47 protein-coding genes and 1 pseudogene are annotated in these 44,563 nt (G+C 58.0%); 19 read left to right on the top strand and 29 right to left on the bottom strand.

All coding sequences use genetic code 11. The features are described 5' to 3' along the window. A partial coding sequence (locus IFT67_RS20055; RefSeq protein WP_192239862.1) for a DsbA family protein occupies positions 1–510 on the bottom strand: 510 nt, incomplete at its 3' end. A 76-nt stretch (positions 511–586) separates the two neighbouring features. Between IFT67_RS20055 and IFT67_RS20050 the strand changes: the two genes are divergently transcribed. After that, the gene (locus IFT67_RS20050; protein WP_192239861.1) at positions 587–1,522 is read left to right on the top strand and encodes a LysR family transcriptional regulator; all 936 of its coding nucleotides are present in this window, start codon (positions 587–589) and stop codon (positions 1,520–1,522) included. Positions 1,523–2,008: 486 nt separating this feature from the next. On the opposite strand, the gene IFT67_RS20045 is transcribed toward IFT67_RS20050, so the two are convergent. From IFT67_RS20045 to IFT67_RS20030, 4 genes are all read right to left on the bottom strand, one after another. Further along, positions 2,009–2,950, bottom strand: a complete 942-nt coding sequence (locus IFT67_RS20045; RefSeq protein WP_192239860.1) for a polysaccharide deacetylase family protein — start codon at positions 2,948–2,950, stop codon at positions 2,009–2,011. 1,081 nt (positions 2,951–4,031) lie between these two features. Next, positions 4,032–5,495, bottom strand: coding sequence for a S41 family peptidase (locus IFT67_RS20040; RefSeq protein ID WP_206757950.1), 1,464 nt, complete (start codon positions 5,493–5,495; stop codon positions 4,032–4,034). A gap of 388 nt (positions 5,496–5,883) precedes the next feature. Beyond that, positions 5,884–6,291: a hypothetical protein gene (locus IFT67_RS20035; protein ID WP_192239858.1), complete on the bottom strand. Its 408-nt coding sequence runs from the start codon at positions 6,289–6,291 to the stop codon at positions 5,884–5,886. 183 nt (positions 6,292–6,474) lie between these two features. Next, positions 6,475–6,852: a winged helix-turn-helix transcriptional regulator gene (locus IFT67_RS20030; RefSeq protein WP_197983183.1), complete on the bottom strand. Its 378-nt coding sequence runs from the start codon at positions 6,850–6,852 to the stop codon at positions 6,475–6,477. Positions 6,853–6,956: 104 nt separating this feature from the next. On the opposite strand from IFT67_RS20030, the gene IFT67_RS20025 reads away from it, so the two are divergent. From IFT67_RS20025 to IFT67_RS19990, 8 genes are all read left to right on the top strand, one after another. Further along, on the top strand, positions 6,957–7,673 hold the full coding sequence (locus IFT67_RS20025; protein WP_192239856.1) for an alpha/beta fold hydrolase: 717 nt from the start codon (positions 6,957–6,959) through the stop codon (positions 7,671–7,673). Positions 7,674–7,698: 25 nt separating this feature from the next. Continuing rightward, positions 7,699–9,021 (top strand): nuclear transport factor 2 family protein, encoded by a 1,323-nt coding sequence (locus IFT67_RS20020; protein WP_192239855.1) that lies wholly within the window; start codon positions 7,699–7,701, stop codon positions 9,019–9,021. Positions 9,022–9,389: 368 nt separating this feature from the next. Beyond that, complete coding sequence (locus IFT67_RS20015) at positions 9,390–9,974, top strand: recombinase family protein (RefSeq protein WP_192239854.1); 585 nt, start codon at positions 9,390–9,392, stop codon at positions 9,972–9,974. 96 nt (positions 9,975–10,070) lie between these two features. After that, positions 10,071–10,628 carry a recombinase family protein gene (locus IFT67_RS20010; protein ID WP_192239853.1) on the top strand — a complete coding sequence of 186 codons (558 nt, stop codon included), beginning with the start codon at positions 10,071–10,073 and terminating at the stop codon, positions 10,626–10,628. Between the two features lie 54 nt (positions 10,629–10,682). Beyond that, positions 10,683–11,633, top strand: coding sequence for a hypothetical protein (locus IFT67_RS20005; RefSeq protein WP_192239852.1), 951 nt, complete (start codon positions 10,683–10,685; stop codon positions 11,631–11,633). Between the two features lie 397 nt (positions 11,634–12,030). Further along, entirely contained in the window at positions 12,031–13,017 is a 987-nt protein-coding gene (locus IFT67_RS20000) for a hypothetical protein (RefSeq protein WP_192239851.1), read from the top strand. Between the two features lie 265 nt (positions 13,018–13,282). Further along, entirely contained in the window at positions 13,283–14,041 is a 759-nt protein-coding gene (locus IFT67_RS19995; protein ID WP_192239850.1) for a hypothetical protein, read from the top strand. Beyond that, on the top strand, positions 14,034–14,783 hold the full coding sequence (locus IFT67_RS19990) for an alpha-ketoglutarate-dependent dioxygenase AlkB family protein (protein WP_192239849.1): 750 nt from the start codon (positions 14,034–14,036) through the stop codon (positions 14,781–14,783). Before IFT67_RS19995 ends, IFT67_RS19990 begins: the two co-directional genes overlap by 8 nt. 62 nt (positions 14,784–14,845) lie before the next feature. Here the strand turns inward: IFT67_RS19990 and IFT67_RS19985 are convergent, their stop codons facing one another. The 4 genes from IFT67_RS19985 to IFT67_RS19970 all read right to left on the bottom strand — a co-directional run bounded on the left by IFT67_RS19985 (position 14,846) and on the right by IFT67_RS19970 (position 20,122). Then, a complete protein-coding gene (locus IFT67_RS19985) occupies positions 14,846–15,712 on the bottom strand; it encodes a Kiwa anti-phage protein KwaB-like domain-containing protein (RefSeq protein WP_192239848.1) in 867 nt (288 codons plus the stop codon). After that, positions 15,712–16,233, bottom strand: coding sequence for a KwaA family protein (locus IFT67_RS19980; protein WP_192239847.1), 522 nt, complete (start codon positions 16,231–16,233; stop codon positions 15,712–15,714). The genes IFT67_RS19985 and IFT67_RS19980 overlap by 1 nt, the downstream gene beginning before the upstream one ends. Before the next feature lie 13 nt (positions 16,234–16,246). Then, the gene (locus IFT67_RS19975) at positions 16,247–19,399 is read right to left on the bottom strand and encodes an Eco57I restriction-modification methylase domain-containing protein (protein WP_192239846.1); all 3,153 of its coding nucleotides are present in this window, start codon (positions 19,397–19,399) and stop codon (positions 16,247–16,249) included. A 138-nt stretch (positions 19,400–19,537) separates the two neighbouring features. Beyond that, positions 19,538–20,122, bottom strand: a complete 585-nt coding sequence (locus IFT67_RS19970) for a recombinase family protein (RefSeq protein WP_192239845.1) — start codon at positions 20,120–20,122, stop codon at positions 19,538–19,540. Between the two features lie 83 nt (positions 20,123–20,205). Here IFT67_RS19970 and IFT67_RS19965 point away from each other — a divergent pair, with 83 nt between their 5' ends. After that, positions 20,206–20,691, top strand: a complete 486-nt coding sequence (locus IFT67_RS19965; protein ID WP_192239844.1) for a DUF6998 domain-containing protein — start codon at positions 20,206–20,208, stop codon at positions 20,689–20,691. 96 nt (positions 20,692–20,787) lie between these two features. On the opposite strand, the gene IFT67_RS19960 is transcribed toward IFT67_RS19965, so the two are convergent. From IFT67_RS19960 to IFT67_RS19955, 3 genes and pseudogenes are all read right to left on the bottom strand, one after another. Next, complete coding sequence (locus IFT67_RS19960) at positions 20,788–21,384, bottom strand: hypothetical protein (protein ID WP_244647646.1); 597 nt, start codon at positions 21,382–21,384, stop codon at positions 20,788–20,790. 12 nt (positions 21,385–21,396) lie between these two features. After that, positions 21,397–21,501: pseudogene (locus IFT67_RS21045) on the bottom strand (nucleotidyltransferase domain-containing protein); the annotation flags it as partial. Continuing rightward, the gene (locus IFT67_RS19955; RefSeq protein ID WP_342450660.1) at positions 21,498–22,406 is read right to left on the bottom strand and encodes a BrxR family helix-turn-helix transcriptional regulator; all 909 of its coding nucleotides are present in this window, start codon (positions 22,404–22,406) and stop codon (positions 21,498–21,500) included. The gene IFT67_RS19955 and the pseudogene IFT67_RS21045, both read right to left, overlap by 4 nt. 60 nt (positions 22,407–22,466) lie before the next feature. Here IFT67_RS19955 and IFT67_RS19950 point away from each other — a divergent pair, with 60 nt between their 5' ends. The 4 genes from IFT67_RS19950 (at position 22,467) to IFT67_RS19940 (ending at position 25,500) form a co-directional block, all read left to right on the top strand. Further along, a complete protein-coding gene (locus IFT67_RS19950; protein WP_244647645.1) occupies positions 22,467–22,736 on the top strand; it encodes a hypothetical protein in 270 nt (89 codons plus the stop codon). An 18-nt stretch (positions 22,737–22,754) separates the two neighbouring features. Next, on the top strand, positions 22,755–23,999 hold the full coding sequence (locus tag IFT67_RS19945) for a nucleotidyltransferase domain-containing protein (RefSeq protein ID WP_192239841.1): 1,245 nt from the start codon (positions 22,755–22,757) through the stop codon (positions 23,997–23,999). Continuing rightward, the gene (locus IFT67_RS21060; RefSeq protein WP_524539095.1) at positions 23,999–24,445 is read left to right on the top strand and encodes a type II CBASS E2 protein; all 447 of its coding nucleotides are present in this window, start codon (positions 23,999–24,001) and stop codon (positions 24,443–24,445) included. The genes IFT67_RS19945 and IFT67_RS21060 overlap by 1 nt, the downstream gene beginning before the upstream one ends. 74 nt (positions 24,446–24,519) lie before the next feature. Then, positions 24,520–25,500, top strand: a complete 981-nt coding sequence (locus IFT67_RS19940) for a CBASS cGAMP-activated phospholipase (RefSeq protein WP_244647642.1) — start codon at positions 24,520–24,522, stop codon at positions 25,498–25,500. 11 nt (positions 25,501–25,511) lie between these two features. Here IFT67_RS19940 and IFT67_RS19935 read toward each other — a convergent pair whose 3' ends face one another. Further along, positions 25,512–26,660 carry a hypothetical protein gene (locus tag IFT67_RS19935; protein ID WP_192239839.1) on the bottom strand — a complete coding sequence of 383 codons (1,149 nt, stop codon included), beginning with the start codon at positions 26,658–26,660 and terminating at the stop codon, positions 25,512–25,514. A gap of 169 nt (positions 26,661–26,829) precedes the next feature. Between IFT67_RS19935 and IFT67_RS19930 the strand changes: the two genes are divergently transcribed. Beyond that, the gene (locus IFT67_RS19930; protein WP_192239838.1) at positions 26,830–27,213 is read left to right on the top strand and encodes a hypothetical protein; all 384 of its coding nucleotides are present in this window, start codon (positions 26,830–26,832) and stop codon (positions 27,211–27,213) included. A gap of 69 nt (positions 27,214–27,282) precedes the next feature. Here the strand turns inward: IFT67_RS19930 and IFT67_RS19925 are convergent, their stop codons facing one another. Both IFT67_RS19925 and IFT67_RS19920 read right to left on the bottom strand, forming a co-directional pair. Continuing rightward, positions 27,283–27,678, bottom strand: coding sequence for a hypothetical protein (locus tag IFT67_RS19925; protein WP_192239837.1), 396 nt, complete (start codon positions 27,676–27,678; stop codon positions 27,283–27,285). Between the two features lie 560 nt (positions 27,679–28,238). After that, positions 28,239–28,610, bottom strand: a complete 372-nt coding sequence (locus tag IFT67_RS19920) for a hypothetical protein (RefSeq protein ID WP_192239836.1) — start codon at positions 28,608–28,610, stop codon at positions 28,239–28,241. Positions 28,611–28,792: 182 nt separating this feature from the next. On the opposite strand from IFT67_RS19920, the gene IFT67_RS19915 reads away from it, so the two are divergent. Continuing rightward, positions 28,793–29,986: an HAD family hydrolase gene (locus IFT67_RS19915; RefSeq protein ID WP_192239835.1), complete on the top strand. Its 1,194-nt coding sequence runs from the start codon at positions 28,793–28,795 to the stop codon at positions 29,984–29,986. A gap of 680 nt (positions 29,987–30,666) precedes the next feature. On the opposite strand, the gene IFT67_RS19910 is transcribed toward IFT67_RS19915, so the two are convergent. The 5 genes from IFT67_RS19910 to IFT67_RS19890 all read right to left on the bottom strand — a co-directional run bounded on the left by IFT67_RS19910 (position 30,667) and on the right by IFT67_RS19890 (position 35,697). After that, a complete protein-coding gene (locus IFT67_RS19910; protein WP_192239834.1) occupies positions 30,667–31,866 on the bottom strand; it encodes a replication initiator protein A in 1,200 nt (399 codons plus the stop codon). 103 nt (positions 31,867–31,969) lie between these two features. Continuing rightward, a complete protein-coding gene (locus tag IFT67_RS19905; protein ID WP_192239833.1) occupies positions 31,970–33,010 on the bottom strand; it encodes a ParB/RepB/Spo0J family partition protein in 1,041 nt (346 codons plus the stop codon). Between the two features lie 62 nt (positions 33,011–33,072). Continuing rightward, positions 33,073–34,269: an AAA family ATPase gene (locus IFT67_RS19900; protein WP_192239832.1), complete on the bottom strand. Its 1,197-nt coding sequence runs from the start codon at positions 34,267–34,269 to the stop codon at positions 33,073–33,075. 168 nt (positions 34,270–34,437) lie between these two features. Beyond that, entirely contained in the window at positions 34,438–34,689 is a 252-nt protein-coding gene (locus IFT67_RS19895) for a hypothetical protein (protein ID WP_192239831.1), read from the bottom strand. A gap of 120 nt (positions 34,690–34,809) precedes the next feature. Further along, positions 34,810–35,697: a LysR family transcriptional regulator gene (locus IFT67_RS19890; protein WP_192239830.1), complete on the bottom strand. Its 888-nt coding sequence runs from the start codon at positions 35,695–35,697 to the stop codon at positions 34,810–34,812. A gap of 97 nt (positions 35,698–35,794) precedes the next feature. On the opposite strand from IFT67_RS19890, the gene IFT67_RS19885 reads away from it, so the two are divergent. Next, entirely contained in the window at positions 35,795–36,730 is a 936-nt protein-coding gene (locus IFT67_RS19885; protein ID WP_192239829.1) for an alpha/beta hydrolase, read from the top strand. 427 nt (positions 36,731–37,157) lie between these two features. Further along, a complete protein-coding gene (locus tag IFT67_RS19880) occupies positions 37,158–38,126 on the top strand; it encodes a hypothetical protein (protein ID WP_192239828.1) in 969 nt (322 codons plus the stop codon). A 41-nt stretch (positions 38,127–38,167) separates the two neighbouring features. Here the strand turns inward: IFT67_RS19880 and IFT67_RS19875 are convergent, their stop codons facing one another. The 4 genes from IFT67_RS19875 to IFT67_RS19860 all read right to left on the bottom strand — a co-directional run bounded on the left by IFT67_RS19875 (position 38,168) and on the right by IFT67_RS19860 (position 41,199). Next, entirely contained in the window at positions 38,168–39,220 is a 1,053-nt protein-coding gene (locus IFT67_RS19875) for an LLM class flavin-dependent oxidoreductase (protein ID WP_192239827.1), read from the bottom strand. 89 nt (positions 39,221–39,309) lie between these two features. Continuing rightward, entirely contained in the window at positions 39,310–39,924 is a 615-nt protein-coding gene (locus tag IFT67_RS19870) for an FMN-dependent NADH-azoreductase (protein WP_192239826.1), read from the bottom strand. A gap of 32 nt (positions 39,925–39,956) precedes the next feature. Further along, a complete protein-coding gene (locus IFT67_RS19865) occupies positions 39,957–40,868 on the bottom strand; it encodes a pirin family protein (RefSeq protein ID WP_192239825.1) in 912 nt (303 codons plus the stop codon). 22 nt (positions 40,869–40,890) lie between these two features. After that, positions 40,891–41,199 carry a hypothetical protein gene (locus IFT67_RS19860; RefSeq protein WP_192239824.1) on the bottom strand — a complete coding sequence of 103 codons (309 nt, stop codon included), beginning with the start codon at positions 41,197–41,199 and terminating at the stop codon, positions 40,891–40,893. A gap of 172 nt (positions 41,200–41,371) precedes the next feature. Between IFT67_RS19860 and IFT67_RS19855 the strand changes: the two genes are divergently transcribed. Beyond that, positions 41,372–42,262: a LysR family transcriptional regulator gene (locus IFT67_RS19855; RefSeq protein ID WP_342450661.1), complete on the top strand. Its 891-nt coding sequence runs from the start codon at positions 41,372–41,374 to the stop codon at positions 42,260–42,262. 9 nt (positions 42,263–42,271) lie between these two features. Here the strand turns inward: IFT67_RS19855 and IFT67_RS19850 are convergent, their stop codons facing one another. The 5 genes from IFT67_RS19850 to IFT67_RS20495 all read right to left on the bottom strand — a co-directional run. After that, a complete protein-coding gene (locus IFT67_RS19850; RefSeq protein WP_192239823.1) occupies positions 42,272–42,484 on the bottom strand; it encodes a hypothetical protein in 213 nt (70 codons plus the stop codon). After that, positions 42,481–42,867: a hypothetical protein gene (locus tag IFT67_RS19845; RefSeq protein ID WP_192239822.1), complete on the bottom strand. Its 387-nt coding sequence runs from the start codon at positions 42,865–42,867 to the stop codon at positions 42,481–42,483. Before IFT67_RS19845 ends, IFT67_RS19850 begins: the two co-directional genes overlap by 4 nt. Before the next feature lie 164 nt (positions 42,868–43,031). Next, a complete protein-coding gene (locus IFT67_RS19840; RefSeq protein WP_192239821.1) occupies positions 43,032–43,433 on the bottom strand; it encodes a nuclear transport factor 2 family protein in 402 nt (133 codons plus the stop codon). 3 nt (positions 43,434–43,436) lie between these two features. After that, the gene (locus tag IFT67_RS19835; RefSeq protein WP_206757948.1) at positions 43,437–44,315 is read right to left on the bottom strand and encodes an MBL fold metallo-hydrolase; all 879 of its coding nucleotides are present in this window, start codon (positions 44,313–44,315) and stop codon (positions 43,437–43,439) included. Between the two features lie 49 nt (positions 44,316–44,364). Beyond that, the coding region (locus IFT67_RS20495) for a hypothetical protein (protein WP_206757947.1) at positions 44,365–44,563 on the bottom strand (199 nt) is incomplete at its 5' end.

The raw sequence follows: 44,563 nt of genomic DNA, 5'->3' as shown, positions 1-44,563 counted from the left end.
GACCGATCGTGCCCTCGCGAGCCGCTGTTCGTTCGCCGTGCGCAGGCCCGGGGCTGGATTGGCGAGTGTGACCGCTGCCGCATCAAGCCCGGCTTCGACTAGCAGGTCGATCAGCACGAAGACGTCGGCGATATCGCGTCCGTCGACGTAGCGTGCGCGTTGGATCACACGCAGCGCGTCCAGTTCACGGTGCGGCGCGGTTTGGGCGACCGCGGTTAGGGCGAGCGTCGCGGGACCGCTGTCGAGCGTCAGACTTGCTCCGCGCACGATCCGATCGTGGTATGGATCGCCAAACACCGCACCGGTCGACGCAGCGATCCGGCGATCGCTGGCGAGGATATGGTCGCGCATCTCGCTGCCGAGTGCCCGGACGCCATCGCCGGCGAACAGGCCAGTCGGCAAGGTCTCGACCGTGACGCCCGGATGTTCCGCCATCGCGGCGATGCCGGTCGAGGCGCCGTAGCACCAGCCGCAAAGCGGATCGAACAGATAGAGGAAGTGGGTGGTCATCGTCGGCGCCTCCTTGAAGACCAGTATATGCGCTGCTCGGATTGCGACGTGTAGGCCAGAGATCTAGACGGACCGTATGTCAGAAGCATACAATGTGCGTACCGGTGCCAATCGCGGCATCAACAATCTGAAGCGGCTCGCCTATTTCGCGGAGGTGGTCGAGACCGGATCGTTCACCGCCGCGGCCGAGCGATTGGGCATCACCAAGGCGGTGGTCAGCCAACAGGTTGCCAAGCTTGAACGCGCGTTCGAAACTACGCTGTTGATCCGCACGACGCGCAGCGTCCGCCCGACCGAGGAGGGTCGAGCCTTCTACGAACGGTGCGCGCGTGTCCTGGCCGAAGCGCAGGATGCGTTTGACGGACTGGCGACCGACGATCGTGCGCCGACCGGTATGCTGCGCCTGACCGCGCCGTTCGACTATGGGATCGCCGTTGTCGTGCCCGTCATCGCCGAGTTCCAACGGCGGCACCCGACCTGCACGGTCGACTTCCTGATCGGCGACGCGACGCTCGACCCCGTCGGCAGCGACATCGAGCTTGCGATCCGGGTCGGTTGGCTGGTCGACAGCGCGCTACGATCGCGGCGGATCGGCACCTTCGGACAAATACTGGTGGCGAGTCCTGCGGTGGCCGGCGCCATGGCGCCCAGCCCGAACGTCGCGGAACTGGCCCAAATGCCTTTCGTCGCGAACGGCAATCTGCGCGACCCGCTGGGGTGGACGTTCCGTGCCGACGATGAGAAACAACATCTGGTTCGGTTCGCGGCAACGCTCACGATCAGCGCCACGCTGGGCGTGCTGCAGGCGGTGCGGGAAGGGGCGGGGATCGCGGTGCTGCCCGACTTCGCGATCGCTGGCGATCTGGCACGCGGCCGGCTTGTCCGCGTCATGCCGACATGGCAGCTCGACAGCGGCGGCATCCATGCGGTGATGCCCGATACGCGGTTCCGGCCTGCGCGGGTGACCGCTTTCCTCGATATTCTAGCCGATCACGAACGCCGACGATCTTAGCGCGAGTTGGCAGCGTGGCGGGCTTTCAAAAGCCACCATCTTTCGGGAATGACTGAGTTGGGGAGGAAAGCGGACAGGCTGCTTTCGGGAAGGCGGGTGGCGATAGCAGACATTGGGCAGCTGCCGGCTTTCCCAAAAGGATCCATTGCGAGAAAAACAGGAACCTCGACAACTGCCGGTTGCGTCGTCACATAAGCTATCGCGAAACAGGAAAGAGGGAGCTGAAGATGCATAAGAATGGCCGAGAGCGGTATCTACCGGTCGCCATGTTTCCTGCGATCATGCCCGTTATCATGTTACCGGGGATGAAGTCTGATCTTTCGCCGTATCTATATTACGGAATCTGGGGCCTCTCGCTTGGCTTGGCAATCATGGGTGTTACCTGGATGGCAAACGGTGCGCCGAGCCAAACCGCGAAATACGCTCGGTCGTAGATCTTCATTCCCTTCCGTAGTTCGATCCTTGCGGGAAGGCGGAGAGACGCACTCACGATGTTTCACCGGCGTATGCGCTGACCCAGGCGGGCGGCTCCTGCTCTCGCCGCCCGTCAACTTTTATCAGACGTTCCCGCGCCCATCGATACGCCCACATAGGACCGAACTTCGTCGCAACCGTAGGCATGGCCGAATAGGCTGGATCGGTTTGCGCTTGGGCAAGGGAAACGAACCCGTAGCCGGCTGACCGGAACAGGCCGAGGAGCGGCTTGATCGTCGCGGCATTCAGTCGGTTGGCGTGCAGTAGCATAATCGCCGGCACATCGCGGCCGAGAACCTTGCGGCTCAGCTCGCCATAATAGGCAATCTGGACGCGGCTATGATCGAGATAAGCCCGCTCGATCCGCTGCATCATGGCCTTATTGCGCTCGGTGACGGCGCGTTCGTAGGCACTGTTAAACAGGTAATCGGACGTGTCGATCGTCGATGCGGCCAATTTGTAGCCGTGACTGGCGAGAAGCTTTTCGATTGCCATCCGCTTGGATTCGGTGTCGCCAACGTGGTTGTAGGGGAAGCGAAAGAACGAGATGGAACGGTCGCTCGATGCCGCCATTGGTCGGATGGTTGCTTCCCCCTTCATGACCTCCTTTTCGATCCCCGCAACGTCGAGGTCGTTGCTGTCGAAATGGCTGTAGCCGTGATTGCCGAGGGCCAGGAGGCCCTTGTTCCATTCGGTAAGCAGGCGAGGACCGGCAGGTCCAAGGGCCTGCACCTTGTCCTCGTTGACGAAGCCGGTTGCGGGAACGCGAGCGCGCCGCAGCGCGCTGACGATTTGGCGCTGTGCTGCGATAGCGGCGTCGGGGGAGGCGGTTGATCTATCGCTGGCATAGGGGAGATCATCAAAGGTGATCGCAACGACCCGACTGGCCTCTGGCGGCACAGGTCCTTCAGCGGACGCGCTAACCGTGCAAGCGGCGAAGCCGACAAGCGCCATCGGGACCATCAAGTGCCAGCGAAGGGAAGGAGTTGTGCGAGGGACGGTCATTGCCCCCACGCCTAGCCGATGGCGGTTGGGCATGAGAAGCTTTCTCGATTGACCACGAAAAGCGAGAAAGTGCGCGGCCTATCGGAAATCGTATCCGATGGGTCGAGTGAGAATGTCTGCGAGGGCGGATTTGGCAACAGTGGCAATTAGCGCCGCCCTAACTTAACATCCCGAATAGGAAGTTGGTTGGGAGAGATATTCCGCACGAGCAGGGTCACTTCCTGGCGAAAGGTCTTCAAGCAACCTCTCTTTTAGATGGCGCAGAGGCCGCGTGACGGGGTCGCGGGTCATGCTTACCATGACCCGGGCCACTCGAATGCCGGGACCAAGATTGTCCGGATCAGCGAATGGCAAAAGCCTTCCTGCCGTTGCGCTCGGTAGACGAATGAAGGTGGGCCACCCGGGTCCTGTGTTGTCATTATCGCGCAGCAATACGGCGGTCCCGCGTAATCGCTGCATGACGACAGCGCGTTGGGCGTTATCGCCAATGGGCTTCGCCAAAATGGCTTGAGGAGCATAGCGCGACCAATCCCAACTGTCCTCGCGCCATGGCAGAACATACACCGTTGAGCGTCGTGTGACCGCGATCGGGATCGCATCGCCTTGGACACATGTGCTGCCGCTACCCGGTCCAAACCTCATCCCCGGACCCGCAACGGTGTCACGGTTTTCATAAACGCCGGAGTAGCTTCGCAATCCATTCGAGGTGGCGAGAACGACCGTCAGACGCCACCGGTATGGCGGATACTGCTTCCAGCCATAGTAGTGGTATGTTTTCTCACCCAAGCGGAAGATGGGCCCTGCCGCAAGAACGACCGCAAGCAAGCCTACCAAGCTGAATACTGCCGTTCTCATTCGCACAACCATCACCCCCGTTTCCGTGATAGCCGAGGACGCTTAAGTTTTCCTCCATGTCAGTTTGTGACAGCGACCGACGACTTTGCTGTTCCCGAAAAGGATCGAATTTAAGCGGGTTTGAGTGGGCGCGATTGGCTAATCGGGGCAGCGAAGGCCGGACGCCGACGTCTATTCAGTCAACCTGCCGCTCCAACCAAGACTGGACGAACGTTATCGGGTCGTCGACCTGCTCGCTGATCGGTATGTCGGGTTGTATGCCGACGTTATCGATTGGTTCGTCCGGCAAGCGCATCGACCGGCTTGTGGCCCATCGAAGAATGAAGAGCTTGGACGGTGACGTAGCTTCCAAAACGTTCGAGTAATCGATAACTCCCGCTGTTGGACCGCCAAATGTCGTAACTTTTCGGCTTTGGCGAGCGTCGAGAACAAATTGATCACCGCTAGAGCCTGCGCCCGTGGCAATGATACCTACCCGTTTTGGGTTAGGCATGATGCGCGGGAAGGTCATAATCGAAAAGGGCTTGTCTCCGCCGCTTACCCAATCGCCCTTGGCATTGCGAATGCGAGTAACAATACGCCGAACCTGTGATATCGTATCTGGTGAGAAGCTTGGGTCTTTAAGCATCGCTTCGTACAGGTCCGCATTGCGGGCCGTCGCGCGAAACTCAACATCGATCGAATAAATCGGCCGCGTGTAAATCCATTCCATTAGCTTTGAATATGAACCATCACTGCCTCCGGAGTTATTTCGAGCATCGATGACAAGATTGGGAGTGTTTTCTAATAGAACGCGGTTATCGTCCAGTAGGTTTTCAATTTTTTCGCCATTATCGCCATAAAAGTTTGGCAGGCGCAAAATCGCGGTTTTGCTTGATAGCCGGCGCAAGAAGAAATCGGCTGATGGAACGATGTTGTCCAGCGGCACTGCGGGTGTGGGTTTCACCCGCACCCAGTCAACCGACATGGAAGCAAAGCGCAGGACGGAGTTCTTGCCGAGGAATTTCGCGATTGCCGTCTCGGCACTGTGATCGCGCATGTAATACGTGCCACTCCAACCATGCGCCGAAGGCGTCAGCACAAACTTCACCTGACCGGAGGACCATGCGGGAGATTTACTGCTGGTAATCACGCCGAGTGCGCGTTGCGGGTCAGCTGGATCGGACAGAATCACGGCTTGGTAAATACCATCGGTGCTGGCCCACGCTGTGCCGGCAAGAGGCTGCTTTGCACTAGTTTTGGCGGGTACTAGCCTGTTTATGGGCAAGAAGGGGCCTTGCGAAGCCAGAAGTTTATCGGCGTTTGGTGATGCCTGCCCCGGTAGCGAGGCCGATGAATAACTTGTATGACGATCATTGAACCAAGCAAGAACGTCGCCGATAATCTTGCCCTCTTTTTTCGGAGTTTGTTCAATTTCAGCCCGTTTACTGCGCACCAGCGCCTCGAACTCTACGGCCTTGGCCCCTGCCGTCTTGTCAGAAAAGCCAGCATAATCTTGCCGAACGACCTCAAGGACAAACTCAAAATCCTTGAGGGCGTCTTCTCTTGATTGAGCGAAGGCGACGCTTGGTAGCAGCGATATGGCAATACCGGCCAGCGACCCGATCGTGAACCGACGTGCAGTAGCTATCATGCTCATAATCTTTCCAAAGCTCGCTCGCTTCCACCTCCTGCCGTGCTGACCGGGCGTCTGCAATCAGGAACCGCGAGGATGCTCTTTCGACCATGCCTGCTGTGTGAAGGCGGTGATCCGGCGTTCTCAAAAACGAACGTCTGACGTGAACCTGGCTGCCTCGATCGTGCTGACGGACGCCTGCGGGTTTCGCTTTCCCAAAATCTGTTCCCAATTGCTCTTTCCCGAAATGGCCAGTCGGAGACGTAGAAACGGGAAAGATCGCGCTTAACGAATGGCCGTTATTGGGCGCCCGGATCGCAGCCTGAACGGCCGCAAATGGGCGTTCGTGACCGATCGGGCTTTCCCGCGAGGGATGGTGAATAGGGAACGTGGCGCTTAGCGTACCCGACCGTTAAGGGAACATTGACGCCTCCCCGAACGCCGTCATCGCTATTTTTCTCACATTTTGAGCCGAGAGAAGCCGACCGCGCTCCGAATAAAGCTTCGCCTCATCCAATATCTTGGCGGTACGAAGGCATTCAGACTTGCTTATGAATAGGATTGTGGTGATCTGATTTTTACCGAAGACGAAGTACCTACCGTGTGCGCTACTATCAGTCGCCGCCCTTGCGATATTATCGGTCTGACTTCTAAGTTCCTGGAACTGACGAATGCTTCTAGATCGCCATTGATTATCGACCAACGAAACAGCGCACGCGGCCTTTCCATGTAGCATCGAGCCAACGGTTATTTGCCGCGGAGTACCTTCGGTCATCGAAACGGGCAGCGCCAGCAGCCCGATCGTTAAAATCCACCCCATGCGGCGACTCCCAAGGCTTATGATCAAGCTTATATGCCCGTAAACCACGCTATCCGCTATTGGCCGCTCTCTGGCGATCCCGCCCTTCCCGAAAAGGAACGCCGATCGAGAAGACCGAAGCTTTCTCGAAAGGATGGTGATACGGGAACGCACCTGAGGTTGCGCTATCTGCGCAGTACCGCCTCACATGGTCGCTGTCTGTGCTTTGTCATAGCGGCGCTGCGCCTCTAGCACTTGGCCGACGTTCCCCTCGGCCCAATGAAGCAGCGCCTCCATCTTTTCGGCAAGCGTCGCGCCAAGCGGTGTAATGCTGTATTCGACCGTGACAGGGACGGTTGCGAACGCCTCGCGAATAACCAGACCGTCTCGCTCCAGGTTTTTCAGGGTCTGGGACAACACTTTCTGTGACAGCCCTTCGATCTCGCGCCGCAACTGATTGAAGCGCGTCGGCCGCTTGGAAAGAATGCCTAGCAGCAGCACCGTCCACTTGTCCGCCACGCGATCAAGGACGATCCGACTGGGACAGGCTGCGGCATAAGCATTTGGATCAGGATCGCTCATCGGTTTCCTATAGGTAATCAGGTGTCGCATGGGTGCCTTCTTTACACCTTACTCCCTTGGGTACACCTAGTGTCCAGCAGAAACCTACACAAGGGACCAACATCATGCCTGCCGTTCTTGTTCATGGTATTCCTGACACGCACCGCGTCTGGAATCGCGTCCTCTCGCATCTGAAGCGCAGCGATGTGATCGCCCTCGATCTTCCCGGCTTTGGCGTCCCGGTCCCGGATGATCTTGTCATCACGGCCGACAATTATGTCGATTGGATCATCGCGCAGATTGAGGCCATCGGCGAACCCGTTGATCTGGTCGGCCATGATTTCGGTTGCATCCTGACAGCGCGCGTCGCGTCGCTGCGGCCGGACCTTATCCGAAGCTGGGTCGGCATCAGTGGCCCGATCGATCCCGAATATGAACCGCATGCGTTCGCCAAAGCATGCATGACGCCGGGTGTCGGCGAAACGATGATGGCACAGGTTGCGGACGAAGATTGGGTTCCACAATTTGTTGCTGCCGGCGTTCCCGAGCAGGAGGCAGTCAGCACGGTCAGCTTCATGGACGACACCATGAAAGACGCGATCCTCAAACTCTATCGCACGCAATTTGACGTAACGAACCAGTGGTATGCGGAACTTGGCGGCGCAACGTCTCGAAGCATGATCGTGTGGGGTATCGAGGACGAATTCCTTCCCGATCGATTTGCTGACAGGCTGGGTGAGGCAACAGCTTCCGAAGCGGTTATCAAGTATCGGACTGGCCACTGGGTGCCGATCGTCAAGCCGGAGGAGCTGGTTCAGACGCTTGAGGCATTCTGGCGCTGACCCGTTTTAAAGGAGAGTGCTCCACATGATCCGTCTGCTTAACGGTATGAAGGGAGCAACAATCTGTCTGGCATTCGCAAACCTATTGGCCTGCGCTCCTAATTTGCCGGTCCACGCTATTTCTAAGGATAACGTCGTCGTGAATTATCAGAAGACACAGGTCGTCGACCTGCTGAATGCAATAGTGACCGGGGCTTCGGAGCCTGTCGCCATCATTAACCCAGACAAGTATATCCAACACAATCTTGGCGCTGCTGACGGTCTGGCTGGCTTCAAGGGGTTGCAGCAGATCGTGCCTAAAGGTGCGAACCTGAAGCCGGTGCGAGTACTCCAAGATGGCGACTACGTGTTTACACATACGGATTATAACGTATTCGCGCCGATGATCGGCTTCGACATCTTCCGCTTCGAGAACGGCAAGGTTGTCGAACATTGGGATAACCTTCAAGCTAAGGCTGACCTGAATCCCAGTGGCCGTAGCATGATCGACGGACCGACCGAGGCACAGGATCTCGACAAAACCGAAGCCAACAAGGCGCTGGCGCGAAGCTTTGTCGAAGACGTTCTGGTGAACGGTCAGTTAGACAAGCTCGCCAGCTACTGCAACGGCGACAACTACATTCAGCATCACCCGCAAATTGCCGATGGCGTCGCCAGCCTGACCGAAGCATTTAAAGGCATGGCGGCTGCTGGCATCACGTCCAAGTACGATCGTATCCATCTGGTACTTGGGGAGGGTAATTTCGTCTTGGTCGCCAGTGAAGGTCACTTCAACGGCAAGCCAACCGCCTTCTACGATCTTTTCCGGATCAAAGACGGGAAGGTTGCCGAGCATTGGGACGTTGTCGAGACAATCGCTGAGCCCAGCGAATGGAAGAACGCCAACGGCAAGTTTTTGCCCGAAACGGGCAACGTGGCTCACTCAAGGAAAATAGTTATGAACAACAGCTTTGAGGACGAATCTGAAGCACTAAAATCTACGGTGTTAGAGTATATGAGCGCATTCATGAGAGGAGATGTATCGGCCGTAATGGCGACTTACGCGGAAGACGGTGTATTGATGGCCCCCATTGGCCCGGCAATCGAGGGAAAGAAACAGCTTGCAGATGTTTATCCGGGAATGTTTGCTGCGATCGATTTCAATTTGGTCACCAAGGTAACAGAGGTGTTCCAGACGGGAGCCGATTGGGGTTTCGTTCGAACCGCGACAAAGGGAACCCAAACCACTAAGTCAAATGGTAGGGTAGAGCCGGCCAGCTATCTGGAATTGTTCGTTCTCCGTAAGTCCGAAACTGGTGCATGGAAGATTGCCCGATATAGCACCACGCAGATCGGCAACGGCGAGTAAACGTCAAACGCCAAAATTTTGGCTCACCCTGCGCTACAAGCAGGGTGAGCCAGAATGTCTAAGGCGTTCGTGGCGTTCCCGAAAAGGAACCCGGCCCGGGAACGGAGGACAACAGCGACAAGTGAGCTCCCCCCGTTGCAAGCCGCTTTCCCAAAAACCGTTCCCAAAACGATTTCTCAAAAAGGCGTCATTTCGACGGAGTTATGGGAATGACGAGGTACGCCCTTTTAGGTGACGCAAAACACATGATTGGCGACACCCCCGACCTGCGCTTTTGCTGAACCACACCCGCCTCTGCTCATAACAATCGACAAACCCTGTCGCTTTGATAAAGTGTACGAGAATATGTTTTCGGGGGTTTGTCGCACATGCTGGTCGGATATATGCGGGTGTCGTCGACCGACGATCGCCAGTCGGTCGATCTCCAGCGCGACGCGCTGGTCGCAGCTGGCGTCGATCATCGTCATCTTCATACCGACAAAGCGTCAGGCGTGCGCGACGATCGACCGGGGCTCAAAGCCTGCCTCGACTATCTGAACGCGGGCGACACGCTGATCGTGTGGAAGCTTGATCGGCTTGGCCGCTCGCTGCCGCACCTGCTGACGATCGTCACAGACTTGAAGGCGCGGGGCATCGCGTTCCGGTCGCTGACCGAACAGATGGATACGACGACGCCACACGGCGAGTTGCTGTTTTCGCTGTTCGGCGCGTTGGCACAATATGAGCGTGCGCTGACGCGTGAACGGGTGATGGCGGGACTGGCCGCGGCCAAACGACGGGGACGCCAGGGCGGCCGCCCGCCGATGATCGACGCGGAAACGCTCGAACGGATTACCGCCGCACTGGATGGCGGAGCCAGTAAGGCGTCTGTCTGTCGGACCTTCAAGGTCCCGCGCTCTACCCTGCTTGGCACGCTAGCGCGGATCGGTTGGGCCACACCAGCGAAGGCCTAAGTTTCGCGACAACGCCGAGGAGCATCGACTTGCCTCGTAGCAATGTGTCGCAAAAGTGGGTTGCTAAAGTCTGGATTTTCTGTACATATTTGCGACATGCTGATTGGCTATGCTCGCGTCTCAACCGATGATCAGGATCTGCGGCTGCAATGCGCTACGTTGAAGGAGGTCGGCTGTCGCCGCACCTTTGAAGAGAAGGTGTCTGGCGCAAAGCGCGATCGGCCGGAGCTCGCCCGGCTGCTTGATCAGATCCGCGGTGACGATATTGTGGTAGTCACCCGTCTCGATCGGCTGGCGCGGTCGACGAGGGATCTGCTCGATATCGCAGAAAAGCTGAAGGAGGCCGGGGCAGGGCTCCGATCGCTAGCTGAACCTTGGGCGGATACGACATCGCCTGCCGGTCGCATGGTGCTAACGGTATTCGCCGGCATTGCCGAGTTCGAGCGCGAGCTGATCCATCAGCGTACCAGCAGCGGTCGGGTAGCGGCGAAGGCGAGGGGAGTCCGCTTCGGGCGCCCGCCTAAGCTCACCCCAGATCAGATCACGCTTGGCGAACGTCTGGTGGGTGAGGGCACGTCGGTACGGGAAGCTGCCAAGCTGCTGAAGTGCCACCATGCGACGCTGTACCGCGCGCTCTCTGCGTCTATGGTATAGGGACAGACTGACAGTTTTTGTGGCGCTCCAGCGAAACATCTATCAGGTATATTTATGACTGCCATCAAGAATATCACTATTCAAGCGAGCACAACGTATCCAGTCATTTCGGCTTGGGAGTACGAGCACCTCAAACTTGAAAAGGTCGTTCTCAAACGAATGAAGCGCTGCACAATCTACGTCATCATGCAGCGGCCGCTCACCTACTTCAACAACGTCATTCCTGATGATAATGGCTTACGTTTCGATATAATTGATGGCACAGGACCGCCTCTAAACTGCTATCTTCCGTTTACAACAAATGGTTTTTGCGAGCCTACCGGAACGACCGACATAGAATTTGGCTTCCATAAAAAGACGCCTGATAAAGCTGCCCCGTTTAACGACGTAGCAGCCATAAAACTTCGGCGGGCTAATGGATCATTTATTGTTTGGTTTAGTCCACAAAAATTTATCTACGAGGTTCTTTGCGGGAACGTAACCGCTGAAATTGATGGCAATCCTCTCCAATTTAGCGACTATCATGTTCACTATATTGGCCAAGCTTTTGACCAGGAAATCTGGAAGCGCCTAACCAGCCACTCGAAATTTCAAAGTGTGCTAATTCGCGAGCGACCTATGGGAGATCCATCTACCCATGCGCCTATGGAAGTATCAATTGCGATGTTGAGCATTCTCGGCTTTGATGAGGTCTTGCTGATGGGATCATACGAGGCATTTCTTCCTACTGGAGTCGCTGCAATTGAGCATCCTCTCATCACATCAAAAGATAGTGATAGGTATAGTGAGACATGGCTGAAGCCTAATGCACCTGAACTGACAAATGAAGTGGAGGCTATGCTCATAAATCAATTTAAACCGAAGTATAATAGCATTAAGTTTAAGATATATCCAAATATTAAAAGTGGAACTAGGTCAAAGGGTTATACTGCCGCTAATCTTGTAATAGAGAAGTTGCCTATAATACTTAGCACTCCCGATCATCGTATCGAGCCAGCACTATAAGGCATTGCCCATTCACCGGCCTTCTCTACTGGCGATGAAAATATTCATTAGTTGGCCTTAGCCTTGTCGCTTACGGTCGAGCGGGCATTATGTGCCGCCTAATGGCGGCACCACACGTACCTAGCAGCTTGCCAGCTACCTGCTGTCCCGGCTCTCGCCGCTGGGCTGGGACCGCATCAATCTCACCGGCGATTACATCTGGTCTGATCGCCTCGATCTCGACACCAACGGCTTAATGCCCCTGCTCGTCAAACCGCTACCGTGAATCTGTGTCCGAATAACGCACAGAGGCCATATCGCACCGTGGCCCTCGCCCCGGCAAAGCGGCGCGCCAGACGCTTCCAGACGCTTGCAAACGGCCCTGACGGTACGACAACGTAATTGGAGATAGAGGTTGATGTTCAAGCTGAAGACAGAGGAGCAGCTACTTGAGGAAATCCGTGCGGTCGTGGCCGAACGGACTCCGATGGCCCTCGCTCAAACACGCGGAACGCTCCAAATGCTCGGTCTACGAACGCGGGCAGAGGGAGTTAGCGAGGATAACGGCGTCAGCTGGGCACTACGTGCTCAGATCGGCTCGCTGGAAAAGCTAATCGGCTTGCTTCCGGAGGGAAGAAATCCGTCGTCCGTCGAGTTGCTAGCGAGCGCCCGAAACCTCTTTGAGAACCTCGTCTGGCTCAAATTATTTCTCATCGATCCCGGTTGGGGCGATTTTTTCTACGGTCAACTACTCAAAAATCAGAAGGAAGACCTCGCCGGGATGGTTACAAAGCTTCAGGCTGAAGCAGACCTATTCGACAGCTTAGATAATGAATATAATAATATTTTTGCGGATACCTTCGACAGTTTAAATAATAGATATCTTAAAGGTGATCAAACAGCAACAGAGATGACGCAGCTTCTAAATGAACACCGGGAAAAAATCGACAGAAAAGCGCGCCGCCACTTCGCTCTCTATGCAGCGGCGGCCGTTTTCAATGGATACGGCTACCAGCGCCACCTGCTTATTGAAAAACAGATACCGCACTGGCGGAGCCAACTCGCCTTGATCGACGATCGCATCAATGACTTCAGCACGCGGATGGCTGATCCCGCAAAGGTGAACCGATACTTGGGGCAGTGGCAGTGGCGCAGCGAAGCGCTACGGGTCGGGATGGTGGCGCAGTACGACTTTCTCTACCGGCTGACGAGCAGGCTGCTCCACGCAACACCCATGAACATCATAACAGAAAAGGAGCTAATAGAAGGAGAGCGCATTACGCTCCTTGAATACATCGCTATTTCAGTTCCGGACGCAATCGACGCAATCGACGCATTCCAATTCCCAGGCCGGATCGACGCCATCCATCTAGAATGGCCAGGTGACGACGCTGGAGAAAACTGATGCCTTACCGCAGTGCAAAGCACTCAAAGTGAAATACGCTGTGAGCTTGAGACACCACTAAAGGCGTGCAGCGAATACTGCACGCGCTCTCGACCGGGACGTAACACCTGTCCCAAACAAACCTCTAAACGATTAAATGACTAAGCAAAGACCACCAGGCGTTTTTAGGTTGAGAATGGATGTAATTCTCAAACTGGTGTCCGGCTAGATAACCGGGTTATTGCTTGTGGTCGTCATACTAAAATATCGCAAAAGGGGAGTGAATATGGCAGATACAGCGATCGACTTGATTGGGGGCGTTGCGACGCAGGAGATTAACTTTCAATGGTTTAGGTCGGCGTTGAGAGCCGACAATGGCTTGAGAGGCAGCTTAGACTACGGCCATGCCGTGATCGATACGACTGCGAAGCTGGACCAGTATCTGCACTCCTATGGTCCAATGATTGAGAGCCAATGGGAACACATAGCTCCATGCCTAGCCGGGATCGCCCCGCCGACTTTCTGGATTGACTATGGGTGTGGGCAAGGCCTGGCTGGCCTTCTCGTAAACGATCTCACGCAAGGGGCTTTGCTCGCCCTGGTTCGCGACATTTTGCTAATCGAGCCGTCGGCCATGGCGCTGGCTCGTGCGGCGGCGATTTATGGGCGAATGGCCCCGGCGGCGACGGTGACCAGCCTTTGCGAGCGCTTTGACGATCTCAGTGAGGGCGACCTTCCGAACCCACATGCAGGGAGCACTCTGCATCTATTTTCGAACTCCCTGGACGTGCCCGGCTTTGATCCACTGGCACTTCTGACTAAGACTTTACGCCCCGGACATCATACAATTCTCTCAGTGAGCCATGACCGCGATTTCAACGGCGGAACCCCAAGGATCGAAGGCGTCAAAGCGGCATTTGAAAATCCTGGCATGGCACACCAGTTAAACATCCATCGATCGATGCTCGAACGGTTTACGTGCGACAACCCCAGCCAGTCCAAGGGCGTCGTCTGGTTATGTGAGTTGGAAGTTAACGATGGCTGACCTGTTTACATCATCAATTCCGGAACCACCATTCGCCCTGCCGAAAGATAGCGGGTTCGAGGTTTCGTGGAACGAAACCTCGAACGGCTTTGATATAAAGGTTCCAGGTGGCGAGATTTTCTATGCAGAGCACTTCTTTACCAAGGCATGGAGCGACCGTATGGTCGCCTACCTGCAAGAGAACGCGGAAGAAGACTGGCGAACTATAGACTGGCGTAACGTATCGGCGGACGAGCTGGAGCGTATTGCTTTTACAAACATACGTTGGAAGCAGGACAGCCTGAAGCTTTATGGAAAGTCTATTCCTCTACCGCGACTTACAGCTTGGTATGGCGACCCAGGCGCCGCCTATACTTATTCCGGTATAAATTCCGATCCTAACCCTTGGAACGATGGCTTGCTCCATATCAAGCGTCGCATCGAGGAAGTGATTGAAAGCCGATTTAATTGTGTACTGCTCAATTGGTATCGCGATGGCCGAGACAGCCTAAGTTGGCACGCCGACGACGAAAAAGAGCTTGGCAAGGACCCTGTCATTGCATCTGCCAATTTTGGGGCGACCCGTGACTTTCAGCTGCGGCACAACACCAATAATGATCACAAGATTACAATACCTCTTAAGCACGGAACCTTGCTAGTCATGAGTGGCGAACTCCAGCGGCACTGGAAGCATGCGGTTCCAAAACGCACAGGGGTAGACAAGTCACGCTTCAATCTAACATTTCGTAAGATCGATGCGTAGACTTTAAAGCTAATTATAGATCACGATTGTATTTTCTCTTAAGATAATCTCGGTCAATGATTTCAGACGATCCGCCTTTTGGAGTTTGTGACGTACCTTGATGAGCTAAGCGCCGCTTGATAGATTCCGTCATCTAGAAAACGGAATAGTGTCTTTATTGATTTTCGGTCTGACGGTACTAGTAGTTTACCATCTTTGACTGCAACATTAATCCCTAGGCTCGCTGCTTTTTCTGCTATTACAACAACCTGATGTGTGTTTAAAACATTTGCCTTCGTAATTGCATGGACGAGTTTACGAATTCCTTGGTCTGCTGCTACCTTGAAAGCTGCAGTATCGGCGACTTCTAGACTAGCATGCTGACAAAAGGCATCTACCTCTTGGTCGGTAGCTTCCTTATATAGTTGTTGTAGGTCAAATACGGTACGCGTCCGCTGAAAGCTTTTGAATTTGAGCTTTCCACCTTCCATGATTGCAACAATGTTATTGTCGAGAGTAAAGCCCGGCTCGGTCAACTCCTTGAAAGAGTTGCCTGACAGGAACAACGTGGTTCTTCGGGAAAGAAGTTGCTGCGCCGAAAAAGCTTGGATCAGGATGCGATGCTCCTGCCCAACCGGTTCGATTACAAAGAGCCCACGGATACCCTCCGCCATGAAGTTTTGAGCGTCGATCTCGGGTAGGCTGATTGGGTTTGCCGTGATCGTAGCGACGATAACGGCCGCCTCTGCTGGAGCGTCGATCACCAAAAGTTCGTCGTCGTCAGGTTTCCAATCGCCTGAGAAATCGACCTCCTCGGCAATGCCGTTTAAAAACGAATTGGCCTGTGTATGAAAGATGGTCCCAACCTTCGCTTGCACCGGTTGGGCGAGCGCGACCCGCTTCACCTGCAACCCCGTTGCTGTGCGGCACAGAGCGAATAGATTGACCATCAAGCATCCTCCAAGTCTATTAGAATATACTCTGTAAGCTGCCCGACAGTGACGGCATTGGCGGCAGTTCGAAGCTGCTTCTTCGTTATCAGCACATAGGTCACGCCTTCGTTGGACTGGACCTTGTAGAAGTGCCACTTTAACAAGCCCAAGAGCGGGTTAAAGTGATAGTTATATCCGGTTGCCGTTATCATCGCGAAAATGATGAGGGTCGGAATCCATAGCTGCCAGTTAAGAGTGTTGAACTGTGACGTGAACAGCGGGAGAAGATACAGCAGCAGGAAGCCCATATTTTCGCGATCTGCAGCTTCGATCTCCTTCGCCTGGAACCGCGATCCTTCGAGGTTTTTCCGTGCGTAACCAAGCAGCAGTAGGCAAATGGCAACGGCCGCAAAGCTAACCGCAAGAATGATTATCGCCGGCTTCACCTGATCCTGCATGTAGGCGACCCAGGCATAGGTCAGCCCTACGGGCGCGATCGCCGAGCTGGTAAGCAGGATACGCGCGAATGCGTTCAACATGGGCGGCTCAGAATCATGCTGTTAGGACTATCTCGGCCAGCTTATCCAACGCCAGCAGCTGCTTGGCTCGCGCGTCCGCCGTCTTCGCCGCATGAGCTTTCAAAGATGCCTTCGATAAGGCAACATGATCTGAATCCTTTGGATCAAACCTCGGAATACTCAGGTGCTTGAATATGTTGCTAACTTGAATTTGGATTGTATGACTCTCTACATACTCCTTTACCAAAGTCGAGTTTAGTGTTCCACAGACGAAGTGCGCCTCAGCTTCGTTCTGAAACTCAGCGAAATACACCTTGTGGTCTGGGACATACGGACGCGACCCGATCAACGGAACATCCGACTCTGTGAAAACCGCGGCCTCAAACGATGTCGAAAGCTCCGCCCAAACAACTTTGTGTGGACAGAACGTATAACTTCCTGAGTTATAAACTGAGTAGTATGGTGCCTTAGGCTGTCGAAGACGGTACGTTGAACGGCGTTCGAGAAGCGCTCGGAAATGGTTTAGATACTTCTTCGTTTGTGGAAGTTTTGCCATCACGGCTTCCGCCGCTGCATAATCTGCTTTTAGAATTCCTTTGTTCGGGACTACGACAAATAACTCGTTCTTTACGTGGACATGACACGCGGAAAAGTCGGCCGCACCCTTGAGCAACGGAAACAATAGATCGGGCTCGATCCAGAATTTTCGGGCTGGGCCGATATCGGTTTTGCCAGCTTCCGGCCGGGTTTCGACCTGAACGAGACCGTTGACGGAATTAACTGCTATAATGCGCACCATATAGACGCCATTGAGATCAGCCGTAATACCCTTACGGCCAGCAGCCCAGTTGCTCTGACCCTGTAGTTTCTCCATGTCTTTGAAACGGCCTGGCGGGAGAATCGCCCACGGTGAATTTCCTCCGCTAACTGGAGTTGCCTCCCAAGCCTTCTGGCTCACACGGGCCAACACTGCTGCCTTGGTGAGGTTCTCCGGCAGAGATCCCCCTTGGCCAATTGCCTTTTCCCATACTGTATAGGGTACAGGATACTTTGTAGTCTGCTTATTTCCGACCTTCCGAAGTCGAACAATAGCTGTCTTGTTTGCTACCTTTGGGAAAGGCTTTAGAAGCTTCAGATCATCAACAGATTCTGGGATCAAATTGGCTTTCGAGTCGATTCTAAAGCTACGGAAACCTTGTGATGACGGCGACTGGAAATGCGTCTGTGTTATTACAAACACCAGCGCTCCGCCTTGCTTCAGCCATTTGTCACCTACGGTATAGGTGATCATTCCCGATATATCGAGCTCATTACCGCCATGGTATGGCGTCTCAGAGAAGATCGTGTAGCGCTCGCACGTTGGTTTGATCCGGTCGCGATATCTCTCAGGTAGATTTGACCAACGAACCCATGGGGGATTGCCAACGACAACATCGAACTGACCTGCGACCGCTGACCAGAAGAAATTGCGAACGATCCGGAACCAGATCCCGTTCCAGGCTTTCCGATGAAGCTCAAGTACTTGCTCGTAGGTCGTACTCAGTGCGTCGCGCCAAGCCTTCCCCTCGGCCTTTGTCATCAATGCGGAAGCTATCAAAAGCTTCTCGACATCAGGGTACTCTTTTTCGTCATGCACTGCTTCGGCCATAATGACAAAAGCTGCGTCTAATCTAATCCGATCGAACGCCAAAGCAGCAGGTAAAACGATGTTAAGGTCAGCCTGCGCGCTGCCAATGCCATACTCAACAAAATCCTGACCTTTAACGGGCGACTGAGCTGGCGAGTATACCGCGTCAGCGAGTAGAACTGGCAACTCCACCTCCGCCCCGGTGCTGGCCACCAGGTCGGCGATGGCAATCAGAAAATTAACGCGGGCTGATTGGACAGCGAGCGGATTCAGGTCGAAACCCCACACCTCATGCAAAATTGCGGTGAGAGTTTTTGCGTCCGACCATTTCGCTGCTCTGGCCAGCGCACGCTTCCGACGGATAACTTCTAGAAGGAACGACCCCGAACCGCAGGTAGGATCAAGCGCACGCACCTTGCTCCAATCCTGCACCTGAGCCCGATCACATGCGACATCGACCAACCAATCTGGGGTATAGAACTCGCCCAGCGCCTTGCGCAGAACCTCTGGCACAAGGGCCTGATAAAACGACTTCAGCACATCGCGCGAGCGCGCAGCGCTTAGGTCGTCCATTCGATAGAGCGAGAGTTGCGTCAGCAGCGGCCTAATGGCTGCGCATAAAGCCGCACGGTCTTTCCCTGGTGGCGCGGCGTCAGTGTACCAAGAGAAGATTGCCTCTTCAACAAACCCCTTAATGCGCGCCGCTTCAAAAAATGCGCCCCGCTCGACCTCGACATCTAAAAGCTCAAGAAGCTTATCATCGTCATGGCTAAGTAGATGTTCACAGAAATCAGGGTATGCGGTGAGATCAAATTGAGCAATTATCTCCGCAGCAAGTAGTTTCATGACGATGGCATTGTAGCTATGAATAGCAAACAACGCTGCGGATACCATATCATTCGAGGCGATTTTAGGCGAAAACGGCACATGCTTCCGGATTTCGGCAGCTTGGGCCTTGGATAGGTCGGCGACTTGACCGAACAAGGTCCGCCATTCTTCGAAAAGAAGCTTTACCTTGTTGTTCCCTGGCGAGGTTAGCTTTTTTTCTAACAGTCCAACGAGATTGGACATCATCGCGTGCCCAATTTCGGCTTGATGGCCAAAATCCTCAACAAGGTTTTCAGCGGTGACCGCCCGCCTTTTTGAATCCCTACAAGCTTGAGCGACAAGCTCGACGGAAGCCTGATTGAAAGGTAAGAGATTGCGGTGGACGATCTTGCCACCCTTCATAAATGCGAAGCATATATGCACCCCGTCGATAGCGATGCCTATGTAATCTTCTTCGGGAATTCCTTCGAGCTTTGAACGAGCCTTTATATACTTGAATAGTCTGTCGTATATGGCTTCTTTAAATGAAGCGCTTTTTATGCTTCCCTTGAATAGCCCACGATCTTTGAACTCTATAATCACCTGATTATAAGATGCATCATTACGGCCGCGTTCTGCATGAAAGGTCATGCCGAGTGCATTCTCGATGTGCTTTAGCCAGCCCTTTCGGACTTCCTCTTCATTCGCCCAATTGTGGCTATCTTTTTTAAGTTTAGTAAAGAGGTCGGTCATATTGATACCTGTTGTCGATGCTGTTGCATGACTATTTTTGCTGTTGATTTATAAACTCGAAACATGCCCATCATACTTGTGAAAGAGCCCAACTCGGCCTGTACCTCGGTGGGAGGGAAAAGGGAGCGCAGCACCTGCTCACACCGACCGCCGTGCTGGCATGGAGGCCCGAACGCCGACCCGTGCCAATGTCGCGCGAAGGGTCTTCGGCGTGACCCCGTAGGCTCGGGCTACCACAGGAACGGGTTCGTCGGCGGCCAGCCTAGCCTGAGCTTCGCCGACCTGCTGACCGTTCATCTTCTGAGGTCGACCAAGATGACGGCCGGCCGAACGTGCTGCGGCAATGCCTTGGCGTTGACGCTCACGAAGCCGTCGGCGCTCATGCGCGGCGAGGCTGGCAAGAATGTCTGCTATTAGCCTGCCGTCGTTCGTAGCGATGTCGAGCGAGGGAAGGGCGAGGATGCGCAGCTGTACGTCGCGCTTGATAAGCTCGTCCATCAATAGCAGAGCTTCGCCTGTGCTGCGTCCGAGCCGATCCAACTCCGCGACAATCAGTTCATCGCCGGCCTGCAATCGCTCCAGCAACGCATTGAGGCGACGGCGTGCTTTCACTCCGCTTTCCACCTCTTCAACTACCTGATCGCAGCCGGCGAGGGCCAAGGCGGATTGCTGCCGTGCAAGGCTCTGTTCGTCGGTCGAAACCCGGGCATATCCGTACCGCATTTCTACCCTGACCTTTCTTCCTTTCTAACTCTCTAATTTAGCTTGTGGCTGATCGCATAGAAGAAAGGTAGACCTTTTTACCGATGATAGAGAACGCTCAAGCCCGACGTGTCCGCGAAATCCTCGCAGCTGTGAAACCGCTAGCGGCCGAGTATTACCAGCTCACAGGCAAGCCGCTGGGCGTCACCGGTGAGGTCGCCGAATATGTTGCGGCGGAGTTGCTGTGCCTTGAACTCGCCCCGCCCCGCACCAAAGGATACGATGCCGTTCGGCAGACGCCGGCTGGCCCCGTGCGCGTACAGATCAAGGGGCGGGCCTATGGGGAAAAGGCAAACCGGAGCCAACGCCTCGGCACAATCAAGCGGGACGCCGACTGTGACACAGTGCTGCTCGTGCTGCTGGATAATCTGACCCTCGAACCGCGCGAAATCTGGGAAGCACCTTACAGCGACGTCGAGAATCGGCTTGCTGTTCCAGGATCAAAGTCACGGGAAAGAGGCGCGCTCGGCGTACCGGAGTTCAAGAAGCTTGCCGAGCGCGTCTGGCCGGCGTCTGGCACTGGGTTCTAATACCTGCAAACCCGCGGAAACACTGGTGCAGGGCGCCGGTGTCATAACCGTCCGGTTGTGACACCCAGGTATCATGTGGTGCTCGGCAGCAGCCGCTCAGCGATAATGAGCCTCGTCTTCGTCCCCAAACGCCCTCAAGCCACGATCAATCGTCTGCACACCTACCTTATTGCCCGTCCTTAAAAAGAGAGCACGATAATCTTCGATCGTGGCTCCATCGCTTAGGGGCGGCTTCCCGCCCTCCTGTGCCATATAGCGGCTGAATTGCTGCCGCATGGCCGCATCAATACGATACCGATGGCGTTCCGCGATAAGCTCGGCAGCAATCGGAGGCGCTGCCGCTGCTAGTATAGACGGCGCGAACTCAGGCGTACCGCGCTCAGCGCTTTGCGCTATCAGTACAGTACGAATGCACCAGATTATGCGACGTACGAGCAGACGGGGGCTGAGTTCATCGCCGTGATGATCAAGAAACCAGCCAAAATCGCGCGCTTGCGCGATCTCAAGGGCATAGCTCGCCCGCAATCTAAAATGTGATCGAAGATCTTCCAGCCGGTTTTGTGGATCGAAGACTGGCCTAGCTTCCTGTACGATATGGCAAACGAATAGATCGCCTCGGCGTGCGTCCGAAACGAGTTTCTTCCATGGGTAGAAGAACATGGACAAGCTGCCAATTGACTTGTGCTTTGTCATATCGGGTGGACCAATAAGAAGTATGTCTGTATCTGATCCTCTACCATTATCCCCGCGCGCGCGGCTTCCAAATAATAATATTGCGGATACACTTGAATGTAATTGATCAATTATCAACGTGAAATGCGCCCTATGGCGTCTATCGACATTTTACGGGCTGTAGCACGCGTACTAACGACCTCTTCTCTATTAATAAGAATAAGTTGCTGCTTCTCGGGGGGCAGTATGCCCGATGCTACGTCAAGATTATGCTCGGTCATTATATAGAAACTCTGGCTTAGCCGCTTTGTTACTATCAATCTACCTTCGCTCATCCCATATTCTTCTTCAAGGGCCGCCTGCTGACTCAAAGATAGAAGCGGGTTAGGCGCTAATATAAGATCGATTTGGTGCTCCCACTCAAAATCAAGCGAGGCATCAATTTTTGCCGGACTGATGTCGCCTACATGATTAATACGGAACAGGTTATAATCGCGAAAGTCGGAGTGATCTTTTGACCAGCTCCTAACATACCACCTGTTTACTGCGTAAAATAACGAATGAGGAGCAATGATACGGCTTGGCTCCGGCGATCCGCTTATAGATTTATACTGCACCTCTATCTGACCATGTCTGTTGATTGCATCAAGAATGCTTAGCAGTATTTTCGCGTCTGTCCTCTTACGCAGTAATGATACATTTTCGATAGGAGGCTTACTATCGAACCATGTATCCTCCTGCCGCATCCATCGATTCTCAATTGCTACCAACTGAAGCAAATAGCGTTCAGCTGAAGCATGCATAAGTTTCGGCTCATACGTAGCGGTACGTAAATAGGCCTTTAGAGTCTGGTCATATACGAGATTATCGGGCGCACGAGCGGTATACTGTGCGATATCGGATGAGGCTTGCTGAGCCGAAATACCGAACGTCTCCGCTAGGTCGCGGCGATTAAATCGACCATCCCAGAATAACCGAAAGTCGATGAATTCCAGGCGTCGTTGCACGCCCCAGCGGACCGTTTCACCTGACTCTGCCTGCACCTTACGCCTCCAACAATAGGTCTCGAAAAAAATATCGCATCGCATTTCTTGACGGGTGCGATGCTCGACACCACATCTAATGGACGTGTTGGCCATACGGATCAACGGCGAAGGCGCAAACAGAAGAAAAGGGCGGATAAGATGGCGAAAAATACAGGAGATGGTTTCCGACGCGGTGCGGTAACGGCGCGCACGCAGTTTCAGCGATCTGATGGTCTTTGGCAAAAACGTGACGAGCGTACCGGACATCTGATGAGCGCGAAGAACGACGGCACGCCGTTCAAGGGCGTCGCTCGTGAGCCTGATGGGCGCGACACTCCCAATGCCTAAAAACGCCAGGAGGCTTATATGAACGCGCCATTCCAGTTGCAGGGCCGCAATCCCTTTGATGACCCGCTCGACCGCATCCTCACGGAAATAGCACTAAGTGCCCAGCTTCCTCCGTCGCTTCATCGGCAAGCTGGCGGCCGTTACGCAGCGGTCAGGAAACACCTTGAGGGGGATCAGGCCTTTGAGGGCCAGATCGAGCACTTCTACCCGCAAGGTTCAATGGCGATCGACGCCACTATTTCGAACCGCGGCACCGATGACGAGTATGACCTCGACATCATCTCGCAGCTTGGTGGTCGCTTCCGTACCATGACGCCACTTGCGATTCTCCTCGAACTCGAACGTGCGCTTGCCGATTACCCTGTTCAGAAGGTTCTCCGGCAAACCCGGTGCGTCACGCTTTTTTACGCGGATCGCATGCACCTTGATGTAACGCCGTCGCTGCGCTCTTACGGAATGCTGGAGCGCGAAGGGTTGATCACTCACGCCAAAGGTCCCCGCAGTTCAACCGACGACCGCTTCGTCGATATGAATGCTTACGGCTTTGCCTGCTGGTATCGCGATCGCACACCGCTTGAGCTCCGGACGGCCAAAGCAGTTCACGAGCACTGGCTGCGCTTGGATAAAAGCGTGATCCGCGCCGACGCCGAAGTCGACGAGGTGCCCGACCAGTGCGATTTCATTGTGAAAAATACCGCGACGCTGGCGCTCCAGCTGCTCAAACGCTTTCGTAACATTCGCTATGCAACGTATGATGGTCGCATTCCGCCCTCGGTGATGCTCTCGTATTTTGCCGGAGTTGCTGCACAGCCTGACATGACCTTATCGGACACGCTGATCCGGCAGGCGAAATGGATCGTCGGCGAGATCGAGCGCGCGAGCCTCTACGGTCGCAAGCTGCATGTAGCCAACCCGGTTTGCCCCGATGATGTCTTCACCGATCGTTGGCCTGAGAGCATTGCGCAACAGGACGAATTTGCCGGCTATTTGAAGGATTTGGTCAGCGGATTAGAGTCAGTTAAACGTGGTGATCTTTTCGCGGATCGTTTGATAGAATGGCTGCGGGGTGACTTCGGCGACGGCGTGGTCACGAAGGCAGCAGACCGGATGGCGAACTCCATTGGCACCGGCGTTCAGGCGGCTGAGCAACGCTATACTCGCAAGGGCAGCCTGCTTCTGCCCACGGCGGGCACCGTTGCAGCGGTAGCGAGCCCCGCGATTGCCAAGGCCCAACCACACAGCTTTTACGGCATCCCAATCTGATGATGGGTGGCGTGCTAACGATTGAGGATCAGCGCGATCACATGAGGGCGGCCTGGCCAATGTTTGCCGTGCGCTCGCTTAATCGCGCGGCTCAATCGGCGCGCTGGATCGGTGAAGTTCGACCGCAGTTCGCGCGATTTACATTAGAAATACGGTATTGTGTGGGCGCGTTCCCGGAAGTTCGAGTTCTGCAACCCGCACTCGTGCGTCTTCCGGAAAACGTTGAGGGTCAACTTCCGCACGTCTACCCACCAGCGGACGACCCTACGCTCTGCCTCTTCGATCCTGCTCTCAATCAATGGAGCGCAAAGATGCCTCTCGCGGAAACGACGGCACCATGGGCGTTCGATTGGATTGCCTGCTATGAGATGTGGCTAGTGACCGGCCGTTGGACCGGCGGTGGACGACATGGCAGCGCCTTTCCCGCCTTGGATCCTGCCCGTTGACCTATGTTCCACCTCGCCGATCCGACGGGACCATTCAGCATGCTAGAATCAAGCAACCCTGGCCGAAGGATCGATTGTTCCGCATCCTCTCGATTGACGGGGGCGGCATCCGCGGCGTGTTTCCAGCAGCTTATCTAGCCGAACTTGAGCGACGCTTCCTCGGCGGAGATTCAATCGGCTCATATTTCGATATGGTGGCGGGCACCTCTACCGGAGGCATCATCGCTCTCGCTCTCGCTAACGGTATGAGTGCGTCGCAGGCACTCCAAATCTATGTCGAGCGTGGTGAACGCATTTTTCCAAGCCTATCAGGTTGGCGACGGTGGTTAAGACTGCTGCGGTGGATTTGGCGACCGAAACATGATCAGGCGGCCCTCAAGGCGGAGCTGCTCAGCGTCTTTGGTGACAAGCTGATCAATGACGCCAGCGTCCGGCTGGTCGTGCCGAGCTTTGAAGGCCGGCATGGAGAGCCCTTCCTCTACAAAACGCCTCACCATCCGGATTATCAAAAGGACCGACATCGCAAGTTTGCACATGTCGCGCTGCACACCACGGCCGCGCCGACCTACTACCCGGGCGTCGAGGATGACGGCTATGTGATGATCGACGGCGGGGTTTGGGCCAATAACCCGATCATGAACGCCGTGATAGATGCGCTCGCCTGCTATGACATTCCTAGAGAAAATGTTCGTGTTCTAAGCCTCGGCACCGGCGACGCTACGTTCACAGTCAAAGACACAGTCCGGCAAGGTGGCGTCGGGCATTGGGCGTTTTTACGCGCCTTTTCAGCCGCGGCACGTGCTCAGTCGCTTAATGCACTCGGCCAAGCCTATCTTCTAGTCGGCAAACCTAACGTGGTAAGGATTGACCCGTCGGAATCTTCGAATCCTATTGCGCTTGATGATGTGCGCCGATCACTTGATGAGCTGCCTCTGATAGCGCGAAGCCTCGCTGAGGGATCAGGACATCATGTCGCCGACGTGTTCCTGCGTGATCGGGCCGATCCATTCGTACGTGCGACTGACTCTGCCGGTGTCGCAACCGCTCGGTTGTGACACCGGCAGAGTCAGTCGCAATCTGGCGGCAGCAGGTGTAATTGAACCTGCCCGGATATCACCGGATCGAGCTTGTCGGCTTCCTGATCGGCCCACTGGCGCCATTCTGCTAGTTGAGCCGGCGACATATCTAGTCGACCGTCAGCGACAGCCATGGCCACCCGCGCGGTCAGGCTCCGCAGGTTTTCAGCTTCTGCTAGCAGACGACCGCTCTCGATCAACGCCGCACTCCGTTCGGCATTGGCTTTTGCCAGTCGTTCCTGTCGACGCCGTTCCGCCGCGATACGCTCGCGCTCGGCCTGCTCTTCGAGTTCGCGCAAATGGTCCCGGTAAGCCCGCTCGCCCTCAACGATCAGCCCCGCCGTAATCTCCGCGATCTTGGATTCCAGCGTACCGGCCGCATCATCCTCCCAGGATGCATTCCTCACAGTCAGTCTGAGCTTTACGGAAGCCGGGCGCTTCGGGTCGGGACGGGGTGTGGTGTAGCGGTTGTGGACGCCGGATTTCCGGCCAGCCTCATCGAGGGTCACGGCGATACGGGTGTCGCCGATGATAGCCCTGAACTCCGTATGATGGTCCTGCCGATCGGAGCTTGCGTCATGCCCCTGGCGGTTAAGCGTCAGAAACAGCGCGTTGAGGATGCGGAGACGTCGTTTCTCGAATGGACTGTCATAAAGGACGTTGGCCGTATGCCATTGGACCTCGGCCGCCTTAGCTCGCTCTTTTTCATCCTGCGCCAGCAACATCCGGATCGCCGGATGCGGAAGCGTGATCTTCGCCGCGGAGGCAGGCCGGCCGATTGCCTTCAATGTCTGGGCGCGCAGCTCCTCCAGATCCTCCGGAACCTTGGCGGATGCAAAAGGACCGGCCGATGATGGCAAGGGTGCCTCGGGCAGACGGGCAAGCCGGGGATCGACATGGATGTAGGGTCGTTTTCCGGGTCCGCGGGCGGGTGCCGCGGGTGGTTTCGACACCGCCCTTCCCGCATGCACCCGGTTCCAATGGCCCTGTGGCGGTCCCGATACCCCGTGCGATTTCAGCAATTTCTTGAGGCCTACGTCGGACAGGCCGATTTGCGCTGCCAGCTCTCGCATGGGCGCTGACCAGGCAACCCCGATCAGGTCTTCAAGCGTGACACGGTGATGGCCCCAGCGGTACATTCGCCATGGATGCCAGACCGCCCTGGACCAGGAAAGCGGTTAGCTGCTCAGGCGATCAGCCACGTCCCATCGGGCTCCTTGTGGACGATGACGGTCTCACACGCGCCAACATTGCCGGTGTGCCTTCAATCGGGCATTGGTGAAGATGGAGATCCGTCGAGGGTAGGTTATGGATCGCATCTATGTCCGCGAAGGTGATGGCCTGATTCTGGGTGCCATCAAGCTTGTTTTCTTTGCCCCGCTGCTCGCGGTCCCGATTTATGCGGCAGTGCGGGAATGGAACATACTCACAGCGTTGCATTGGCACCCGGCGCTGATCGTACTGGCGGCATTTGTCGCAATTGGCGTCATAACCGCAATCCTGACTGCATTAGCGAGCGCCCTGCCCCGCACGACAACCGCGATCGGCGTTCTCTACTGCACGGCCATGTATGGCCTTGCCGCTTATGCCATCACCCATGACCCGATTTGGACCACGGTAATCGCACTTTTGACGGCAGTCATATCGTGGGAACCTGTTACCGCCTTTATCTCACGTCGAGCAGCCCGCTAATCTACTCGGGCCTATAACTTTCTAGTTCGGCCGTATGCTAAGCCCCTGCTGTACCGCGACCTTTTCAGCTCAACGGTTCCTTGTCGGCGGTCCGGGTATTCGGAAGGGTTCCAGTCCCTGTCGCTCAATCTCGGCCTTAATCATCTGCAGGGTCTGCGTCCCTGTCATGGCGCGCAACAATAGCAGCGTTTCGATCTGGACCGCGCTGGGCTCTCCAATGGCCTGCTTGTCCTGGGCGGATGCAACAGGCTGTTTCTCTGCCTGATCGCGCAGCTCGTCCAGCGTCTCACCCATGTCGATCATGGCCGCACGGATACTCGCCAGCTCTTCCTCGACCCGATCTATCTGATCAAGGCGGTCACGTATGAAGGCTGCGATACCAACCCCCCGTTGTTCGGCCTGGGCGGCATAAACAAGCGCCTGTCCCTCTCTCAACCGGACCTTGATGGAATCTGACAGCGCCATATTGCCTCCGACCACAGAATGGACCCTGTTATGCATGATAAACTATAATATTTACAGGTGTTTGCACTGAGATAGGGTCCACGTAGGGTCCCGCCCAAACGAAAACGTTGACCAACTGTTGTTATTTTTCAATGACTTACTGGCACCGGAAGGTGCGTATGGTGTACGACCCAAAATCACGGATTTAAGGGTTGGAAATGAAGCTCTGACAGGTCCGAAACGGGGTGGCCGAGCTTAAGGGGGTCCAAACTACCCTGATGAGCGCAGCTCAGCAGGCAAGCTCGCCCAATGACGCAAATGTGACGCGTTCATAGCGCAGATATGATGCAATTATGATGCATTCTTGCGGAAGAAACGCCCTCCAGCAAGGACTGGGGTGCAAATAGGGGGCAATTAGGGTGCGGATAGGGTGCAGGAAGGGTGCAAATTAGGGGCACGGACGCAAAAGGGATGCAGAAAGAACGCAAAAAGGATGCACCAGGAACGCACCAAGGAGGCGGCAGGGACGCAAAACGGACGCCAAATGTCGATCTGGCTTACGGTACCCAGGGGTGATCGCTCTAGCTCGCTTCGAGACGCCGGCGTATCTCCTGCCTGTCTCCCATAATCAAAAGGGTATCGTTGATAAACCTCTCCAGATTCTGGTTCAGGTCGTAAATGATTCCCCCGAACAGCAATCGCTGATGGCTCGAAAACCCGTCACGTATTTCCAGCATTAACGTTCTTGCTAATGACACAAACTGCTCAGCTTCGTCGGCCATCCATTCGGCATAAACATCCTTGGAACAGCTCATGCCGGTTGGCCTGTTCAAAGCGATCTCTGTCATGCGCAGACACAGCAGATTTTCAAGCTCGCATGGAGCCGATCCAGGCTGTCGGTATTCATCCAGCCCGCCCAGCAATTCCCGCATTTTCTGTTTTAGATCGTCCACCGCGATGCCTCCTCGCTCGGAATGGAGGCATAACCCGGCTGAAAGCCGGGTGTTAGGAACCCTAAACAAGCACAAGGCGCTGCCACCTTTGGGCAAGCCTTGGACATGCGTGACAGCCACCCGGCCGAGAAGCTCTCGACCGGACTTGTGATTATCGGGGTTCCTACGCCCCACGGCCGGGATTGACCGAACCGCAGGTCTATGGTCGCAGAAGCGAACGCTTCAGACAAGCTGCTGCGACAGAGACGGACGTATCGACGATCATCACCCCATCGAGCCAGGACGATCCTGCCATGAGCGATGCCCTTCCAAGTTTCCGCACACCTGCCGAGCAAGCCGCCTACGCTGCCGTCCTGGCTGACCTGGCCGACCGCGATCGGGAAGATGAGGCGGTCATGATCTTCCGCGAGCCGACTGATCCGGACGCGGCAGTGACCGCCGATGCTATGACCCGGGCCGGCAGCGTCAGCGACGATCAATACGCCCGCCTGCTCGCCGCTGCCGATCGCCTCTATGCTCCACCGCCGGTCACCCGTGCAGTGGCATTCGATGCGTTTGGTACGCTGGTCTATATCGGTCGCAAGCGGCATCCATTTGAGCGGTTGATCCGGCAGGCCCGTGACCGGGCGCAAGCGCTGCCCTCGCCGATGGTCCAGCCGATCGGCCTCGCGGACTATGCCGCTGCGCTGGGGTTACCGCACCCAGACGCCGAGCTTGCGATGCTGGACGAGGAACTGGCGACGATCGCGCTGTACCCCGACACGCTGGATGCGTTGCGGCGGGTCCGGGAGCGGGGTGTGAGGATCGCCATCGCCTCAAATCTGGCACTGCCCTATGCGGCCCCGCTGAAGGCTCTCCTGGGCGATCTGGTAGATATCTGGCACTTCTCCTTCGATGCAGGCGCGATCAAGCCTGACAGGGCGTTCTACGCCGGCTTGACGACCCGCCTGGAATGTGAGGCTAGTGAACTGCTGATGGTGGGCGACACCTGGCGCGACGATATCGTCGGCGCCGTTGAGGCTGGATCGCGTGCCCGGTGGGTCGATCGTGAGGGCCGTGCGTGCCATGTTCGCCGGTTTATCGCCGTTCGCGAGCTGGGTGATGCCTATCCCGATCGCCAGAGAGCTGGGCAAATGACTGAGCTGGAACTTGTCCGTAGCGGCATCGATGCGAACCTTGACCACCTTCATGCCCAGTGGTGGGCGGTTCGGGCGGGTCTGTTGCGGCAGATCCTTACAGATGCCCAGGATGCAGAAAAGGTAGCTGCGACACGCGCGCTGGACGATCATTTTGATACTCGTGATCAGACTGAAACCAGCCGTGCTCGACTGATGCGAAACGCGATTGCGACTATCGCGGCACGAAAGCATGCTTGACGGCCATGGAAGGGGCAGGAGGCGCGTATCTCGTTTAACGGCTAGCGGCTCTGGGAAACCTCAGATCGGATCGGATTGGATTGGTTTGATCCGCTACCGATGGTTAACGCTGCGATTAGATTATTATCGCTTTCGACTACCTGGCCACTTCATTCTTAGCGATCCACAAGCAGTCCACAAGCAGTCGGTAATCGACCTCCGCATCATGGTAAATGCTCGGATACAGGCACGACTCACTCCATTTTTCAATATATAGAAACTCGCTGGTTAGAGGGTTTATACCTAATGTTAATGAGTTAGGAGGTTCTTCAATGGGTTTAACTACCCTGTTTTCCGTTAGTTAGCTCGATAACGCCGTTCCGGATGTGTCGTCTTCTCGTTCCTGGAGTGTCGACGACTAGGTTCCCGAAGGATCGACTTTGCGTTCCTGAAAGACCGAGCCTTGTTCCTGAAGTGTCGAGGACTCGTTCGATTGGGTAATTTTTTCGGAGCAATTGAATCAGTTCGGTAAGGTTTGTCCGAAGGGACGTTCAATTGCGACAGGTACTCAAGCGTCCGGCGGGAGGGACATCCACAAGCACGACACTTCGGGAACGGTTGGGCCAGTCTATAGCGATTTTGACGTAAACGCGGCTCCCCTGCCCTCCCAGGGCAGAGGCGGTTCGTAAGACGAAGCAGTCTTAACGCCCAAGTTCGTGGCGGTGCTTCTCATGGTAGCGCCGGACAAATCCGATGAACGCCGCCTGATAACTAACCGGCGTTCGGGCGCTGTCCGCCTCAACCCACGTGCGAAACTCTTCGTGCAACGTCTGGTAATCCCATCCCGGGCATTCCGCGCGCAGCGTTGCCATCGTTGCGTCGGTGATTTCGCCAGCGGTCGCTCGTGTCGCCAGACTGGTCCGCGACCGTCGCAGCAGCGCTGTTACGTCAATCGTCTCATTCGCATCGTTGGCCGTCGCAGCGGGGTTGGTTGACGTTGGCCTTGCTGCACCCTTAGCGCCCCCTGCCCCGTGCGCCGCCACGGTCTTCAGCGGGCGCTCGACATCGCTGCGGCGTTGCATCCGCAGAGATGGCTCGCGCTTGCCAGCCGGCGTCTCCAAAGCGAGCGCATAGCCCGGCAGCTCGTTGCGCTCGACGATCTTAGCGATCTCGAACTTAAAGCGGCGATATTGCCCTTCGGCGCCCGACTTCTCGAATAGCGTCGGCATGGCGATCGCGAAGCCGACCTCCCCTGCCCCGCCAGCATGCTTGCGCGCGACGCGGTACAGCCAGCGCTCACGCCCGCCGGTCAGGTCGAAATAGGCCCGGTCGATCGACAGCACCCCGCCCTGCATCATCACGCCTTCCCAGAACCAGTTCGACACCTCGATCGTCATCCCACGCGACCGCTCGGTTTTTTCGTCGACCAGCTGCGTCCAGCCGTCGAGCCAACTGAACGTCGCCTCTCGGCGGTTCTCGGCGCGAATGTTGGTCTTGATCGTGGTTGACACCAGCCGATCGAGCGCCTGGCCGAGCAGCTCATACGCGCGTCCGGTCGTGGGCCGCCCGATCGCGCGGAGCAGGTCGTAGGGCATAAGGTGGAGCTTGCGCGGAACGTCGTTGACTCCGCGCCGGGCCATGTCCGCAAGAACGCTCGCGCAATAGATTAATATGTCCGCATCCCAGATCGTCGCCATCCCGTAATCGGGGTTGCCCGAGACGTGCACCCACAACTTGCCGTCGGGGCTATGATAATCGATCGGTTTGACGCGCTTTGATTTGGCGAGGCTGAAGAACGGACGCTCCATCATCTCGCGCTGATCGCGCAGCGGTAGGTCGGCGAGATAGGGGAGGAGCAGGTCGAACCTTTCGGACACCCTCTGACGATCGGCGCGAGTCATGCCGCCACGCCCAGAATGTTTCCCGGGGGAAACATCGTCGGGGCGGTGGCGGCAACCGTCCGCGTTGATATGGGACGTAGCATGTTTCCCCGGGGAAACACGTTCACCGCTGCAGTCCGCGGCCTTCGGCCTCCAGATGCACAAGCGCCTGCCGCAGCGCGTCGACCAGCTCTTCGTTCCCGGCGCCTGACCCGGCATGGAGCCGGATCGTCACGCCCTGTCGGTTGCTCGACTGGATGCTGAGCCCAGGGCGTCCATGCGGCGTGGTCCATGTGAACGGGGGCGCCGCGTCGACGGAATCGTTCGACGCCTCGAGCAACCGCCGCAGCACATCGGCAGCAGGGTAGGGGGCCGCACCCCGATCGCGCCGTGCGGCTTGTTCACGCGCGAGATCTCGAGCAGCACTTTGAATAGCCTTAGCTACAACCTTGTCGTCGAGCGCCTGCGCCAATGCATAGGCAGGTTTGAGTTGGACGTCGGCGGGGGAGGCGAACGCGGTGATCACCGCGTCGGGGATCTGTGCGACCTTGACCATCTTTGACAGCCAGCCCTTTGACACCTTGAGCCGCTCCGCCATCCGCGTCAGGTGGTTGCCGTAATGCGCCTTGAGCGCCTCGGCATAATTGCGGGCACGCTCGAGATCTGACACATCTTTACGCGCGCGGTTCTCGAGATCGGCAAGCCGGAATGCGGCTTCGTCGTCGAGGTTGGCAACCTGCGCCACGAACTGCATCTCAGGATAGGAATGCGCGCGTAGCCAGCTGATCGACCAGTGGCGTCGCGTGCCCGCGATCACCTCGAAGTCATGCGCAGGATCGCCGTTGACACGACGTACCACTGCAGGAACCTTTTGCCCGCCCTCGGCGATGATGGAATCGATTAGCTCGCGGCAGCCTTCTTCTGTCAGATGCTGGTAGCTACGCGCATTACCCGGCCAGATCCGTACGCGTGCAGGGTCAAGCAGCAGCTGCGTCACTTGTCGCACTTCCCCGCTGGTCACGCGCGCTAGCGCAGTCTCGCGGTTGAGCAGTGTCGTCCCACGCGTCCGTTCAGGCGCGGGCGGGGCGGGGGGCGCGCCGGTGTCAATTTCGGCTGGTTCGTCGGCTAGTAAGGCCGCGAGATAGTCGGATTGCTTACGCGCCATGCGGCACCTCCCGCATTAGACTTATTAGGAACGTTGTCGCGCAGGACAGTACCAATTCGGGCTCACGCGACATGGAGTAGATCCTCCTCGCGTGCGGGCTCGACCCGGCCCCAGCCTTGCCGGACAAGCTGCTCGATCTGCCCCATGGCCTCGTCAAGATTGGCACGGCAGCGCTTGTGCGTCTTGGGCGTACCGATCGGGCGTTCAAGTTCGTAGATTGTCATCATCCGCATCGCAGCATGGCTTATCTCGGCGGACTCTAAGATCGGCACCGGGAGTAAGGCTGGACCGAAGCTCTGTTCCATAATCGTGCGGACCATCGCGTGGCTGGGATCGTTGCTGTCAAACTTCGAACATATAAGCCGGAGGAAGCTGTATTCGACCTCTATTCCGGCATGCGCGAGCTGCTGTAGCACCTGGTTCATCATCGACAAAAATTGGACGGTTGAGCAAAAATCGGGCGTCGTCGCGGCGAGCGGGACAAGCAGCGCATTTGCCGCCTGCATCACCGCGAGGCTGATCGTCCCGAGAGCAGGTGGGGGATCGAGCAGTACCACGTCGTAATTGCGCGCGAGATCGGCCAGCCCCTTTTTGAGCTTACGGAAGCGGGCGGCGAGCACCGACTGCCCGTCCGATCCCGCCGCGGCGAGTTCATATTCGACGTCGAACAACTCAAGGTTCGATGGGATAAGGTCGACGTTGGGCCACGGCGTCGATTTGACTGCATACAGCAGGTCGGCCTGGGTCGGATCGATCGACAGATAGGGGTAGAGCGTCTCTTCTCGTGTGATATTGAAGTGGGGGTTAAACCCGAACAGCGTCGTTGTAGTCGCCTGGCTATCGCAATCGACCACCAGCACACGGTACCCCTGCACCGCGAAATAATGCGCGAGGTGGCAGGTAACCGTCGACTTACCCACCCCGCCCTTGAAATTCTGCACTGCGATGATCGCGGGGATATCAAGCGACGCGCGGGCAGGAGAGGCGCCAAGCACCTCGCGCATCTGCAGCAGTTCCTCAACCGAATAGCCAAGTCTCCGCCCATTTTCACCCGCCGGGGCAGGGGGGAGGCGACCATCATCCTCGGCCATGCGGATCCGGTTGGTCGAACAGCCGAGCAATTGCGCCGCCTCGGCGATTCCGAAGCGGACATTGAGGCCCTTCCGGCTTTCGGGCAGGAATGCCTTGCGCCGTAAGCGTTCGATCATCCGCTCCCCCGCGTCCGCAAGTTCACCGATATGGTTGACGATGGCATTCATGAACCGGTCCGATCGCTCATTTGAAGCTTTCGACCGGATTTATACGCGAATGGAATTCAAAACGTAAGAGTGCGGCACACAAAGGTTTAGGATGAACCGGTATCGAGCATTAACGTGCTACGCTGCGATCCTGTAGGTGCCTATCGGGACAAGCCTTACCTCTTACCATCAAGCAGAAGCGCTACAGCGGATCGCCGTTAGCGATACGTAGCGCGCCGTCGCCGCCTTGTCGCGAACGTGCTGATTTTTCGCGATCCGGAAACTGCTGCCGGCTATTGGAATGATATGTACCGAAAACACCTGTTTCTCGCACAGTGGTGTTTCAGACCAGGTTTTCCGATCAATTGGTTGCCGAACGACAATTGTGGAAATGATAGCGGTCGAGCTGTTTTGGTAGCAGCAGCTTGCGATAGCCGCCATGCGTGAATGTACCGCCTTTTTTAAAAAGGAACCGAGTTTTGAGAATGATCAGGTAGCTGAATAGCGAAACGCCTCGGTCTTACACAGAGCTGGTTTTGATGTTCGGCGATGCCTCGGAGATCAGATATTCCGCGCCAGTAGATCGATGAAGCGGCGGACTTTCGGAGCGAGGTGGCGACGACTTGGATAGATCAGGCTGATCGGCACGGGGGGCGCGGCATAGTTCGTCAGCAGCGCGACGAGACGACCTTCGGATAGATCCCGGTCGACGACATAGCTGGGCAGGAACGCCAGTCCCGCCCCCGAGACTACGGCATCGCGTAACGCTTCCCCGCTGTCGAGCGAAAGGCGTGCTCGCGGTTTAACTGCGACGGTTTTTTCCTTGATGGCGAAACGCCAAGCACGCTTCTGGCCAGCGCTGACGTAATTCAGGCAAGCGTGGCCCAGCAGATCGTCGGGATGCTGCGGTGCCGGAGCGACCGACAGATAGGCGGGGCTCGCGACTACCAGGTCATGCTGATGGGTCAGGGTTCTGGTAATGAGGCTGCTGTTCTCGCGGGTCTCGCCAATGCGGATTGCAAGATCGATACCGTCTTCGATGATGTCGCTGACCCGGTCCGTGAAGCTCACGTCCGCCTTCAGCTTGGGCCACGACGCAAGGAAATCGTTGAGCAACGGCAGAACCAGAAGGCGTCCAAACGTCATCGGGGCGGTCATTCGGAACAGCCCCTGCGGCTCTCCACCGCCATCGGACATCGACAATTCCGCTTCTTCCAGGTCGGCGAGGATCTGCGTGCAGCGATCGAGGAAAACGCGGCCGTCATCGGTCAGCCCGAGGCTGCGCGTGGTCCGGTGGAACAGCCGTACGCCCAGCCGGTCCTCGAGGCGGGCAACGCTCTTGGCGATGCCCGACCGCGTCATCGAGCGCGCGCGTGCTGCGCCTACGAAGCTCCCAGCTTCGGCTGCCGCCACAAAGGCGACGATGTCGTTGATATTTCCCGGTGCCATGAGTCGCTCCCGCTCCTTCGCAGTGTCGACGCCCGTTCGCCAATCAATGAACTATATGGAGATCCTGAACAGATTACCGGCATCAGGAGCAAATAGAATGCCCTTCAACGACATAGTGACGCATCGCCTCGACCAATGGGCTGGGAGCCTGCAGGACCTCGGTCCCGTCATCCTCGGCGAGAACACGCAGGTGACGATCGACGAAATCCGCCAATCCTACGTCCGCAAGATGGCCGAGCATCCGACGCCCACCGACGTCCGCATCGAGCAGGTCGACATGGGTGGCGTACCGGCGACGCTCGTCACCCCGGAAGAGGTCGAGGGCGACCGTGCACTCTTCTACATCCACGGCGGGGCGTACATCGTTGGTGGGCCGGGTGGCTATCACGGGCTGGCGGCCGCGTTCGCGAAGGCGATGAAGGCGCGCGTCTACCTGCCGGACTACCGACTGGCGCCAGAGCACGCTTTCCCCGTTCCGATCGAGGATACGTTCGCTGCCTATCGCTGGCTGATCGACCAAGGGCAGAACCCGAAGTCGGTGACGTTCGCAGGCGACTCCGCGGGCGGTGCGATGGTCGTCTCGGTGATGGTCATGGCCCGAAATGCCGGCGTACCGCTCCCGGCTGGTGGCGCCGCACTCTCGCCTTGGGCGAACCTCGAGCACACGGGTGCATCGATGTTCAACCGCGAGGGACTGGACAAGCTGAACACCAAGGCCGGCCTTGACCTGATGGCCAAAACCTTTCTCGGCGGTGCTTTGCCGAACAGCCCCGAGGCATCGCCGGTCTTCGCCGATGTCCGCGGCCTGCCGCCAATCATGGTGCAGATCGGCGAAGGCGAACTGATGCTGAGCGATGCTATCCGTCTCGCCGCACATCTGGGCGAGAACCGAGTACGCGTCTCTTTGGAAGTATGGCCAGGCATGTTCCACGTCTGGCACATGTTCCACGCCGAGCTCGCTGAAGGACGCGAGGCGATCGCCAATGCGGCAGTGTTCCTGAGTCAGGCTGTCGAAAGGGCGTCTGCCGCCTAGTCAGCCATTGCGCCACCCTTTCCACGGGGCGGCGCTACCCCGGGCCAGCCACTTGGCACGCCTTGCGGTTCATTTGCATGGACGTCGGTGCCGGGATGGCTGGAAGCTGGCCAGCCCGGGAAGGGCGTCGTGACGGGGCTGCTTTGCCAGCTCTTCGCACGCGACGGACTGACAGGCCGTAACCGCCAGACAATCATGGGACCGACAGGCATTATGAGAATCGATACCATTCTCTCGGCCGCAGCGGTCCCGCTCGCAACGTCTTTGATGACCCCCGCTACTACTGCTTTGTCCACCCCGTCTGCGCCTTCGTCGCAGACGGGCATCGCGCGTTCAGTCGGGCTCCGCCATACTTGTAGGTAAGATACAGACCGAACGACGACATAAAAGTCCTGTTATTGAGTTCCACGACCATGCAATTGAACGCATGCTCGGGTTCGGCGGGTGGCGCGAAGGGGATGGCGTGTTCGGATTATTCATGATGGGTGCTATGCTGTTGGCGTCATCCCCAGCGACCGCACCGCACTGTCCCGTCACGAATCTGATGCCGGACTATTGGGCGTTGCAGGCGCGTGGCGCACCGTTCGAGGATTATAGGACGGCGCTGACCGCCAAGCATCCGACGCTGTACACCGCCAACTTCGTCAACGCGCTGCGAGGAAAGCAATTTGCCCCCTGGGAGCAGGATGAGCAGGTCTTCGCGTCGAGGCACCTATTCGCGGCACAGGCCTTATCTCGGATATTGGTTGGTGAAGTGCCGCACTATGTCGCCGATTTCACCCGTGCTTTTCCGGCCCTGAAATGCAGCTTCAAAATCTACATCGCGCCATCGTTCGGCACCATGAACGCCGCTGCCGCACAGACGCCGGACGGGCTGAAGATCGTCGTCTCACCGGTGACGATCCTGCAGAATGACGGTGACCGGATATCGCAGTTCAAGCTGCTGTTCGATCATGAACTGTTCCACATCTATCACGCGCAGGCGTCGGGTGGCGCGTTCGGGGCAAGCCAGGGCGACCACGCCCCACTCTATGCGTCGCTCTGGTCCGAAGGGTTGGCCGTGTATATCAGCGAGCGACAGAATCCGGGGATCGGACGCGACCGTAGTCTTCTCGACCTCAACTTGGAGACCAGTGCCCGTCCTCTGCGCCAGGACATCGCGCGCGCGATCCTTGCCGATTTGGACAGCCGTGAGCCGGACGTCTTCGAACGATATTTCAGCGGCAGTGCCAAAAATGGCGCGTTTCCGGCGCGGTCCGGCTATTATGTTGGCGCGCTCGTGGCCGACGATTTGGCGCGAACGCATACGATGCAGCAACTGGCGGCGCTGAACGACCGCGAGGCTCATACGCTGATCCGTCGCAGCTTGGAGACCATCGTCGCAAACGGGCGTTAGCGGCCAAATACGCAGACTTGCGGTCCGGGTTTTCGGCATGGTTATCCCTTTGCCGAAACGTGATCGGGATCAGCGTTGACGCGCGTCCGGACTTCGCGGCCCAGCAGCTCGATCGAGCGGAGCATGGCGTCCTGGTCATGGGCGGCGGAACTCATCTGGAAGGTGAGGCGGTCGATGCCGCCGATGTCCCGGTCGGCACGCAGGATCTTGGCCGCGACCGTCTCTGGATCGCCGACCAGGAACGCGCCGTTCGGCGCCACGAGCTGGTCGAACTGCGCACGCGTCGCGGGTGGCCAGCCGCGCTCGCGACCGATCTTGGTGAACATCTGCTGCCAGCCGGGGAAGAACCGGTCCTGTGCCTCGCGCGTCGTATCGGCAACGAAGCCCATCGCGTGGATGCCGACCTTCAGCGTGTCCGTCGCATGCCCGGCCTGTGCACCCGCCTGACGGTACAGGTCGACCAGCGGGCGGAAGCGAGCGATCTCGCCGCCGATGATCGCGATCATCAGCGGCAGCCCGAGCGTGCCCGCACGAACGAACGACTGCGGGGTGCCACCGACGCCGAGCCAGATCGGCAACGAGGCCTGTTGCGGGCGAGGATAGATGCCTTGACCGCGAAGTGGCGCGCGGAAACGCCCCGACCAGTCGACCTGTGCATTCTCGCGGACCTTGAGCAGCAGATCGAGCTTCTCGGCGAACAGCGCGTCGTAATCCTTCAGGTCGTAGCCGAACAGCGGATACGCCTCGACCGACGAGCCGCGGCCGACGACCATCTCGGCCCGCCCGCGCGAGATCAGATCGAGCGTCGCGAACTCCTGGAACACGCGCACCGGATCCGCCGCACTCAGCACCGACACCGCGCTGGTGAGGCGGATCGTCTTTGTCCGCGCGGCTGCCGCGGCGAGGATCACCGGGGGCGCACTGTCGAGATAATCGCGGCGGTGATGTTCGCCGATCCCGAACACGTCGAGCCCGGCACGATCCGCCGCCTCGATCTCGTCGAGCAAAAACGCCATCCGGTCGGAGTCGCTGACCGGGTGCTCACCGCCAAGCAGCGCGGACGTGGCGGCGAAGCTGTCGATGCCGATTTCCATGAGTGTTCTCCGTGAGAATTGTGCGGATCCGCGCCTGCTGGACCGATCGTGAACCGGGCCGACGCGCATCGCCAGCCCGGTACAATGAATTACGCCGTCAACGTGGCGATGTGCGTCTTTGCGGTTTCGATCGCGGTGGTGCGCGCATCGGGGCCGGTGGCGATGCCCTCGGCGACGACGACTTCGGGATCATGGATGCCGACGAAACCGAGCGCCGCGCGCATGTAGGTTTCGCCGTGCTCGACGCCGGCGAGCGGCGTGTCCGCGCCGTAGAAGCCACCGCGGGCAACCGTCAGGATCACGCGCTTGCCACCGGCGAGCCCTTCGAGCTTACCCTCCGAGGTGTAGCGGAAGGTCTGGCCGGCGACGAGGACGCGGTCGATCCATGCCTTCAGCTGTGACGGCACGGTGTAGTTGTAGAATGCGACACCGATGACGATCGTGTCGGCGGCGAGGAATTCCTCGAGCACCGCGGCACCCGTTGCGAGGTCGGCACGCATCGCCTCGCTATGCTGTGCGTCGGCATTCTGGAGCGCGCCGAGATAAGCGCCCGACAGATGCTGGATCGGGTCGGCAGCGAGATCGCGGTAGGTGACGACGACATCATCGCGCTCGGATGCGAGGCGCGCGACGGCTTCGGCGGACAGCATGCGGCTGACGGAATGATCGCCGAGGATGCTCGAATCGATATGGAGAAGCTTCATGATCCGGGTCTTTCTGGGTGGAAATGGAGTGATCAGGCCGCGAGGCGCGGGGTCTCGGGCAGGGGGATGAATTCGACGTCGTCGCCGGGCACGCCGGGGAAGCGCCGTTCGCGCCAGTCGGCAGCGGCCTGGTCGATGCGGTCCTGACGGCTCGACACGAAATTCCAGAAGATGTGGCGCGGGCCGTCAAGCGGTTCGCCGCCGAGCACCATCAGCCGCGTCGGGCCGACCGCACGCACGACGATCTCGGTGTCGGGACGGAACACGACCAGTTCGTCCTTGCCGAACCGACCGGTCTGGCCCTCGACCTCGATCGCGCCGCTGACGACATAGACCGCACGCTCGATATGCGCGCTGTCGATCGGAAAACGCATCCCGTCCGCCAGCACGACGTCGGCGTACAGCGTCTCGGAAAAGATATTTGTCGACGCGCGGCGACCAGCGAAGCTACCGGCGAGCAGACGGATTTCGACGCCGTGATCGGCGATAACCGGTACGTCGCCGGTCGCGACATGCTGGAAGCCGGGATCGGTTTCCTCGAGCGCGCTGGGCAGGCCCAGCCACGCCTGGAAGCCGAACATCGTTTCTTCGCGCGCCCGGCTGGCGGGGCCGCTGCGCTCGGAATGGACGATGCCGCGACCGGCGGTCATCAGGTTCACCTCGCCCGGGCGGATCGTCTGGACATAGCCCGCGCTGTCGCGGTGCTCGCTCTCGCCCTCGATCAGATAGGTCAGCGTGCTGAGGCCGATATGCGGATGCGGGCGGGTGTCCGCGCCCTGGCCGGAGCGCAGCACGACCGGGCCGAAGCTGTCGAGGAACACGAATGGCCCGACCATGCGCCGCTTGGCCGAGGGCAGCGCGCGGCGCACCGAGAAGTCGCCGAGATCGCGGGTTGCGGGCAGGATGGTCTGCTCGACCGGGCCGGTATGGGACTGAAGCGTCATGGCAGGTCTCCGAGGGAGAGGATCAGTGGATCGAAAGCGCGGCGAGTGCCGCGACCTGGTTCGTGTTGAAGCCGTGACCGAGCAGCGCCGAGCCCGCTGCGTCTGCCGGCCGGCCGAAGCGGCGCGTGTCGCTGACGAACGCGCGGATTGCGGCAGTCCGGGGATCGACCTGAGGCAGCGCCGGCGCGGTGCCGGTCAGCACGACGCGGACCCGCCGCATGATCCGCGAGACCAGCACGGCACCGTCGTCCTCGATCGCTGCCAGCGCTTGCGCAACGGTCGACCATTCGGTGTTCGACAAAGGCAGCGGATCGTGGCGGGGCTTTTTCATGATCGGTGTCCGGGGCGCTGGGTTGCGTCGTGAGCCCCAGATACGGTGCGATCGATGTTGCCGAAACTGAGCAAGTTTCGACCGCTATGTTCGATCAGATCGACAAGCGGCTTGGCCTGTGTGGATCTCCGCGCTAGTTCGTGTTCCGAACCTTCGACGGAAAGGCAGCATCATCTCGGACCCCGGTACCCCGACGCTCGACCAGCTTCGCGTGCTCGTGACCGTGGTCGAGGCGGGCAGCTTCGCGGGTGCTGCGCGGATATTGAACCGCGCGACCTCGGTGATCAGCTACACGATCGCCAATCTCGAGGCGCAACTCGGCGTACGGCTGTTTGATCGCGAAACGACGCGCAAACCCCAGTTGACCGAGGCGGGGCGCATGGTGCTCAGCGAAGCGCGACTGGTCGCAAGCAGCATCGATGCCCTGCGCGCGAAGACCAAGGGGCTGTTGCAGGGGCTCGAATCCGAGTTGCACCTCGTGCTCGATACGTTTCTGCCTGAAGCGCGGGTCGTCGATGCACTGACCGCGTTCTTCGCTACGTTTCCCACCGTCTCGCTGCACCTCTCGGTAGAGACGCTGGGTGCGGTGACGCAGATGGTGCGCGACGGCCGCGCGACGCTGGGCGTAAGTGGTCCGCTCGACACGATAGGTGGGATCGAGCGGATCGCGATCGGCAGCATCCGCCTGTTGCCAGCGGCCGCGCCTACTCATCCGCTGGTGCTTGCGGGGCGCAATTTGCCCGGGGCGGGGCGCGAACATATTCAACTGGTGCTGACCGATCGATCGGCGCTGACGCAGGGGCGGGATTTCGCAGTCATGAGCAGCCAGACGTGGCGGCTCGCCGATCTGGGCTCGAAGCACATGCTGATGAAGGCGGGGATTGGCTGGGGCTATATGCCCGAGGCGATGATCCGCGACGATCTCGACACCGGCCGTCTTGTCCTGCTCGATATGCCCGACGCGCCGGGTGGCGAATTCGCGCTGCACGCCATCTACCGAACCGATACGCCTCCGGGACCAGCCGCCACCTGGCTGATCGAGCGTTTGCGGTCGCAGGTCTGAAGCGCTGGCTCAGCGACGGTTGCGAACCGAAGGCCCGCCAAAGGGTATGACTGCCAGCAGCGCCGTCAGCGTAAGGACGCCCGCAATCATCGCGTCGTCGAGCGACTGGACGAGCTTTGCATACAGCATGAACGCGCCGATGATGACGATCGCGACGCGGAGCGTGCCGATCGTCGCATGGCCGAAGTTCCGCTTCGGGCAAATGAGGCCGATGCGGATCATGCGGAGAACCGCACGGTGTCGAGCACGAGCTGGCGGATTTCGGTGATCGCGGCGGACGAAAAGCCTGATGCGGCAAGCTGGTTGTCATCGGCGCGCAGCAGCCTGCCGGCGCTCAGGCGAAGCGTCACCGCATACCGGCGCAGCGCCTCGAGGCGGGGATCGGCAAGCGGGTTGGGCCGCTCGACACCGAACACCATGGCCAGCATCGACTGGAATCGGCCTGCATCGGCGAGGCTCCAGCGGCTATCGGTTCGGGCAAGCTGTATCACTTGGCGCTCGAGCGCGCTCAGGCGGGAAACCGGATCGTGGCGCGGCAGGATCTGTGTTTCGGCACGTTCGATCGCGCGGCGGGGAAGGTCCAGATCGAGATCGAGATAGGCCATGATGAACTCCCGTCGCGCCCGATTACAGCGCCTTGTGGAGGTCGGTATCGGCCAATCAGGCTCGCTCACACAGCCGAATAGTTTCGATCGTTAGGTTCGAGAAAGTCGAACGCACGCCGTTACGCTCCAGATCCGTTGGAGCGCAACGGCATTAGCGTTCGCCTTCAGTCGCTGGCGCCGTTGAGCGCGGCCATCACGGTCGCGCTGTCGACATATTGCTCCATCGTCACGATCTTGCCGTCCCGCAGGCGATAGAGATGCGCGAAGGTGGCGGACATCGCCTTGCCGGTCGCGCGGTAGGTGCCCGAATACACGCCGAACGCGGCGACGCGGTCGCCGTCTTCGAGATAGGTGTGGACCTTGGCGGCATAGCCCTCCCATTCGGTACCGAGCTGCTGGAAGACGTTTGCGACGATCGCGTCGTACCCGACATACGTCCCGGCATAGGGAAACCCCGCCGCCTCGGTCCACGTCGCGTCCGGCGCGAGCGCAGCCTCCAGATGCGCGCCGTTCTCCGCCGACGTGCCTTCATAGGTCGCGCGAATGATGTCCGTGTTGCTCGGCATCGCTCAGCCCCACTTCATTTCGCCGGTCGCGACCTTTGCGCCGACCTGCAACGCCACGCCCATGCCGGCGTCCGGATAGCGCGCGGTCATCGCTGCGATCAGCGCCGTGCTGTCGGGCTTCTTGGCCAGTTCTTCCTCGAACGCGCGCAGGTAGTCCCGCGTGTAGACGATCGCCGCCTCGCCGAGAGGAGCATCCGGGGTCATGTGGCCCGGAACGACCACCGCGGGCTTGCGCGCCAGCATCGCGTCGAGCTGCGCGATCCAGGCGGCCCGGGCCTCCGTACCGGCAGTGTCCGCGGTCCATACGTGCACGCCCGAGAACACCAGCACGCCACCGACGATCGCCGACAGCGACGGCACCCAGAGATAGCGGCGATTGGCGATGCCGGTGGCGGCGACGATCTCGATCGCCTGTCCGTCGACCGACAGCTGCTTGCCTTCGAACACGTTCGGCATGACGATGTCGGCCAGCGTCTTTGGGCCATTGTCGCCGAGCTGCGGCCCCCAGGTCGCAAGCTTCTTGTCGACGTTGGCCTTGATCGCGGCGATCGTCTCGGGCGCGGCCAGCACGCGTGCATCGGGGAAGGCTGCCTTGATCGGGCTGAGGCTAAAATAATAATCGGGATCGCTTTGGCTGACATAGATCGTCGTCAGCTTCCGCCCGGTCGCCTTGATCGCCTCGACCAGCGCCCGGCCATCGGGCAGCGTGAACCCGCCATCGACCAGCACCGCCTCGGTCGCGCCCCAGACCAGCACAGGCGCGCGGAAGAATCCGTGTTCGCCGGCGGGAAATGCCTTCCATTGAAGCGCCTTGCCGGCGGCCACTGCGTCGCCTTGGCCGATCATGGATGCGGCCGCGCCGCCTGCGATCATCGTCATCATCTGTCTCCGGTTGGGCATGGAAAAGTTGGTCCGGTCGGGCCTGGCGCGATCACGCAAGGCGGTTGGAAGATATTAGTGAAAGCGGATCCTGGTACAGGTTCGTCGCATCAACCGGCGTCAGCACCGTGCCGTCGATACGGAGCAGCGCAGGCACGCCGCTGATCCCGAAACGTTGCATGACCGATCGTGCCCTCGCGAGCCGCTGTTCGTTCGCCGTGCGCAGGCCCGGGGCTGGATTGGCGAGTGTG

This window comes from Sphingomonas sp. CFBP 13728 (genome assembly GCF_014841895.1).
Classification (GTDB): Bacteria; Pseudomonadota; Alphaproteobacteria; order Sphingomonadales; family Sphingomonadaceae; genus Sphingomonas.
This window is presented reverse-complemented; position numbering and strand designations above follow the sequence as displayed.

Excerpts from the sequence above, each read along its gene's own strand:
- IFT67_RS20050 (WP_192239861.1), top strand. The coding sequence starts at position 587 with ATGTCAGAAGCATACAATGTGCGTACCGGTGCCAATCGCGGCATCAAC.
- IFT67_RS20045 (WP_192239860.1), bottom strand. The coding sequence starts at position 2,950 with ATGGCGCTTGTCGGCTTCGCCGCTTGCACGGTTAGCGCGTCCGCTGAA.
- IFT67_RS20040 (WP_206757950.1), bottom strand. The coding sequence starts at position 5,495 with ATGAGCATGATAGCTACTGCACGTCGGTTCACGATCGGGTCGCTGGCC.
- IFT67_RS20035 (WP_192239858.1), bottom strand. The coding sequence starts at position 6,291 with ATGGGGTGGATTTTAACGATCGGGCTGCTGGCGCTGCCCGTTTCGATG.
- IFT67_RS20030 (WP_197983183.1), bottom strand. The coding sequence starts at position 6,852 with ATGAGCGATCCTGATCCAAATGCTTATGCCGCAGCCTGTCCCAGTCGG.
- IFT67_RS20025 (WP_192239856.1), top strand. The coding sequence starts at position 6,957 with ATGCCTGCCGTTCTTGTTCATGGTATTCCTGACACGCACCGCGTCTGG.
- IFT67_RS20020 (WP_192239855.1), top strand. The coding sequence starts at position 7,699 with ATGATCCGTCTGCTTAACGGTATGAAGGGAGCAACAATCTGTCTGGCA.
- IFT67_RS20015 (WP_192239854.1), top strand. The coding sequence starts at position 9,390 with ATGCTGGTCGGATATATGCGGGTGTCGTCGACCGACGATCGCCAGTCG.
- IFT67_RS20010 (WP_192239853.1), top strand. The coding sequence starts at position 10,071 with ATGCTGATTGGCTATGCTCGCGTCTCAACCGATGATCAGGATCTGCGG.
- IFT67_RS20005 (WP_192239852.1), top strand. The coding sequence starts at position 10,683 with ATGACTGCCATCAAGAATATCACTATTCAAGCGAGCACAACGTATCCA.
- IFT67_RS20000 (WP_192239851.1), top strand. The coding sequence starts at position 12,031 with ATGTTCAAGCTGAAGACAGAGGAGCAGCTACTTGAGGAAATCCGTGCG.
- IFT67_RS19995 (WP_192239850.1), top strand. The coding sequence starts at position 13,283 with ATGGCAGATACAGCGATCGACTTGATTGGGGGCGTTGCGACGCAGGAG.
- IFT67_RS19990 (WP_192239849.1), top strand. The coding sequence starts at position 14,034 with ATGGCTGACCTGTTTACATCATCAATTCCGGAACCACCATTCGCCCTG.
- IFT67_RS19985 (WP_192239848.1), bottom strand. The coding sequence starts at position 15,712 with ATGGTCAATCTATTCGCTCTGTGCCGCACAGCAACGGGGTTGCAGGTG.
- IFT67_RS19980 (WP_192239847.1), bottom strand. The coding sequence starts at position 16,233 with ATGTTGAACGCATTCGCGCGTATCCTGCTTACCAGCTCGGCGATCGCG.
- IFT67_RS19975 (WP_192239846.1), bottom strand. The coding sequence starts at position 19,399 with ATGACCGACCTCTTTACTAAACTTAAAAAAGATAGCCACAATTGGGCG.
- IFT67_RS19970 (WP_192239845.1), bottom strand. The coding sequence starts at position 20,122 with ATGCGGTACGGATATGCCCGGGTTTCGACCGACGAACAGAGCCTTGCA.
- IFT67_RS19965 (WP_192239844.1), top strand. The coding sequence starts at position 20,206 with ATGATAGAGAACGCTCAAGCCCGACGTGTCCGCGAAATCCTCGCAGCT.
- IFT67_RS19960 (WP_244647646.1), bottom strand. The coding sequence starts at position 21,384 with ATGACAAAGCACAAGTCAATTGGCAGCTTGTCCATGTTCTTCTACCCA.
- IFT67_RS19950 (WP_244647645.1), top strand. The coding sequence starts at position 22,467 with ATGCTCGACACCACATCTAATGGACGTGTTGGCCATACGGATCAACGG.
- IFT67_RS19945 (WP_192239841.1), top strand. The coding sequence starts at position 22,755 with ATGAACGCGCCATTCCAGTTGCAGGGCCGCAATCCCTTTGATGACCCG.
- IFT67_RS21060 (WP_524539095.1), top strand. The coding sequence starts at position 23,999 with ATGATGGGTGGCGTGCTAACGATTGAGGATCAGCGCGATCACATGAGG.
- IFT67_RS19935 (WP_192239839.1), bottom strand. The coding sequence starts at position 26,660 with ATGTACCGCTGGGGCCATCACCGTGTCACGCTTGAAGACCTGATCGGG.
- IFT67_RS19930 (WP_192239838.1), top strand. The coding sequence starts at position 26,830 with ATGGATCGCATCTATGTCCGCGAAGGTGATGGCCTGATTCTGGGTGCC.
- IFT67_RS19925 (WP_192239837.1), bottom strand. The coding sequence starts at position 27,678 with ATGGCGCTGTCAGATTCCATCAAGGTCCGGTTGAGAGAGGGACAGGCG.
- IFT67_RS19910 (WP_192239834.1), bottom strand. The coding sequence starts at position 31,866 with ATGACTCGCGCCGATCGTCAGAGGGTGTCCGAAAGGTTCGACCTGCTC.
- IFT67_RS19905 (WP_192239833.1), bottom strand. The coding sequence starts at position 33,010 with ATGGCGCGTAAGCAATCCGACTATCTCGCGGCCTTACTAGCCGACGAA.
- IFT67_RS19900 (WP_192239832.1), bottom strand. The coding sequence starts at position 34,269 with ATGAATGCCATCGTCAACCATATCGGTGAACTTGCGGACGCGGGGGAG.
- IFT67_RS19895 (WP_192239831.1), bottom strand. The coding sequence starts at position 34,689 with ATGGCGGCTATCGCAAGCTGCTGCTACCAAAACAGCTCGACCGCTATC.
- IFT67_RS19890 (WP_192239830.1), bottom strand. The coding sequence starts at position 35,697 with ATGGCACCGGGAAATATCAACGACATCGTCGCCTTTGTGGCGGCAGCC.
- IFT67_RS19885 (WP_192239829.1), top strand. The coding sequence starts at position 35,795 with ATGCCCTTCAACGACATAGTGACGCATCGCCTCGACCAATGGGCTGGG.
- IFT67_RS19880 (WP_192239828.1), top strand. The coding sequence starts at position 37,158 with ATGCTCGGGTTCGGCGGGTGGCGCGAAGGGGATGGCGTGTTCGGATTA.
- IFT67_RS19875 (WP_192239827.1), bottom strand. The coding sequence starts at position 39,220 with ATGGAAATCGGCATCGACAGCTTCGCCGCCACGTCCGCGCTGCTTGGC.
- IFT67_RS19870 (WP_192239826.1), bottom strand. The coding sequence starts at position 39,924 with ATGAAGCTTCTCCATATCGATTCGAGCATCCTCGGCGATCATTCCGTC.
- IFT67_RS19865 (WP_192239825.1), bottom strand. The coding sequence starts at position 40,868 with ATGACGCTTCAGTCCCATACCGGCCCGGTCGAGCAGACCATCCTGCCC.
- IFT67_RS19860 (WP_192239824.1), bottom strand. The coding sequence starts at position 41,199 with ATGAAAAAGCCCCGCCACGATCCGCTGCCTTTGTCGAACACCGAATGG.
- IFT67_RS19850 (WP_192239823.1), bottom strand. The coding sequence starts at position 42,484 with ATGATCCGCATCGGCCTCATTTGCCCGAAGCGGAACTTCGGCCATGCG.
- IFT67_RS19845 (WP_192239822.1), bottom strand. The coding sequence starts at position 42,867 with ATGGCCTATCTCGATCTCGATCTGGACCTTCCCCGCCGCGCGATCGAA.
- IFT67_RS19840 (WP_192239821.1), bottom strand. The coding sequence starts at position 43,433 with ATGCCGAGCAACACGGACATCATTCGCGCGACCTATGAAGGCACGTCG.
- IFT67_RS19835 (WP_206757948.1), bottom strand. The coding sequence starts at position 44,315 with ATGATGACGATGATCGCAGGCGGCGCGGCCGCATCCATGATCGGCCAA.